The organism is Sphingomonas sp. 1185 (genome assembly GCF_040544655.1).
Classification (GTDB): domain Bacteria; phylum Pseudomonadota; class Alphaproteobacteria; order Sphingomonadales; family Sphingomonadaceae; genus Sphingomonas.
The window spans coordinates 57,672-115,342 of the sequence record NZ_JBEPKL010000002.1; the positions used below are offsets into that span (position 1 = coordinate 57,672).

48 protein-coding genes (2 of these 48 cut by a window edge) are annotated in these 57,671 nt (G+C 67.8%); 25 read left to right on the forward strand and 23 right to left on the reverse strand.

The window, feature by feature from the left end; translation table 11 throughout:
* The 7 genes from rseP to ABIC44_RS02590 form a co-directional block, all read left to right on the forward strand.
* On the forward strand, nt 1–41 hold the final stretch of the coding sequence (rseP, locus tag ABIC44_RS02560; protein ID WP_354293426.1) for an RIP metalloprotease RseP. It extends 1,096 nt beyond the left edge of the window; only the last 41 of its 1,137 coding nucleotides appear in the window; its start codon lies beyond the left edge, outside the window; its stop codon occupies nt 39–41.
* Between the two features lie 70 nt (nt 42–111).
* Complete coding sequence (gene bamA / locus ABIC44_RS02565; RefSeq protein WP_307097994.1) at nt 112–2,841, forward strand: outer membrane protein assembly factor BamA; 2,730 nt, start codon at nt 112–114, stop codon at nt 2,839–2,841.
* Nucleotides 2,841–3,512 carry an OmpH family outer membrane protein gene (locus ABIC44_RS02570; protein WP_354293428.1) on the forward strand — a complete coding sequence of 224 codons (672 nt, stop codon included), beginning with the start codon at nt 2,841–2,843 and terminating at the stop codon, nt 3,510–3,512. Before bamA ends, ABIC44_RS02570 begins: the two co-directional genes overlap by 1 nt.
* Before the next feature lie 7 nt (nt 3,513–3,519).
* Nucleotides 3,520–4,008 carry a 3-hydroxyacyl-ACP dehydratase FabZ gene (gene fabZ, locus ABIC44_RS02575; protein ID WP_307097996.1) on the forward strand — a complete coding sequence of 163 codons (489 nt, stop codon included), beginning with the start codon at nt 3,520–3,522 and terminating at the stop codon, nt 4,006–4,008.
* A 98-nt stretch (nt 4,009–4,106) separates the two neighbouring features.
* Nucleotides 4,107–4,337: a 50S ribosomal protein L31 gene (rpmE, locus tag ABIC44_RS02580; protein ID WP_007404343.1), complete on the forward strand. Its 231-nt coding sequence runs from the start codon at nt 4,107–4,109 to the stop codon at nt 4,335–4,337.
* A 161-nt stretch (nt 4,338–4,498) separates the two neighbouring features.
* The gene (locus ABIC44_RS02585; protein ID WP_354293429.1) at nt 4,499–4,789 is read left to right on the forward strand and encodes a PilZ domain-containing protein; all 291 of its coding nucleotides are present in this window, start codon (nt 4,499–4,501) and stop codon (nt 4,787–4,789) included.
* A 67-nt stretch (nt 4,790–4,856) separates the two neighbouring features.
* Entirely contained in the window at nt 4,857–6,260 is a 1,404-nt protein-coding gene (locus ABIC44_RS02590) for an L-serine ammonia-lyase (RefSeq protein WP_354293431.1), read from the forward strand.
* Between the two features lie 9 nt (nt 6,261–6,269).
* Here the strand turns inward: ABIC44_RS02590 and ABIC44_RS02595 are convergent, their stop codons facing one another.
* From ABIC44_RS02595 to paoA, 12 genes are all read right to left on the reverse strand, one after another.
* A complete protein-coding gene (locus tag ABIC44_RS02595; RefSeq protein WP_354293693.1) occupies nt 6,270–6,638 on the reverse strand; it encodes a ThuA domain-containing protein in 369 nt (122 codons plus the stop codon).
* The gene (locus ABIC44_RS02600; RefSeq protein ID WP_354293433.1) at nt 6,536–7,078 is read right to left on the reverse strand and encodes a ThuA domain-containing protein; all 543 of its coding nucleotides are present in this window, start codon (nt 7,076–7,078) and stop codon (nt 6,536–6,538) included. The genes ABIC44_RS02595 and ABIC44_RS02600 overlap by 103 nt, the downstream gene beginning before the upstream one ends.
* Nucleotides 7,079–7,249: 171 nt before the next feature.
* Entirely contained in the window at nt 7,250–8,809 is a 1,560-nt protein-coding gene (locus tag ABIC44_RS02605) for a DHA2 family efflux MFS transporter permease subunit (protein ID WP_354293434.1), read from the reverse strand.
* Nucleotides 8,809–9,972: an HlyD family secretion protein gene (locus tag ABIC44_RS02610; RefSeq protein WP_307098000.1), complete on the reverse strand. Its 1,164-nt coding sequence runs from the start codon at nt 9,970–9,972 to the stop codon at nt 8,809–8,811. The genes ABIC44_RS02605 and ABIC44_RS02610 overlap by 1 nt, the downstream gene beginning before the upstream one ends.
* Nucleotides 9,969–11,372 carry an efflux transporter outer membrane subunit gene (locus ABIC44_RS02615; protein ID WP_354293436.1) on the reverse strand — a complete coding sequence of 468 codons (1,404 nt, stop codon included), beginning with the start codon at nt 11,370–11,372 and terminating at the stop codon, nt 9,969–9,971. The genes ABIC44_RS02610 and ABIC44_RS02615 overlap by 4 nt, the downstream gene beginning before the upstream one ends.
* The gene (locus ABIC44_RS02620; RefSeq protein WP_354293438.1) at nt 11,369–11,821 is read right to left on the reverse strand and encodes a MarR family winged helix-turn-helix transcriptional regulator; all 453 of its coding nucleotides are present in this window, start codon (nt 11,819–11,821) and stop codon (nt 11,369–11,371) included. The genes ABIC44_RS02615 and ABIC44_RS02620 overlap by 4 nt, the downstream gene beginning before the upstream one ends.
* A 116-nt stretch (nt 11,822–11,937) precedes the next feature.
* Nucleotides 11,938–14,427, reverse strand: coding sequence for a glycoside hydrolase family 9 protein (locus ABIC44_RS02625; protein ID WP_354293440.1), 2,490 nt, complete (start codon nt 14,425–14,427; stop codon nt 11,938–11,940).
* Nucleotides 14,428–14,785: 358 nt separating this feature from the next.
* Entirely contained in the window at nt 14,786–15,421 is a 636-nt protein-coding gene (locus ABIC44_RS02630; RefSeq protein ID WP_354293442.1) for a tetratricopeptide repeat protein, read from the reverse strand.
* A 104-nt stretch (nt 15,422–15,525) separates the two neighbouring features.
* Nucleotides 15,526–16,887 (reverse strand): cation:proton antiporter, encoded by a 1,362-nt coding sequence (locus ABIC44_RS02635; RefSeq protein WP_354293444.1) that lies wholly within the window; start codon nt 16,885–16,887, stop codon nt 15,526–15,528.
* A gap of 130 nt (nt 16,888–17,017) precedes the next feature.
* Nucleotides 17,018–19,228, reverse strand: a complete 2,211-nt coding sequence (gene paoC, locus ABIC44_RS02640) for an aldehyde oxidoreductase molybdenum-binding subunit PaoC (protein WP_354293446.1) — start codon at nt 19,226–19,228, stop codon at nt 17,018–17,020.
* On the reverse strand, nt 19,225–20,175 hold the full coding sequence (locus ABIC44_RS02645; protein ID WP_354293447.1) for an FAD binding domain-containing protein: 951 nt from the start codon (nt 20,173–20,175) through the stop codon (nt 19,225–19,227). Before ABIC44_RS02645 ends, paoC begins: the two co-directional genes overlap by 4 nt.
* Complete coding sequence (paoA, locus tag ABIC44_RS02650) at nt 20,172–20,810, reverse strand: aldehyde dehydrogenase iron-sulfur subunit PaoA (protein WP_309703435.1); 639 nt, start codon at nt 20,808–20,810, stop codon at nt 20,172–20,174. The genes ABIC44_RS02645 and paoA overlap by 4 nt, the downstream gene beginning before the upstream one ends.
* Nucleotides 20,811–20,986: 176 nt before the next feature.
* On the opposite strand from paoA, the gene ABIC44_RS02655 reads away from it, so the two are divergent.
* The 8 genes from ABIC44_RS02655 (at nt 20,987) to ABIC44_RS02690 (ending at nt 31,241) form a co-directional block, all read left to right on the forward strand.
* Nucleotides 20,987–21,544 (forward strand): sigma-70 family RNA polymerase sigma factor, encoded by a 558-nt coding sequence (locus ABIC44_RS02655; RefSeq protein ID WP_354293449.1) that lies wholly within the window; start codon nt 20,987–20,989, stop codon nt 21,542–21,544.
* Nucleotides 21,541–22,233, forward strand: coding sequence for an anti-sigma factor (locus ABIC44_RS02660; protein ID WP_354293451.1), 693 nt, complete (start codon nt 21,541–21,543; stop codon nt 22,231–22,233). The genes ABIC44_RS02655 and ABIC44_RS02660 overlap by 4 nt, the downstream gene beginning before the upstream one ends.
* 216 nt (nt 22,234–22,449) lie before the next feature.
* Nucleotides 22,450–22,833 carry a hypothetical protein gene (locus ABIC44_RS02665; RefSeq protein ID WP_354293453.1) on the forward strand — a complete coding sequence of 128 codons (384 nt, stop codon included), beginning with the start codon at nt 22,450–22,452 and terminating at the stop codon, nt 22,831–22,833.
* 133 nt (nt 22,834–22,966) lie between these two features.
* The gene (locus ABIC44_RS02670) at nt 22,967–23,179 is read left to right on the forward strand and encodes a cold-shock protein (RefSeq protein ID WP_307098012.1); all 213 of its coding nucleotides are present in this window, start codon (nt 22,967–22,969) and stop codon (nt 23,177–23,179) included.
* Nucleotides 23,180–23,251: 72 nt separating this feature from the next.
* On the forward strand, nt 23,252–23,443 hold the full coding sequence (locus tag ABIC44_RS02675; protein WP_307098013.1) for a hypothetical protein: 192 nt from the start codon (nt 23,252–23,254) through the stop codon (nt 23,441–23,443).
* 88 nt (nt 23,444–23,531) lie between these two features.
* Nucleotides 23,532–25,148, forward strand: a complete 1,617-nt coding sequence (locus ABIC44_RS02680) for a DUF5597 domain-containing protein (protein ID WP_354293455.1) — start codon at nt 23,532–23,534, stop codon at nt 25,146–25,148.
* A 177-nt stretch (nt 25,149–25,325) separates the two neighbouring features.
* Nucleotides 25,326–28,094 (forward strand): DUF3857 domain-containing protein, encoded by a 2,769-nt coding sequence (locus ABIC44_RS02685; RefSeq protein ID WP_354293694.1) that lies wholly within the window; start codon nt 25,326–25,328, stop codon nt 28,092–28,094.
* Nucleotides 28,095–28,298: 204 nt separating this feature from the next.
* Nucleotides 28,299–31,241 (forward strand): TonB-dependent receptor domain-containing protein, encoded by a 2,943-nt coding sequence (locus ABIC44_RS02690; RefSeq protein WP_354293457.1) that lies wholly within the window; start codon nt 28,299–28,301, stop codon nt 31,239–31,241.
* Between the two features lie 117 nt (nt 31,242–31,358).
* Here the strand turns inward: ABIC44_RS02690 and ABIC44_RS02695 are convergent, their stop codons facing one another.
* The 3 genes from ABIC44_RS02695 to ABIC44_RS02705 form a co-directional block, all read right to left on the reverse strand.
* Nucleotides 31,359–34,505, reverse strand: coding sequence for a TonB-dependent receptor (locus ABIC44_RS02695; RefSeq protein ID WP_354293459.1), 3,147 nt, complete (start codon nt 34,503–34,505; stop codon nt 31,359–31,361).
* A complete protein-coding gene (locus ABIC44_RS02700; protein ID WP_309694574.1) occupies nt 34,502–34,657 on the reverse strand; it encodes a hypothetical protein in 156 nt (51 codons plus the stop codon). Before ABIC44_RS02700 ends, ABIC44_RS02695 begins: the two co-directional genes overlap by 4 nt.
* 308 nt (nt 34,658–34,965) lie before the next feature.
* Nucleotides 34,966–37,059 carry an alpha-glucuronidase family glycosyl hydrolase gene (locus ABIC44_RS02705; protein ID WP_354293461.1) on the reverse strand — a complete coding sequence of 698 codons (2,094 nt, stop codon included), beginning with the start codon at nt 37,057–37,059 and terminating at the stop codon, nt 34,966–34,968.
* Nucleotides 37,060–37,261: 202 nt separating this feature from the next.
* Between ABIC44_RS02705 and manD the strand changes: the two genes are divergently transcribed.
* From manD to ABIC44_RS02720, 3 genes are all read left to right on the forward strand, one after another.
* Nucleotides 37,262–38,473 (forward strand): D-mannonate dehydratase ManD, encoded by a 1,212-nt coding sequence (gene manD, locus ABIC44_RS02710; protein ID WP_354293462.1) that lies wholly within the window; start codon nt 37,262–37,264, stop codon nt 38,471–38,473.
* A 10-nt stretch (nt 38,474–38,483) separates the two neighbouring features.
* Nucleotides 38,484–39,800 (forward strand): MFS transporter, encoded by a 1,317-nt coding sequence (locus ABIC44_RS02715; RefSeq protein ID WP_354293695.1) that lies wholly within the window; start codon nt 38,484–38,486, stop codon nt 39,798–39,800.
* Nucleotides 39,801–39,937: 137 nt separating this feature from the next.
* Complete coding sequence (locus ABIC44_RS02720; RefSeq protein WP_354293464.1) at nt 39,938–40,993, forward strand: patatin-like phospholipase family protein; 1,056 nt, start codon at nt 39,938–39,940, stop codon at nt 40,991–40,993.
* 29 nt (nt 40,994–41,022) lie between these two features.
* On the opposite strand, the gene ABIC44_RS02725 is transcribed toward ABIC44_RS02720, so the two are convergent.
* Nucleotides 41,023–41,811: a DUF1206 domain-containing protein gene (locus tag ABIC44_RS02725; RefSeq protein WP_309694582.1), complete on the reverse strand. Its 789-nt coding sequence runs from the start codon at nt 41,809–41,811 to the stop codon at nt 41,023–41,025.
* Nucleotides 41,812–42,327: 516 nt separating this feature from the next.
* Here ABIC44_RS02725 and ABIC44_RS02730 point away from each other — a divergent pair.
* From ABIC44_RS02730 to katG, 5 genes are all read left to right on the forward strand, one after another.
* Nucleotides 42,328–43,104 carry a response regulator gene (locus ABIC44_RS02730; RefSeq protein WP_354293466.1) on the forward strand — a complete coding sequence of 259 codons (777 nt, stop codon included), beginning with the start codon at nt 42,328–42,330 and terminating at the stop codon, nt 43,102–43,104.
* A complete protein-coding gene (locus ABIC44_RS02735) occupies nt 43,088–44,437 on the forward strand; it encodes an ATP-binding protein (protein WP_354293468.1) in 1,350 nt (449 codons plus the stop codon). The genes ABIC44_RS02730 and ABIC44_RS02735 overlap by 17 nt, the downstream gene beginning before the upstream one ends.
* A gap of 89 nt (nt 44,438–44,526) precedes the next feature.
* On the forward strand, nt 44,527–44,868 hold the full coding sequence (locus tag ABIC44_RS02740; RefSeq protein ID WP_354293469.1) for a hypothetical protein: 342 nt from the start codon (nt 44,527–44,529) through the stop codon (nt 44,866–44,868).
* Complete coding sequence (locus ABIC44_RS02745; protein WP_354293471.1) at nt 44,865–45,431, forward strand: intradiol ring-cleavage dioxygenase; 567 nt, start codon at nt 44,865–44,867, stop codon at nt 45,429–45,431. The genes ABIC44_RS02740 and ABIC44_RS02745 overlap by 4 nt, the downstream gene beginning before the upstream one ends.
* Before the next feature lie 223 nt (nt 45,432–45,654).
* On the forward strand, nt 45,655–47,880 hold the full coding sequence (gene katG, locus ABIC44_RS02750; protein WP_354293473.1) for a catalase/peroxidase HPI: 2,226 nt from the start codon (nt 45,655–45,657) through the stop codon (nt 47,878–47,880).
* A gap of 118 nt (nt 47,881–47,998) precedes the next feature.
* On the opposite strand, the gene ABIC44_RS02755 is transcribed toward katG, so the two are convergent.
* The 5 genes from ABIC44_RS02755 to ABIC44_RS02775 are packed head-to-tail and all read right to left on the reverse strand — an operon-like array spanning nt 47,999 to nt 53,262.
* Nucleotides 47,999–48,655: an alpha/beta fold hydrolase gene (locus tag ABIC44_RS02755; protein ID WP_354293474.1), complete on the reverse strand. Its 657-nt coding sequence runs from the start codon at nt 48,653–48,655 to the stop codon at nt 47,999–48,001.
* A gap of 36 nt (nt 48,656–48,691) precedes the next feature.
* Nucleotides 48,692–49,339 (reverse strand): YjbE family putative metal transport protein, encoded by a 648-nt coding sequence (locus tag ABIC44_RS02760; protein WP_354293476.1) that lies wholly within the window; start codon nt 49,337–49,339, stop codon nt 48,692–48,694.
* Nucleotides 49,340–49,343: 4 nt separating this feature from the next.
* On the reverse strand, nt 49,344–50,645 hold the full coding sequence (locus ABIC44_RS02765) for a CitMHS family transporter (protein WP_354293478.1): 1,302 nt from the start codon (nt 50,643–50,645) through the stop codon (nt 49,344–49,346).
* A gap of 32 nt (nt 50,646–50,677) precedes the next feature.
* A complete protein-coding gene (locus ABIC44_RS02770; RefSeq protein WP_354293480.1) occupies nt 50,678–52,183 on the reverse strand; it encodes an OprO/OprP family phosphate-selective porin in 1,506 nt (501 codons plus the stop codon).
* The gene (locus ABIC44_RS02775) at nt 52,180–53,262 is read right to left on the reverse strand and encodes an ABC transporter substrate-binding protein (RefSeq protein ID WP_354293482.1); all 1,083 of its coding nucleotides are present in this window, start codon (nt 53,260–53,262) and stop codon (nt 52,180–52,182) included. The genes ABIC44_RS02770 and ABIC44_RS02775 overlap by 4 nt, the downstream gene beginning before the upstream one ends.
* Before the next feature lie 97 nt (nt 53,263–53,359).
* Here ABIC44_RS02775 and ABIC44_RS02780 point away from each other — a divergent pair, with 97 nt between their 5' ends.
* Together ABIC44_RS02780 and ABIC44_RS02785 are read left to right on the forward strand one after the other, a co-directional pair.
* Complete coding sequence (locus ABIC44_RS02780) at nt 53,360–54,025, forward strand: response regulator (protein WP_307098032.1); 666 nt, start codon at nt 53,360–53,362, stop codon at nt 54,023–54,025.
* Nucleotides 54,015–55,430 (forward strand): sensor histidine kinase, encoded by a 1,416-nt coding sequence (locus ABIC44_RS02785; RefSeq protein ID WP_354293484.1) that lies wholly within the window; start codon nt 54,015–54,017, stop codon nt 55,428–55,430. The genes ABIC44_RS02780 and ABIC44_RS02785 overlap by 11 nt, the downstream gene beginning before the upstream one ends.
* Here the strand turns inward: ABIC44_RS02785 and ABIC44_RS02790 are convergent.
* Nucleotides 55,418–56,272 (reverse strand): MipA/OmpV family protein, encoded by an 855-nt coding sequence (locus ABIC44_RS02790; protein WP_354293486.1) that lies wholly within the window; start codon nt 56,270–56,272, stop codon nt 55,418–55,420. The two genes, ABIC44_RS02785 and ABIC44_RS02790, sit on opposite strands and share 13 nt — an antisense overlap.
* A 16-nt stretch (nt 56,273–56,288) precedes the next feature.
* On the reverse strand, nt 56,289–57,671 hold the 3' portion of the coding sequence (locus tag ABIC44_RS02795; RefSeq protein WP_354293488.1) for an efflux transporter outer membrane subunit. It continues 42 nt past the right edge of the window; the window shows 1,383 of its 1,425 coding nt (coding positions 43–1,425); its start codon lies off the right edge, out of view — the gene reads right to left on this strand; its stop codon occupies nt 56,289–56,291.

Genomic DNA, 57,671 nt, shown 5'->3' on the forward strand with positions numbered 1-57,671 from the left:
ATTTGGGGCTTTGGAAAAATATCGCTGGCTTGATCGGCTGACGCCGATGGGGCAGGGCGCGAGGACGACAGGGGTCGGTTCGACTTTTCTGGGGTGGGTTTGGTGACAGCAATGACGGGTATCAAGACTGTGCGCGCAGGCGCCTTATTGCTGGCGGGCACGATGCTGTCGGGCGTCCCCGTCATGGCGCAGGTAGCGCCCGCGACGCCCGCCGGGACGACGACACAGGCGGCGGCACCCGCCGCGACGCCCGCGCCGCAGCGGATCATCAAGACGCTGCGGGTCGAGGGCGCGCAGCGGATCGAGCCGGAGACGGTGCTCTCCTACACCAAGCTGCGCGTGGGCATTCCCTATTCGGCCGAGACGCTCGACCAGGCGCTGAAGGATCTTCAGGCGTCCGAATTGTTCGCCGATTACTCGATTTCGGGCGTCGAGAGCGGCGACATCGTGCTGCGCGTGCGCGAGAACCCGATCATCAACCGGGTCATTCTGGAGGGCAACAAGCGCCTGAAGGAAGACAAGATCAAGAAGGAGATCAAGCTCGCGCCGCGGCAGATCTTCACCCGCACCGCCGTCCGCCAGGACGTGGCGCGGATCGTCGAGCTGTACCGCCGCCAGGGCCGGTTCGGCGCGGTGGTCGACCCCAAGATGGTCAATCTGGACCAGAACCGCGTCGATGTGGTGTTCGAGATCAGCGAGGGGCCCAAGTCCAAGGTCCGCCAGATCAACATCATCGGCAACGAGAAATTCTCCGACGACGAGCTGCGCGGTGCGATGTACACCAAGCAGTCGCGCTGGTTCCGCTTCCTGTCCTCGGCCACCAGCTATGACCAGGATCGTCTGGCGGCCGACCAGCAGAAGCTCCGCGCCTTCTATCTGTCCAATGGCTATGCCGATTTCCGCGTGACCAGCGCGGTGGCCGAGCTGACCCCGGACAAGAAGGACTTCATCATCACCTATGTGGTGGAGGAAGGCCCGCGCTACAAGTTCGGCGACGTCAAGGTCGACAGCCAGATCCGCGACTTCGACAATGAAAAGCTCGCCCAGTCGCTGCCCATGAAGAAGGGCGACTGGTACAATGCCAAGCTGATCGAGGATTCGATTGACAGCCTCAGCCAGACGGCGGGCCTGTTCGGCTATGCCTTTACCGACGTGAACCCCGAGTTCCAGCGTGACAAGGACACGCTGACCATGTCGATCACGTTCAACATCGCCGAGGCGAAGCGAACCTATATCGAGCGGATCGACATCAACGGCAACACGCAGACCCAGGACAAGGTCGTCCGCCGCGAGTTCCGCGTGGCCGAGGGCGATGCGTTCAACAGCTTCCAGGTCCGCCGCAGCCAGGACCGCATCAACTCGCTCGGCTATTTCCAGGAAAAGCTGGAGGTCAAGCAGAACCCCGGCTCGACCCCCGACCGGATCGTTCTGGAAACCAACACCGAGGAACAGTCTACCGGCTCGCTACAGCTATCGGCGGGCTATTCGTCGCTGGAACGCTTCATCATCCAGGCGAACATCACTCAGCGCAATTTCCGCGGCAAGGGCCAGGAACTGCGCGCTGGCGTGAACTATTCGGCCTATTCCAAGTCGATCGAGCTGGGCTTCACCGAGCCTTATGTGTTCGACAAGAACGTCGCGCTGGGCGTCGACGTGTTCCGTCGCGACTATAACTCGTTCAACTATCTGGGCACCACCCGCCAGACGACCTATAGCCAGGTGTCGACCGGCTTCCAGGTGCGCGCGGGCGTGCCGCTGACCGAATATTGGTCGCTGTCGGGTCGCTATGGCCTGACCTATGACGAGGTCGGTCTGGCCTCGTCCTTCTTCAACGCCGATGGCAGCTGTAACTTCCAGACGGCGGGCCGTTATCTTTGCGACGCGATCGGCAATCGCTGGACCTCGTCGGTCGGCTATTCGCTGATCTATGACAGCCTGAACAGCCGTCTGCGTCCGACCGCGGGTCAGCGTTTCTCGTTCAGCCAGGATTTTGCCGGTCTGGGCGGCGACGTGAAGTATATCCGCACTCGTGGCGAAGGCGCCAAGTTCTGGGGTCTGGGCAAGGGCTTCGTCTTCTCGGTCCTGGGCGAGGGCGGCTATATCCACTCGCTGGAGGACAGCCGCGGTCCCGGCATCGACCCGGTGCGTATCGTCGACCGCTTCTATCTGGGCGAGCCGCAGTTCCGTGGCTTCGACATTCGCGGCGTCGGTCCGCGCGTGCTGCGCGTGCCCTATGTCATCGGCACGGACGGATCGCAGTCGCGTCAGACCGACCGCGACCAGATCGTCGACGACGCGCTGGGCGGCCGCGCTTATTATCTGACGCGCGCCGAACTCGAGATTCCGCTGGGCTCGGGTGCGCGCGAAATGGGTCTGCGGCCCAGCATCTATGTCCAGGCGGGCAGCCTGTGGGGCATCACCCGCCCCCTGCCGTCGCTCGATTTCCCGCAGGCGCGCGACGCCAACGGCAATCTGCTGTTCAACAAGGACGGGTCGAAGACGCTCGCCCCCTCGCTGCTCAAGGACGGGCAGGGGCGGCAGCTGTACGTCGTGCCGACGGGGTCGGACAATGCGGGCCAGTTCACCACCTGCTCGGTCGGCTTCTCGGCGACGTCGGGCGGTACCTGCTCGGGCACCAGCACCAACACCATCGCGCAGAATACCAACTATGCCGAAGAGCAGTTCTACGGCGGCACCTGGCGTCCGCGCGTGTCGATCGGCATCGGTGTGAACTGGAATTCACCATTTGGACCGCTGCGCATCGACCTGGCCAAGGCATTGGTCACGCAGCCGGGCGACGACCCCAAGCTCATCACTTTCAACGTAGGGACGCAGTTCTGATGAAGACGATTTCCAAGCTCCTCCTCGCGGCGGCCCTGGTGGCCCCGGCCGCGACCGTCGCGACGACCGCGAGTGCGCAGGTGAACGGCGTCGCCGTGGCCGACCCGCAGGGTGCGATCGCCGGTTCGCGCGCCTGGGCGACCGCCCGCCAGCAGATCGAGACGACCTACAAGGCGCAGCTCGACCAGGCCGAAACCCGCCGCACGGCGCTCGCCGCCGAGCTGAACCCGCTGGTCCAGGCGTTCCAGACCGCGCGTTCGGCCCCCAACGCCAACGAAGCGACGCTGCGCACCCAGGCGCAGGCGATCCAGACCAAGCAGCAGGCCGCCGAGCAGGAACTGGCCCGGCTGACCCAGCCCGCCGTCCGCGCGCAGACCTATGCCGTCGAGCAGCTCCAGGCCAAGCTGGGCGAAGCGGTGCAGAACGCCGTCCGCGCCAAGAATGTCAGCCTGCTGGTCAGCCCGCAGGCGGTGCTGTTCATGCAGCCGACCGCCGACATCACCTCGGCCGTGACCGCCGAGCTGGACAAGCTGGTCCCGACCGTCAGCATCACCCCGCCGGCGGGCTGGCAGCCCGGTCAGCAGGGTGGCCAGCAGGGTGCCGCCCCCGCCGCCGCGCCGGCCGCCACCCCGGCTCCGGCGCCCGCGCGTCGCCAGAACAGCGGCCGGTAATCGCTTCGTGAGCGACGTTGTGAACGACGAGGCGAAGACCGTCCTCGGCCCGCTGGACGTCACGCGGGTCATGGCGGCGATCCCGCACCGTTACCCGATGCTGCTGGTCGATCGTGTCGAGGAACTGGTCCTCGACACGTCGATCCGCGCGGTGAAGGCGGTGACGATCAACGAGGCGTTTTTCCAGGGCCATTATCCCGGCCGTCCGATCATGCCGGGCGTGCTGATCGTCGAGGCGCTGGCGCAGGCCGCCGGTGTCCTGGGCGTGGAAAGCCTGGGCCTCGCCAATTCGGGCAAGCTCGTCTACTTCATGTCGATCGACGGCGTGAAGTTCCGCAAGCCCGTGGAACCCGGCGTCCTCCTCCATCTGGAGGTGGAGTTCGTGTCGAAGCGGACCCGCGTGTGCAAGTTCGCGGGTGTCGCCAAGATCGACGGCGTCGCCGTGGCGGAGGCCAATTTCACCGCGATGATCGCCGATCCGCCCGCCGAGGCGTAAGGGCTCACGTCGCTTTTGACTATCGGGGCGCGGTCCGCTATGGGCCGCGCCTTGAGCTTTAAGGCTGGTCGGAACCAGCCATTTTCCGGAGCAATATCATGAAGACCGATACGCACCCCGACTATCACATGATCAAGGTCCAGATGACCGACGGCACCGTGTTCGAAACCCGCTCCACCTGGGGCAAGGAAGGCGACACGATGCAGCTCGACATCGATCCGCTGGCACACCCGGCCTGGACCGGCGGCCGTGGCCAGATGCTGGACACCGGCGGTCAGGTCGCGCGCTTCAACAAGCGTTTCGGTGGCGGTCTCACGCTCCGCAAGTAATGGCCTGGCCCTGCGGGGCCGTGCCGTCGCAAAGGACCCGGCGCCTCCATGCGGAGGGGCCGGGTTTTTTGTATGCGCCGCGCGCGGCGGGCAAATCGTTTGCGATGTATTTACCACCTCGCTTTAGCATTGCCTGCATGTTCGCCGCCGAATTCGAGCCCATGAAAATCCCGGCCCGCCGTCGCTCGAAGCGGACGGAGGTGAAGGTGGAGGCCGATTGTGAGGGCGACGGCCTGGCCCGCGCGCTGTGCCGCGTCCTCGACATTTCGACCCACGGGGCCCGGCTGGAAACCTATACCGAGCTGCGCAGCGGAATGACGATCTGGCTGCGGCTGCCCAAGGTGGGGCAGGTGATCGCCCGGATCGTCTGGGCGGACGATTTCGCGGCGGGGTGCCAGTTCCAGACCCCGCTGGCGCAGGACGCCTACGAGGTGCTGGCGCCGCTCGCCTGATCGCGGGGTGGCCAGGGGCGACCGGCTGGGCTAGTCCATGAGTCTATTCGTTACAAATGGAACGATCTTGACCCTGCCAGCCCCTCCCGTGACCGCGCTGCCGCGTGGCGAAGACAGTGTCGCCGCGGTCAGCGTGACCGAGCTGTTCACGATCGGTATCGGCCCCTCCAGCTCGCACACGGTTGGGCCGATGCGCGCCGCCAAGGCCTTTGCGGTCGAGATGCTCGACACCGGGCTGATCCCGGTGCGGGTGCAGGCCGAACTCTTCGGATCGCTGTCGCTGACCGGGCGCGGGCACCATAGCGACCGTGCCGTCCTGCTGGGCCTGGCGGGGGAGACGCCCGAGACGATCGATCCCGATGCGGTCGAGGGACTGCTCGCGCGGATCGGTGAGACGCGGCGGATCACGCTCGACGGGCGGCATGCGATGGATTTCGATCCCGAGGCCGATCTGCTGTTCCGCCCCGGCTTCCTGCCCGCCCATCCCAACGGGATGGTCTTCACCGCCTTCCTTTCCGACGGCAGTTCGGTGGTGCGGCGCTTCTATTCGATCGGCGGCGGTGCGATCCGGATGGAGGGGCCCGAACTGGCGCGGACCAACCGGCGTCTCGCCTATCCCTTCGCCTCCGGGGCGGAACTGCTCGAGCGTACCGGGGATACCGGCCTGTCGATCGCGCAGATCGTCCGTGCCAACGAGGCGGCGTGGCGCGAGGATGCGGAGACGGACGCGTTTCTCGACCGGGTTCGCGATGCGATGGTGGGCGCGATCGATCGCGGCTGTACCGCGACGGGCATCCTGCCCGGCGGGCTGAAGGTCCAACGCCGTGCGCAGGCGATCAAGCAGAAGCTGCTCGACCGGGGGCCGCGCACCGATCCCAGCCTGGTGTTCGAATGGGTCAGCCTGTGGGCGCTGGCGGTCAATGAGGAGAATGCGGCGGGCGGACGGGTCGTGACCGCCCCGACCAACGGCGCGGCCGGGGTCATTCCGGCGGTGCTGCGCTATTATGAGGCCTTCGTCCATGGCGCGACCCGCGACGGGGTTCGCACCCTGTTGCTGACGGCGGCGGCGGTGGGGATGCTCTACAAGAAGCGGGCCTCCATCTCGGCGGCGGAGATGGGCTGCCAGGGCGAGGTCGGCGTCGCCTGCTCGATGGCGGCGGCGGGGCTGGCGGCGGCGCTGGGCGGCACTCCCGCGCAGGTCGAGAATGCCGCCGAGATCGGCATGGAGCATAATCTGGGGCTGACCTGCGACCCGATCGGCGGGCTGGTCCAGATTCCCTGTATCGAGCGCAACACGATGGGCGCGATCAAGGCGATCAATGCCGCCTATCTCGCGCTGCACGGCGACGGGCAGCACATCGTCAGCCTGGATCAGGTGATCGAGACGATGCGCCAGACCGGCGAGGACATGAAGTCGCAATATAAGGAAACCAGCTTGGGCGGACTGGCGGTCAACGTCGTCGAGTGCTGACCCGCCCGGTCAGCGCGCCGCCCAGCGGATCGCGTTGGTCAGGATGCGGCGATAGGCGGGATCGTCGTAGAGCTGCGGCTCATGCCCCAGCGCGGAATAGACGACCCGCCCCCTGCTACGCGGGTTGATCCACAGCACGGGATGGTCCGCGCCCATGCGCAACCGCTCGCCGGGGCGATAGCTGCCCTCGTCGACGCGGGCGAGCACGGTCATGCCGCGCGCCGCCGGATTGCCGTCGAAGCTGTACCACTCGTCGCGCGCTACCCAGGGCATCGTCACGCCGCGAAGCACGGGATGGTCCGGCCGGACCGCGACGACCCGCGCGGGCTGGATGTGATCCGCGCCGCCCGGATGGCCGATAAAGGTCGTGCCGATGATCGTATCGGCATACCAGGGCTCCTTGTGGCTGTCGTCGCCCGCCGCGTGCAACGCCACCACGCCGCCACCACGCCGCCACCGCGCGCGACGAAGCGCGCAAAGGCCGCCTGCTGCTCGGCGCTCAGGAAATCGCCGCTGGCGCTGTTGAGGACGACGACCGAGAAACGCGATAGCTGGTCGTCGTTGAAGATGGCGGCATTCTCGGTGGTGAAGCTGGCGTGGCCCAGTTCCTTGGCGATCCCGGCCAGCACGGCGTTGGAGTGCGGGATATGCTCGATATGCCGCCAGCCATTGGTTTTCGAGACGATCAGTACACCGCGCTGCAACCCTGCGGGCAGGGTGGGGGCGACGCTGTCGACGGTCCGGCCGGGCAGATGCGGGTCCGATGGCGCCTGCGCGGCCACGACAAGCGCCATCATCATCAGTGTTTTCAGCATCATCCGTCTCCCTTTTGGGAGAGGCTACCGAGATTGGTTGCGCGCGCAACCTCTTCCTCCCCTGTAAGGGGAGGGGGACCATGCGTAGCATGGTGGAGGGGTATCTCATCGGCCATGACACCCCTCCGTCAGCCCTTCGGGTTGCCGCCTCCCCTTACAGGGGAGGATTTACCATCAATCCGCTGCGATCGGGCCGTCATGCGGCTTGGGTCGCCGGGTGAACCAGGTCAGCGCCGCCAGCACGATGCACAGCCAGGCCGACACATAGAAGATGTCGGTCGAGGCCAGCAGATAGGCCTGGCCGACCATCTGCCGGGTGACGGCGGCGGCGGCCTGGGTATCGGTCAGGCCGAGATGGTTGAGCCCGGTCCGGGCCATCTGCCACACCGGGTTCTGGCCGATCGCCTCGGACAGATGCGCCTGGTGCAGCGCCTCGCGCCGGTCCCACATCGTCGTCGTCAGCGACGCGGCAAAGCTGCCCGCCGTGATGCGCGCGAAATTGGAAATGCCGGTCGCCGATGGAATGCGATGCTGGGGCACACCGTCCAGCGCGATGGTCAGCATCGCGAGGAAGAAGGTGCTCATCGCGATTCCCTGCACCATCAACGGAAGGACGAAGTCGCCGAAGCTGGCCGAGGTGTTGAGCCCCGAGCGCATCCAGTAGGACAGGCCGAAGGCGGCAAAGGCGATGGTCGCCATGATCCGCGCATCGACCTTGCCGGACAGTCGCGCGACGATGGGGGTGAGGACCACCGCCACCGCCCCGCTGGGCGCGGCGACCAGCCCCGCCCAGGTCGCGGTATAGCCGAGCTGCGTCTGGAGCCAGAGCGGCAGCAGCAGCGTGTTGGCGAAGAACACCGCATAGCCCAGGCAGAAGGCCAGCGTCCCGATGCTGAAATTGCGCCCCTTGAACAGCGACAGGTCGACCGCCGGATTGGCGTCGGTCATCTCCCAGATCAGCCAGGCGACGAAGCCGACGATCGCGATCACTGTCATCACCACGATCCGGGTCGAATGGAACCAGTCGTCATTCTTGCCCAGGTCGAGCATCATCTGGAGCGCCCCGACCCAGACGACCAGCATGATGAGCCCGACCTTGTCGATCGGCAGGTTGCGGGTCGGCGTTTCCCGGCTCGACAGGCCGCGCCAGCAGACACCGGCGCAGAACAGGCCGACCGGCACGTTGATCAGGAAGATCCAGCTCCAGTGATAATTGTCGGAGATGTAGCCGCCCAGGATCGGCCCCATGATCGGCGCGACCAGCGTCGTCATCGACCAGATGCCGAGCGCGGTCGAACGTTTCTGCGGCGGGAAGATCGAGATTAGCAGCGCTTGGCTGCCCGGGATCATCGGGCCCGACACCGCGCCCTGAAGCACGCGGAAACCGATCAGCGAGGACAGGTCCCATGCGATGCCGCACAGGAACGAGGCGATGGTGAACAGGAAGACCGAGACGCAGAAGGTCCGCACCACCCCGAACTTGCCCATCAGCCAGCCGGTCAGCGGCACCGCCACGCCGTTGGCGACGGCGAAGGCGGTGACGACCCAGGTCGAGTTGTCCGAACTGACGCCCAGATTGCCCGCGATGGTGGGCAGCGAGACGTTGGCGATGGTCGAATCGAGCACCTGCATGAAGGTGCCCAGCGCCAGCGCGAAGGCGATCAGCGCCAGCGAGGCGCCTTTCAGCGGGGCGGGGCCATCCCCCGCGCCCGCCTGGGGAGGGCCGCCCGCCATCAGCGATTGGCCGCGATGATCTGCGCGATCCGCGCCTCGATCGCGGGATCGTTGCCGTCGGTCGCGGGGGTGCGATAGGTCTGGCTTGCAGGGGCACCGATGCGCGGACCGCGCTGGTCGGCGGTATCGACCGTGACCGTCGCCGACAGGCCGACGCGCAGCGGGTTCTGGCGAAGCTCATTGGCGTCCAGCCCGATCCGCACCGGCACGCGCTGGACGATCTTGATCCAGTTGCCGCTGGCATTTTGCGGCGGCAGCAGAGCGAAGGCATTGCCGCTGCCCGCACCCAGGCCGATAACCTTGCCGTGATAGACGATCTTGCCGCCATAGATGTCGGCGACGATCGTCGCGGGCTGGCCGATCCGCAGGTCCTTCAACTGGGTCTCGCGGAAATTGGCGTCGACCCATAGCCGGTCGAGCGGCACCACCGCCATCAGCGGGGTTCCGGCGGCGACCTGCTGGCCGACCTGCACGGTGCGCTGCGCGACGACGCCGGTGATCGGGGCGACGACGTGCATATGGCTGCGCGCGATGGCGGCGCGGCGATAGGCGGCGATCGCGGCGAGGACCGACGGGTTGGTCGATACCTCGGTCCCCTGCACGGCGGTGCGCGCCTGCGCTGCCTGGGCGCGGGCCAGGTTCAGGTTGGCGGTCGCGACCTTCACCGCGTCGGCGGCGTGCGACAGCTCCTCGCCCGACACGGCCCCCTCGGCGGCGGCGCCCCGGCGGCGGGCATAATCGGCTTGCGCCTGGGTCAGCTCGGCCTGCGCCTGGACGATGGCCGCGCCGCTCTGGTTGACCTTGGTGAAGTCCGCCCGCGTCGCGCGGACCGCACGCGCCAGCTCGGCGGCGGCCGAGGCCACGCCGACATCGGCGGTGGCGGGGTCCAGGTCGATCAGTGGCGCGCCCTGCTTCACCGTCTGGGTGTTGTCGGCATGGATGGCCAGCACCGTGCCCGGATCGCGCGCGGTGATCGCCACCACATCGCCCGCGACATAGGCGTCGTCGGTCTCTTCCTCGGGCTTGGCGAGCAGGAAGTGGAACACGGCCCAGACGATCGCGGCGATCACCACGACGACCGCCAGGATGGTCAGGCCGGTCTTGCGCGCCCTGGGCTTGCCGGCGGGCGCGGGGGAGGGGGCGGCGGTGGCGGTGTCGCTCATCGGGGCGTGCTTTCGGTGGAAGGGGAGAAACCGCCGCCCAGGGCGACGGCCAGCGCGATCCGCGCCTGGACCGCGTCGGCGGCGAGATTGGCGTCGGCCTGATCGGCCTCCAGCTGGCGGATATCGGGGTCGATCAACCCCAGTTGCGATTGCAGCCCGCTCGATACGCGAATGGCGTTCAGGCGGCGCGTCTCGGCCAGTCCGCGCGTGACCTCGCTCTGGCGGGCGCGCTCGGTGGCGAGGGTCTGGCTGCGCGTCACCGCATCGGCGGCCTCGCGCACCGCGCCGACGACCCGGTCGTTATAATCGGCGGTCGCCAGGTCGAGCGCGGCGGTCGCGCCGGCCAGGCCCGCGCGAAGCCGTCCGCTGTCGAAGATCGGCAGGTGGATGGCGGGCCCGGCGCCGACGGTTCCGGCATCGGCGGTGAACAGATTGCCCAGCCCCACCGCCTGGAACCCCGCCAGCGCCATCAGATTGACATTGGGCAGGAACGCCTTGCGCGCGACCTCCTGCCCGCCCTTCGCCGCCTCGATCCGGGCGAGCGCGGCGGCGATGTCGGGACGACGGGACAGCAGGTCGGCGGGCACGATGCCCGGCATGGGGAGCGCGGTGTCGAGCGCGATCCGCGTCGGCGCGATCGTCGCGGGATAGTCCAGCCCGCGCCCGGCCAGCGCCGCCAGCGCGTTGCGTGCCAGCGCCGCCTGCGCCTCGGCCCTTGCCAGGGCGACCCGCGCCTGGGCGAGCAAAGTCTGCGCGCTGCTGGCGTCGAGCTGGCTGGCGAGGTGGTTGCGGATGCGCGCCTGCACCAGCCCCAGCGAGCGGGTGCGCGTATCGATGGTCCGGCGCGCGATCGCCGCCTGACGCTCGGCACGGGCGAGTTCGACATAGGTCTGCGCGACCGATCCCGCGAGCGCGAGCCGCGCCGCCGTCACGTCGAGCATCGCCGCGCGGGTGGAGGCGCGCGCCGCCTGGATCGCGGCGGCCTGTCGCCCGAACAGGTCGATCGTCCAGTTGAGACTGGCCTGTGCCTGCCCCAGCCACTGGGTCGTGCCCGCATAGGGTGGCGGGATGGTATAGCGGCCCGAGATGCGGCTATATTGCTCCTGCGCGTCGAGCGACACGGCGGGGCCGTCCTCCGCCCGGCGGCTGGCCAGCACCGACTCGGCCTGACGCAGCCGCGCCATCGCGATCTCCAGCGACGGATTGCCGGACAGCGCATCGCCGACGATCCGGTCGAGCTGCGGATCGCCCAGCCCATGCCACCACTCGGTCGCCACCAGCGGCGCCTGCGCGGTGCCCAGACCCAGCGTGTCGGTCGCGACCGGGGCAATGGCGGGATGCGCCTGCGGCACCGAACAGCCCGCCAGCAGAAGGGCGGTGAGGAATGCCGACCGCTTCATGCCTGTGTCTCCAGACGGTCGCGGAGCCGGAGGAGAAGCGCGACGAGCTGGTCGGCATCCTCCTGCGACCAGTCGGCCATCCAGTCGTTCCACAGGGTGACGACCTTCACCTTGCAGCGTTCCGCGACGATGCGCCCGGCCTCGGTCAGCGCGAGGCGGACGACCCGCCGATCGGATGTGCAGCGGCGGCGCGCCATCAGCCCGCGCTCCTCCAGCGTGTCGATGATCCGCGTCGTCGCGCCGGTATCGTGGCACAGGTGGCGCGACATTTCCGCCGCCGTCTCCCCGAAACCGCAGAGCAGCGTCATCAGCGCGCTCCACTGGACATGCGTGACTTCCTCATCCTGAAAGATCGGCTCCATCCCGATCCGGGCGAGCTGGAACACGCGCTTGGTCAGATAACCGACCGAGCGTTCGGGATCGAAATGGGCAGTATCTTGGTGAGCCATATGACTGCCATGGCAATAGCTGCCACGGCAGTCAATTGATGGATGCCATCATGACGTATTTGTCATGGCGGAGCGGGTGCGGTGGGGCGAGACGATCGTGTCTCGCCCCGTTCGGGTCAGCGGTTTTCGCGGGTCGCCGCGATCGCGGCATTGGCGGCGAGGATATAGGCCGAGGTGGTCGCGACCGTATATTCGTTCTCGAACCACAGGAATGGCCAGTCGGTCTTCAGCTCGGGGAAGTCCGGCTTCACGATCAGCACGCCGGGCACCAGCCCGCCGGGGATAAAGCCGTAATCGGCGCGGTTGTGGCCATAGCCGATCAGCTTGGACGCGGTGCCCACCGTCGAGACGAGCGACAGGTTGTTCGCCGGGTGCCGTCCCAGCACATAGTCGATCGCGTTCAGCGTGTATTCGGTCCCGACGATCTCCGGAAAGGCCTTGTGCATCAGGTACATGTTCGATCCGAACGCGACGACCTGATGCGATCCGGCCCAATTGGCCTCGCTGATCGGCACGCCGAAGGGGTTTTTGGCCAGATCGGCGTCGAGCTTCGCCTTGGCCTGCCGGACCAGCGGCACTAGGGCAGCCCGGTACTTGGCGTCCATGAAGGGCAGGGCGCGGATCGCCGAGGCCCCGACCCATTCGAAGCTCTTGGCCACTACCGGCATCAGCGCGCGGAGGCGATCGGCATAGACGCGGTCGCCCTTGCTGGTGATCAGCATTTCCACCGTCGCGCCGACATTGGCGCCGTCCGCCGACCAGGGCGACCCCGAATCGTCGCGTCCGTCGCCCGCCTTGACCGGGCCCTTTTGCTGGCGGGACCACAGCGTCTTGGCGGCATCCCACGCCTCGGCCGCCATGGTCGGGTCGCTGTCGGCCAACGCGCGCGAGGCGGCGGCCAGCGCGCCCGCCACCGCCAGATTGTTGGCGGGCAGATCGGTGGTGAAGGCCCAGCGATCGTCCTGCGCGCCCGACGACCCGCCGCGCCGCTCGGTTACGCCCAGCGAGGCGTCATAGGTCAGATTGTCGGTCTGGGACCCCGCATCGCCCAGATGGGCATATTGCCGCTGGACGGGATCGATGATGCCGACGATCGCATGGCCGAACACCTTGTACTGGGCGAGCAGTTGCAGCGCGCCGTGGCGGATCTGCTGGAGCGCGTCCTGCTGGCCGTCGGGCTTGCGGATCTCGACCGCGCGAGCGGCCTCGTCCACACTCGTCTCGTCCCAGTCCAGCCCGTAAAGCTCACGCCCCCAGGCCAGATCGCGGACCACGGCGGCGTTTTGCGGCGTCTGGATGTCGTAATCGCCCGCATCCTGGAAGCCGCCGACGTCCAGCCCCGGAATATGCTCGCCCGGCTTGAACGGCGAATCGAGGGTCGGACCCATTTTATAGCCGTCGAAATGGACGTGATTGGGCGGCGCCTGGCGCGCATCGTCCAGATGCGAGGGGGCGGACCAGACGCGATATTGTTCGCGAATGCCGACATGGTCCATCTGCTCGGCGATGAAGGTGTCGAGCGAGGTCTGCCAGATGCGGTCATAGGCGTCGGGCGCGATGCGGAAGGGGTTGGTGACCTGGCCGCCATAGGAAATGGCATAGACGCCCGGTTCGCGAACCTGCGAGAAGTCGAAGGCGGCGTAATTATAGCGCATCCAGCGCCCGCGCGGGGTGACGCGGCTGCGCAGCACCGATTGCCGGGTTCCGTCGGCGGCCAGGCGGACGAGTTCGGCCTCGGCGGGGGCGGAACCGTGCGGATCGGTCTCGATCAGCGCGACCTTGGATCGGCCCGGCGTATAGCCCGCCTGGTTGAACGAGACGACCGGCGCGCGGACCCAGTCCTTCACGACATTGGGGCGGACATGCCAGACGACGGCATTCTCCTTGGCCCCGGCCGCGATCAGCGAGCGGACGACGAACCAGCCATTCTGCGCCCGGTTGCGCGCGTCATAGAGTTCCAGCGCCCCGGCGTCCGAGGTGATGGTGACGCGGGTCAGCGGATCTTCGGGCGACAGGGTGATCGACTTGCCCCCGGCGGCCAGCGGCATCGGATCGCCCGACCCGTCCTTGCGCATCGGCCCCGTGGCGTGACGCGGGAACAGGCCCGGCGCGCTGTCCATCAGATAGGTCTTGCCGAAATAGCTGGTCGGCAGGAAATCGAGGTTGAACCCCGCCTTGCCCGCCAGTGCCGCGGGCAGGGGCTTGTCGAGGTCGACCGCGATGCGAAACCCGTCGCCCTCCGCCGTCACCTTCACCCGATAGCCCAGGTCGACGTCCTTATAGGTGGATCGGACCACCACCTGATTGGGCTCGGTCCCGCGCGTCCGGCTGATGAAGGCGGGGACCGGGTCCCATTGTTCGGGCGTGCGGTTCAGCCGCACCGCGCCATCGGTCGCGATCCGCTCGCCATGCAGGACGATCTGGAGCCCGGCATTCTTCTCGTCGAAGAAGATCGGGCTGAACTGGTTCTGGTCGACCATGACGGTCAGCCCCTGACGCTCGAGCGTCTCCGCCGGGGTGACGGCCAGCGACTGTGCCCGGACCGCCTGGGCCCCCGCGATCACGCTGGCCGAGGCCAACAAGGCGATCCCCATCCGTTTCAGCATATCCCCTCCTAGTAGCGCTATCATTTCTGAATGCGGAAGCGGCGCCCGGACGGAGAGCCCGTCCCGCGTTCCGCGTCCCGCATGCCGGGGCCTTTATGACCTCGCGGCGCGGGCAATCTGTGGCAGAATGCCGGATTAAACAACGGAAAAGTGGAGGGTTATCCTGCATCAGCCAAAGGGGCGGCACGGGCTATGCCCAGCCGACGCAAGCGGCCGGAGGGGAAGCGAATATAACGCTCACATAATCGGGCATGGGACGACCCACAGCCACGAAAAAAGGGCATGAACGGATCGCCGCTCATGCCCTTGTGTATCGAGGAGGGGGGCCGGACGCCGCGATGCGGCGTGCGGGAGAGGATCAGGGTTGCGACTTGTAGCGCGGCTGGGCGCGTCCGGCCTCGTCGGCGGCCTGGCGGATCAGCGCGATGTTGCGCTTGATCGAGGCGGCCAGCGCCGCGCGCACGGCTTCGTCGGCATCCGAACCGGCGGGCACGTCGCGCAACAGGGCCAGCCAGTCGCCCACCGCTTCGTCATGCTGGCCCTTCAGGTCCTTTTCCATCGCGAAATAGAAACGGGCGCGCGCGTCGCGGGGATCGAGCGCCAGCGCCTTGCGAAAGGCTTCGGCGGCGGGGGCGGGGAGGTCGGCGGAGTTGGACTTGGTCGTCTGCATCACCGCTTCGCCGAGCGCCGACCAAGCGGTCGACTGGTTGGGATCGATCGCCAGCGAGGCGCGATAGGCGGCGGCGGCCTCGTCGAAGCGGCGGGCGGCGAGCATCGCATCGCCCAGGCGCTTCTGGGCGGCGGCATCGCCGGGCGCCTTGGTCGCGGCGGCCTGTGCGGCAGCGGGGGCTATGGCGGGGGCCGGGCGGTCGACGAAGACGGGGGCGGGCTCGGCCTTGTCGACCGGGCGGCGCAGCAGCGCCATGGCGATGAACGCCAGAAGGGCCAGCACGAGCACGATGCCCGCAATGACGAAGAATTTGCCCCGTTTCATCTGATGGATCCTGTTGGAATGGGTCGGCCGCGCCCTTCTGGGTCAATCCCGTTGACAGACTGTAAACGAAACGGGGCGTGGCGATGTGGTGACAGCCTTCGCCGTCAGACGCGGGCGCTTTTCAACGTCTCCATCTCGCCCATCACCCGCGCCCGGCGGCCATAGACCAGCTCGAACAGCGGGCTGGCCATCATCGTCGTGACGATCGCCATCAGCACCAGCATAGAGAACAGCGCGGGGCCGATAATGCCCTTCTGCAACCCGATATTGATGATGATCAGCTCCATCAGCCCGCGCGAGTTCATGAGCGCGCCGATGCCCATCGCGGTCCGGTTGTCCTCGCCGCACACCCGCGCCGCGAGATAGCAGGCGCCGAACTTCGCCGCGATCGATGCGGCCAGGATGCCCAGCGCGATCAGCAGCAGCGGGATGGAATTGACCATGTCCATCCGGGTATTGAGCCCCGAATAGGTGAAGAACATCGGCAGCAGCAGGACGACGGCGAGCGGCTCGACCTTCTTCTTCAGCTCGGCGACGAACAGTCCGCGCGGCATGAAGACGCCCAGGATGAAGCCGCCGAATATGCCGTGGACCCCGATCGCATCCATGATGAAGGCCGAGATGCAGAAGGCCATCAGCGTGATCGCCAGCACGTTCATGCTCATCTCGCCCCGCGCCTCGACCGCGCGGCCGAGCGGGGCGAGGATGCGGCGGCCGAACAGGATCAGGAAACCGACATAGAGGATCGCGCCGCCGATCGCCAGGATCGCGACCCCGCTGCCCCCGCCGAACGTCGCCAGCACCACGGCCAGCACGCACCAGGACGTCGCGTCATCGAACGCTCCCGCCGCCAGCGACAAGGTGCCCAGCGGACTGTCCGCCAGCCCGCGTTCGTTGATGATCCGGGCCAGCATCGGAAAGGCGGTCAGTGCGATGCAGGCGCCCATGAACAGCGTGGCATTGGCCTGGCTGATACCCGGCGCGAACAGCCCCGGTACGGTCAGCAGCGCAGGCGTGATGACCGCCGCGATCAGGAACGGCGCGATGACGCCCGAGGCCGACACCGCCAACGCGCTGCGCGCCTTGGACTGGAAATGGTCGAGCCGCAGCGTCAGGCCGACCAGGAACATGTAGAGCGCCACCCCGAGCTGCGCCCCGGCATAGAGGATGTTGCGCGTCTCCTTGGGGAAGATCGCGCCCTGAAGCTCGGGAAAGGCCAGTCCCAGCAGCGAGGGGCCCAGCACCACGCCCGCGATCATTTCCCCCACGACCGGCGGTTGCGCCAGGAAGCGCTGCCCCAGCCATCCGACGATGCGGCAGGCGAACAGGATGACGGCGAGTTGCAGGAAGAAATGGATGCTGAAGTCGCCGGGGGCATAGCTGGCCGCCGCCGCTGCGGTGGCCGGGCCATGCGGCGACAATATGCCCTCCGCCGCCTGCCAGAAACTGTCGATCGCGTCGTTCATATCGCCTTGCCGAGCCCCCTCCTGCCATCCGATCCCCTTTGGGGAGCGGTATCATCATGACCTTAGCGGGGCAGACCATGCTCTGCATAGGTCCTGACGATATCAGGCGAAGGGGAAAGCCGACGGTCGATCACGCCATGGCGGGCAGCCGGTCGAGATGCTTTTCCAGCGTCAGCGGATAGTCGCGAATGCGCACGCCGGTCGCGTTATAGACCGCATTCGCCACCGCCGCGCCGACCCCGCACAGGCCCAGCTCGCCCACGCCCTTGGCCTTCATCGGATTGGCCTTGTCATCGGCTTCCTCCAGGAAGACGACCTCCTGATGCGGGATGTCGGCATGGACCGGCACTTCATAGCCGGCCAGGTCGTGGTTGACGAAGAAGCCGAAACGCTTGTCCACCGCCAGTTCCTCCATCAGCGCCGAGCCGACACCCATGGTCATCGCGCCGATCACCTGGCTGCGTGCCGATTTGGGATTGAGGATGCGGCCCGCCGCGCAGACCGCCAGCATCCGGCGCAGGCGGGTGACGCCGGTATAGGCGTCCACCCCGACCTCGACGAAATGCGCGCCGAAGGTCGACAGCTGATATGTCTTGTCGAGGTCGCCGAACTCGATCCGGTCCTCGGCGGACAGCGGACCGGCGGCGACGGCGTCGCGCAGCGCGACCGATCGGTTGCCGCCCGTGACCTTGCCCCCTGCAAAGCTGAGGTCGGCCGAGTTGAAGCCCAGCCGCTGCGCGATCGCCTCGCGCAGCTTCACGCACGCGGCATAGACCCCGGCCGTCGCATTGGCCGCGCCGAACTGCCCGCCCGAGCCGGCCGACACGGGATAGGCGGAATCGCCCAGCCGGACATCGACCCTGTCCATCGGCACGCCCATCATCTCGGCGGCGGTCTGGGCGATGATCGTATAGCTGCCAGTGCCGATATCGGTCATGTCGGTTTCGACGACGAGGCGGCCGTCCTTGCCCAGCGTGACCCGCGCCGCCGACTTCATGTTCATGTGATTGCGGAAGGCGGAGGCGACGCCCATGCCGACCAGCCAGCGCCCGTCGCGGACCTGGGCGGGCTTGGCGCTGCGCCGCGACCAGCCGAAACGCTGCGCCCCTTCCTCCAGGCAGCGCACCAGCTGGCGCTGCGAAAAGCGGCGCTCGGGCTTTTCGGGATCGACCTGGGTGTCGTTCTTCACGCGGAAGGCGACCGGGTCCAGCCCCAGCTTCTCGGCCATTTCGTCCATGGCGATTTCCAGCGCCATCATGCCGGGCGCCTCGCCGGGCGCGCGCATCGCATTGCCTTCCGGCAGGTTGAGCACCGCAAGCCGCATCGAGGTCAGGCGGTTGGGACCGGCATAGAGCAGCTTGGTCTGGTTGACCGCCGTTTCGGGGCCGCCGCCGGGCTGGTCCCCCGATCCGCTTTCATGCGCGATCGCCTGGATGCTGCCGTCCTTGCTCGCGCCGATCCGGATGCGCTGCGTGGTCGCGGGGCGGTGGGTGGCGTTGTTGGCCATCAGCGGCCGCTGCATCGCGACCTTGACCGGCCGCCCGACCGCCCTGGCGCCCAGCGCCGCCATCACCGCATCGGCGCGCAGGAACAGCTTCCCGCCAAACCCGCCGCCGACATAGGGAGAGATCAGCCGCACCTTCTCCTTGGGCAGACCCAGCGTCTTGGCAAGGTCGCCGTGCCCCCAGGCGATCATCTGGTTGGAGGTCCAGACGGTCAGCTGGTCGCCGTCCCAGGATGCGATCGACGCGAACGGCTCCATCATCGCATGGCTGTGATCGGGCGTCGTATAGGTCGCGTCGAGCTGGACCGGCGCAGCGGCGAAGGCGCTCTCGAAACTGCCGGTCCGGTCGGCCTTGCCGGGCTTGCCCTCTTCGCCGCCAGCCAGCGGCGCGGTCTTCAGCGCATCGTCCAGGTCATATTGGCCCTTGGCGCGTTCGTAATCGATGCGGACGAGGCCGGCGGCGGCGCGCGCCTGTTCGAAGGTCTCGGCGACGACGATGGCGATCGCCTGGTGATAATGGTCGATCTCGGGCCCGCCGAGCAGCTTGACGGTGTTGAAATTGCCCTTGTTCAGCTTGCCCGCATCGGCGGCGGTGGCGATGCCCAGCACGCCCGGCGCGGCGCGTGCATCGTCCAGGTTCATCGACCGGATGCGGCCCTTGGCGATGGCCGAACCGATGATCCAGCCATAGGCGGCATTCGGCGCCTCGGCATGATGCTCATAGGCGTAAGGGGCGGTCCCGGAGACCTTTTTCGGGCCGTCGATCCGGTCATGCGCCCGGCCGACCACGGCCATGCGGTCGATGGGGTTGGCGCCCGCAGGCTCGGTGAATTTCATGCGGTCCTCGCCTGGCTGATGACGGCCGCCAGCGTCCGTTCGACGAGCGGCACCTTATAGGCATTGTCCTGAGTGGGACGGGCGTCGGCGAGCAGGGTCGCCGTCACCACTTTGGCCCCTTGCGGCAGGGCGGCCTCCGCCGCCTCGACCCGCCAGGGCTTGTGCGCGACGCCGCCCACCGCGACCCGGCCGGTGCCATCCTTCTGGACGACGGCCGCGACCGAGACGAGCGCGAAGGCATAGGAGGCGCGGTCGCGCACCTTCTCATAGATATGCATGCCGCCGACCGGGCGGGGCAGGGCGACCGCGGTGATCAGCTCGCCCGGTTGCAGCGCCGTCTCGATATGCGGGGTGTTGCCAGGCAGGCGGTGGAAATCGGCGATGGGGATGGCGCGGGTGCGGCCGTCCGCATTCACCGTCTCGACCGTGGCGTCGAGCACCCGCATCGCGACGTTCATGTCGCTGGGGTTGGTGGCGATACAGTCGCTGCTCGCGCCGACCACCGCCAGCTGGCGCGAATAGCCGCCGATCGCACTGCACCCGGTACCGGGCTTGCGCTTGTTGCAGGCCATGTTGGTATCGTAGAAATAGGGGCAGCGGGTCCGCTGGAGCAGATTGCCCGCGGTCGTCGCCTTGTTGCGCAGCTGGCCGCTGGCCCCCGCGACGATCGCGCGCGACAGGACGCCATAGTCGCGCCGCACCCGATCGTCGGCGGCGAGCGCGGTGTTGGTCGCGAAGGCGCCGATGCGCAGTCCGCCTTCCTTCGTCTTCTCGATCCGGTCGAGCCCCAGATCCTGGACGTCGATCAAATGGGTCGGCGTCTCCACCTCGATCTTCATCAGGTCGAGCAGATTGGTGCCGCCCGCCAGGAACTTGGCGCCCGGCCGTGCCGCCGCACGCGCCGCCGCGACCGCGTCCTTCGCGCGCTCATAGGTAAAGGCCTTCATGCCCTGGCTCCCGCAACCTCGGTCATCGCCTCGGCGATGTTGGAATAGGCTCCGCAGCGGCAGATATTGCCGCTCATCCGCTCGCGCATCTCGGCGCCGGTCGCCTGCGGACGCGCGGTGATGTCGGCCTGCACATGGCTGGGCACGCCGCGCTTGATCTCGTCGAGCACCCCGACCGCCGAGCAGATCTGGCCGGGCGTGCAATAGCCGCATTGATAGCCGTCATGCTTGACGAAGGCCGCCTGCATCGGGTGCAGCCGATCGGGCGTGCCCAGCCCCTCGATGGTGGTGATCTCGTCGCCGTCATGCTGGAGCGCGAGCGAGAGGCAGCTGTTGATCCGCTGGCCGTTGACGATCACCGTACAGGCCCCGCACTGGCCATGGTCGCACCCTTTCTTGGTGCCGGTCAGGTGGAGGTGTTCGCGAAGCGTGTCGAGCAGCGTGGTGCGCGGATCGAGCGACAGCGCGCGGTCCTTGCCGTTGACCTTCAGGGTAACGGGCATGGTGGCGGGCTCTGGGGGCATGGTCGCCTTTCGGGGTTGCGCCTCGGCCGGGCTGTGCGCTGCCATCGCGGTTGCCGCGCCGCCGATCATGACGCCGCGTCGCGACACGGAAAATTCGCTTTTGTCCGCCACCGTCCTGCTCCTTGGATTCCGGTCATCCGTCATCCGCGCGAAAAGGTCTCAGGACGCAACCGGCCCGGTCGACAGGCCAGCGCGGCTGGCGGTCATTATGTCACACAACGCGCCTAAGCCATTTTGGTGGCATCCAAAAATATCATAGGATAGTTTGCCGCCAAAGGACCAGCATCATGGTGATCGAAGACGATAGCCGCTCGCGTCTCGCCGAGGCGCTGCTCCGCACCGCGCAGGAGGATCGCGCGGCCTTTCGGGAGGTGTATCGCCTGTCGTCGGCGCGGCTGTTCGGCATCTGTCTGCGCATTTGCGGCGAGCGCCAGGCGGCCGAGGATGTGTTGCAGGACGTCTATCTGACCGTCTGGAAACGCGCGGGCGGCTATGAGCCCGGACCCGCCAGCCCGTTGGCCTGGCTGGCGACGATCGCGCGCAACCGGGCGATCGACTGGCGGCGGGCGCATGGGCGGCACCGGGCCTCGCCGATCGAGGAACAGCCGGTGCTGGTCGACGACGCCCCCATCGCCAGCACGGTCGTCGAGGATGCGCAGGAATCGCATCGCCTGGGCCGCTGCCTCGACGAACTGGAAGGGCGGTCGCGGGACGCGATCCGCACCGCCTTTTTCGACGGCTGCACCTATGCCGAACTGGCCGATCGGTCGGCCGTGCCGCTCAGCACCATGAAGACGTGGATCCGCCGCGGCCTGATCCGCCTGAAGGACTGCATGGAGCGATGACACCGCCACCGACCATGACGGGCGACGAACCCGACGCGATGGCGGCCGAACTGGCGCTGGGGCTGCTGGAGGGGGAGGAGCGGGCGACGGCGCTTCGCCGGATGCTGGCCGATCCCGGTTTCGCGGCAGAGGCGGCGTGGTGGCGCGATCGTTTCGCGCTCTGGTTCGAGGACTGGCCCGAAGTCGCCGCTCCGGCGGACGGGCTCGCCCGACTGGAGGCTACGATCTTCGGCGCGCCGCCGCAGCAGCAGCGGTCGTCGGTCCGGCTGTGGCAGGGGCTGGCGGCGCTGTCGGGGCTGGTCGCGGCCTGTCTGTTGCTGTTCGTCGCCATGCGCGGGCCCGAGATGGCTTCGCCGTCCCCGCTGTTGACGACGATCGTCGCGAACAACGGGGCCGGGCCGATTGCCGCGCTCTATGACCCCGCGACCGGCCGCCTGTCGCTGGACGCCGCCAACCAGCACCGGGCGGGGCGGAGCGCGCAGCTCTGGATCATCGGGGCGGACGGCGTGCCGCATTCGCTGGGCCTGATGGCAGATCGGGGGGCGACCCGGCTGGCCCTGTCGCCCGCGCTTCGCGACCGGATGCGGGTCGGGGCGACCATCGCCATCTCGATCGAGCCCGTTGGCGGCGCGCCGGGGCCGCTGCCCACCGGGCCGGTGGTGGCGACCGGCGCATGGACGCCGGTGTGACGGCAGAAACAGCGCGACGGGTGGGGGCGGACATGCTAGTCGGTGGCATCGCCGGTTTGACGACCGCAAGCGCTGGCGGCTGAGAGACCTTGTGCTCCCGCTTGTCGCGTCGGAGCAACCTGGTGATCCTATTCCTCGACGGACCGGGCGGCGCATGATCGCGCGCTTCGTGACCCGCTGGCTTCGGCGGCGCTATTGGCGGCGGATGGGTTGCCGATGAGCCGGCGCCCTTCAAGCATCGAAGACCATGACCGCGCCTATCGCGCGCTGATGGACGGCATCCGCGTGGTGGAGGAACGGATCGCGCCGCTATGGAGCGCCGACCGCCGGGGGCTGTCGGATCGCCACTATATCGTCCGCCACCGCGTCACCGCCAACGGCTTTCGCGAACTCGACGTGTTGCTGGCGCACTGGATCGGGCTGGTCGCCCGCCGGCCGGTTCGCATGACCGAGATCGACGGCTGGCGCGAAGCCCCGCAGGACGCGCGGGGCGCCACGGAGATGGCCTATACGCCCGCCGAAATCCTGCGGATCGCGGGGGACTATCGGCTCGCCGCGCCGCCGCCGCGGATGGCGCATGGTTGCGGAATGGCGGCCTGATCCCCATATCGTCGGGGCTTTAGTCGCATATCGACGGTTCTCGGCGCTTTGCGGCCCCCTTTTCCTTCTTTCCCTGCTGCCCGGGCATCCGGGTCCGCCGATCCTCGGCAGACCGTGATCCGAAGGAAATATCATGAGCCAGAACGGCACCGTCAAATTCTTCAACATGGACAAGGGCTATGGTTTCATCGCGCCCGATAATGGCGGCACCGATGCCTTTGTCCATATCTCGGCGGTCGAGCGTGCGGGGATGATCACGCTCCAGCAGAACCAGCGTGTCGGTTACGAACTGGAGCAGGATCGTCGCGGCAAGATGGCGGCGGTCAACCTGCAACCGGTCGACTGACGCGTATCGATGGCGGGGCCCGATAGTCCGGTCCCGCCTGTTCCTGATGTTGGTGTCGGAAAGGATCCTGCCATGCGTGATTCCGAACTCTATCAGCAGCGTGCGGCCGATTGCCGCGACCAGGCGGCGGCCTCCGACCTGGCCAATGTGCGCGAACGCTGTCTGCGCGCGGAGGCGGCCTGGTCCGCGATGGCGCAACGCTCGCTCCGCACCGAGGCCGCGCGCGACGCGCGGGTCCAGACGGTGACCGCCATCTGCCCGTAACGGGTGCGTCCGCTGGTTGATCCCCACCATCAAGCCGTGCACAAGCGCGCAAACGCGATCGATCGCGGATGATGGGAAGGGAAAAGTCATGCGCCGTGAACTGGTTACAGCTCTGTTGGCGCTGGCGGCGGCGGCTCCGGCGGGTGCCCAGTCGACCGAAATTCCCCGCATCGCGACCCGCGACGGCCGCCACGCGCTGATCGTCGATGGACGGCCGTTCCTGATGCTGGGCGGGCAGGTCAACAATTCGAGCAACTATGCCGCCGCCCTGCCGCAGGTCTGGCCGGTGCTCGACCGCATCCATGCCAATACCGTCGAGATCCCCGTGGCCTGGCAACAGGTCGAGCCGGAGGAGGGGCGTTTCGACTTCTCCTTCGTCCAGACCCTGCTCGACCAGGCGCGCGCGCATGGCAAGCGCGTCGTGCTGCTGTGGTTCGGGACGTGGAAGAACACCTCGCCCGGCTATACCCCCGACTGGGTGAAGCTGGACAATCGCCGCTTTCCCCGGATGAAGATGCGCGACGGCAAGGATCATTACGTCCTGTCGCCGATGTTCCGTTCGACGCTGGAGGCGGACAAGCGCGCCTTCGTCCGGCTGATGACCTATCTGAAGGATCATGATCCGCAGAACACGGTCATCATGGTCCAGCCGGAAAACGAGGTCGGCAGCTATCGCAATCCACGCGACTATGGACCGGAGGCGCAGCGTCTGTTCGCTGGGCCGGTCCCCGCCATGCTGGTCCGCCAGTTGCGCAAGCGGCCGGGGACGTGGAGCGCCGTGTTCGGGACGCAGGCCGACCGCGCCTTCAATACCTGGTACACCGCGCGTTTCATCGATGAGATCGCGGCGGCGGGCAAGGCGGTGAAGCCGCTGCCCATGTACGTCAACGCCGCGTTGGCGGGCCCCTCCAACGTGCCCGACCCCGACGGGGTGGCGAGTGGCGGGCCGCAGCAGGACGTGCTCGACATCTGGAAGGTCGCGGCCCCCGCCATCGATGCCGAGGCCCCCGATATCTATGACCGCGCCAGCGGCAATGTCGCGCTGTATCTCAAGGCCTTTGCCCGGCCCGACAATCCGCTGCTGGTGCCCGAGATCGGCAATGCGCGCGAGTTCGGCCGCTATTTCTACGATGCGCTGGGGCGCGGGGCGATCGGCTTTGCGCCGTTCGGCATGGATGACACCGGCTTCTTCAACTATCCGCTGGGCGCGACGAAGCTCGACGCGGCGACGCTCGATGCCTTTGCCGGGCCTTATGGCGCGGTGGCGGGGGTGATGCGCGACTGGGCGCGGCTGGCGTTCGAGCATCCGACCTGGGGGGCGTCCAAGCCCGACGACGGCGCCGACGTGAAGACGGTGATGGGCGACTGGTCGATCCAGGGCAGCTTCGGCCAGTGGCAGTTCGGCGAGAAGAGCTGGAGCTGGCTCAAGTCGGAGCCCGCCCCCTGGGGGAAGGAGCCGGTCGGCGGCCTGGCGGTGATCCAGCTGTCGCGCGACGAATTCCTGATGACCGCCGACCATGTCCGCGTCCGCTTCGAACCCGCGACCCCCGATCCCAAAGCGATGGTGCTGCGGGTCGAGGAGGGGCATTTCGCCGAGGGCCGATGGGTCATGGACCGGCTGTGGAACGGCGACCAGACCGATTACGGCATCAACATCGTCGACCGTCCCGTCGTCCTGAAGGTCGTCATGGGGCGCTATCGCTGACCCTGGCCGCGCGCGCGGACGGTTCAGGCGGCGCGGCTTATAAATATGTACCGGCATGACAATTTCGTCAGGCAAGAAAAATTTGCCTGTGCCGATTGAGGCGTCATGGAAAGTCGCTACGCTCGGCCCCTTCTTGGGGTGGGGACGATAATGTTCGGACGTGCGTTACTGGTGACTATGCTGTTGTCGTCGGCAAGTGTTGTGCAGGCGAGCGACAAACCTCTTTACCAGCCGGTGCCGGACTGGGTGAAGCTGGCTCCCGCCCCCGATGCCAAGAATCTGACGGCGAACAGTCCCGCGACGCTGATCGCCGACGCGCAGGTGCGGCTGGGCGACGGGATGAGCTGGTCCTATTTCGAACAGGCCACGCGCGCCAATTCGGTCCAGGCGCTGTCGCAGGCGGGGACGATCAGCCTGTCCTGGCAACCCGCGCATGGCGATCTGATCATCCACGGCGTCGACATCATCCGCGACGGGGAGCGGATCGACGCGCTGAAAGGCAAGCAGTTCACCGTCCTGCGCCGCGAACAGGGGCTGGAGCGGATGTCGATGGACGGGATGCTCACCGCGACGCTGGCGGTCGAGGGGTTGCGGGAGGGCGACATACTCGACGTGCGCGCATCGCGTACCGTCAAGGACCCCAGCCTGATGGGCAACAGCATGGGCAATGCGCCGCTGCTGGCGCAACCGGTCAAGATCGGCTTTTCGCGCGCGCGCCTGCTCTGGCCGCAGAAATCGGCGGTCCAGTGGCGCGCCTATCTGACCGGGGCCGATCCCGTGGTCGGCGATGCCAATGGCTGGCATGAACTGGTCTTCGCCCAGCCTTTCCCGCGCCAGCCCGACATCGCCCCGCAGGCGCCGGGGCGTTATGCACGGCCCGGCTTTGTCGAGGCGTCGACCTTCGCCGACTGGCCGAGCGTCTCGAAGGTCGCGGTGACGCTCTACAAGACCGACGGACTGATCCCGGCGGGCAGCCCGCTCGCCGCCGAGGTTGCCCGGATCGCCGCCGCCGAAAAGGACCCCCGCCACCGTGTCGCCGCCGCCCTGGCGCTGGTGCAGGGCAAGGTCCGTTATCTGTTCAACGGCATGAACAACGGCAATTATGTCCCGCAGAAACCGACCGAAACCTGGTCGCTTCGCTATGGCGACTGCAAGGCCAAGACGCTGCTGCTGCTCGCCATGCTGCACGAGCTGGGGATCGAGGCGGAACCCGCGCTCGCCAATATGGAGGGGGGCGACATGGTGTCGCGGCGGCTGCCGTCGTTCGCGGCGTTCAACCATATCTTCGTCGTCGCGACGGTCGGCGGCGAGAATCTGTGGCTCGACGGGACCGGCGCGGGCACGCAATATGAGGATCTGGGCGACAGCCTGCCGTTCCGCTGGGTCCTGCCGTTGCGGGCCGAGGGCGCGCAGCTGGTCGAAATGCCCAGTCGCGCCCCCGCCCGGCCCGAAATGGAGGCGACGCTCAATATCGACCAGCGCGGCGGCCTGAACATCGCCGCCCCCGCCGACATCCGCATGACCTTTCGCGGCGGTGTCGCCGGGCAGATCAAGGCGCTGGCCAGCGGGCTCGACAAGCAGAAGCTGCGCGAATTGTTCGGCCATGTCGCCCCGCGCGTGGGGGAGGACCGCATCGTCCTGACCGACAGCAACGTCACGTTCGACGATGCGGCGGGCACGGCGACGGTGGCGCTGAGCGGGATCGCGAACTCGTCCTGGAATTACGCGCAGCGCCGCTATAGCGACCAGACCGAGAATTTTTCCAATCTCCGCCTGCCCGACCGCTCGCGCGAGGCGTGGAAGGATGTTCCCGTCGCGACGGGCAATCCCGGCCATGCGCTGCTCACCTATTCGGTCCGCCTGCCCGGCGATGGACAGGGCTTCGAGATCGAAGGGCCCGCGACGCTCGACGCGGCCCTGCCCGGCGGCCGGGTCAAGACGACCACGACCCTGGCGGGCCCGTTGCTGACGGTGCGGACCGAACGCCTGACCAGCGGCGCCGAGATCGCGCCCGCCGACTTCCCGGCCGAGCGGACGCGGCTGGCGGAATTGCGCAACAAGCGGATGATGGTGCGGACCCAGCCCGGCTATCCCGGCCCGTGGCGCGGGATCGAGGCGGCGCGTCGCGCGCACCTGTATGACACGGTGCTCCAGCGTTATGCCGCGCTGATCGCCGAGCGGCCCGACGATCCCGAACGCTATGCCGCCCGTGCACAGTTCCAGAGCCATATCCTCGACCGCCAGCAGGCGCTGGCCGACTGGAACAAGGCGATCGCGATCCAGGCGAGCGCGCCCTATCTCTTCGACCGCGCCAATGTGCATCTGGCGCTGGGCGATCGGGCGGCGGCCATCGCCGACCTGAAGGCGGCGCGCGATCTGGACCCCGGCAATATCGGTTATCTCCAGCGTCTGGGCCTGGTGATGGCGCGGGCGGGGCAGGGCGATGCCGCGCTCGCGATGATCGAGCCGCAGGTCGAGGAAGGCGGCGAGAACCTGACCGGCGTCCTGATGGCCAAGGCCGAGGTGCTGGCGGCGACGGGCAAGGGCGACGCCGCGCTGGCCGCGATCGACCAGGCGATGGAGCGCGAGCCCGACAATGGCCGCCTGCTCAACGAACGCTGCTGGACGGCGGGGACGCTGAACTTCGGGCTGGAAACCGCGCTCGCCAACTGCAACCGCGCGATCGAGATGGGCGGACAGATCAGCGCGATGGCCCTCGACAGCCGGGCGATGGTGTATTTCCGCCAGAACGACCAGGCGCGCGCGCTGACCGACCTGAACGCTGCGCTCGATCAGCGTCCCGAGAGCGCGGAGAGCCTGTTCATGCGCGGCGTCGTCCTGACCCGGCTGGGCAAGGCGAGCGAGGCGGCTGCCGATCTGCGCGACGCCCGGCTGCTCGATCCGCAGGTCGATGCTACCTATGCACGCTGGGGGATCAAGCCCTAGAACCTGAAGCGGCGGGTCGGGCCTGCGCTATCGACCCGCCCCGGAACGCCGACAGCGTTTCTTCCAAGCCGGACGGTCCGCCGTCCGGCTTTTTTCGTGCATTCACCAATAAATAAAGAAATTTTCGATTGACTGAATATCGTATAATGTAGTTGGCAGAAACGGGAGAATAGACGCAAAATTGCTCGGAAGGGGGCATCTAACATGGTATATGGCAGGAACTGGCGGCGATCGGCCGCTTTGGTTGCGCTGGCGACCGGATTGGTGACGGCGAACGGCGCGGCGGCGCAGCAGACGCGGTTGAGCAATCTCGATGACGCGGCGGCGGGCGAGGACGTCGTCGTCACCGGCACGCGGATCAAGCGTCCGGACCTGACGAGCAACAGCCCGCTGACCAGCGTCAGCTCGCAGGAACTGACCCTTCAGGGCACCAACAATATCGAGAACGCGCTCAACCGCCTGCCGCAGTTCACGGCGGACGCGAACGAGAATGTCTCGAACGGGTCGAACGGCACCGCGCAGATCAACCTGCGCAATCTCGGCCCCAGCCGCGTCCTGACGCTGGTCAACGGCCAGCGCCTGTTGCCGACCCAGGCGTTAGACCTGAACTTCATCCCCTCGGCGATAGTCGAGCGGGTTGATATCGTTACCGGCGGCGCCTCGGCCGTCTATGGTTCGGATGCGGTGTCGGGCGTCGTCAACTTCATCCTGCGCGACAAGCTCGACGGCTTCCGCCTGGATGCGCAGACCAGCATCGCCGACCACACCAATGACAACCAGTTCCTGCGCGGGATCGTGTCGGCGCGCGGCTATCAGACCGCACCCGAACATGTGTTCGACGGTGCGAAGCAGGACATCAACGCCGCGTTCGGCAAGACGATGCTCGACGGGCGGCTCAACATCACCGTCTTCGGCGGCTATCGCCATACCGAGCCGGTGCTCCAGTCGACCCGCGATGTGTCGGCCTGCGCGCTCAACAGCGAACTGACGACCTTCAGCTGCGGCGGGTCGAGCAACACCCCCTATGGTACCTTCACGCCGCTCGCCGGTCCGCTGGCGGGGCAGAAGCTGACCAACAGCAAGGACGGCACCAAGACCTGGGTGCCCTATGACAACAGCTACACCTATAATTACGCGCCGCTGAACTATATCCAGCGCAGCGGCGAGCGGTACAATGCCGGTGCGTTCCTCCACCTCGACATTTCGAAGGCGGCGGAAATCTATGGCAGCTTCATGTACATGGACGACCGCAGCTTCTCGCAGGTCGCTCCCTCCGCGCTCTGGTTCGGTCAGACCTATGCCGTGACCTGCAACAACCCGCTGATGAGCGCCAGCCAGCAACAGGCGCTGTGCGGCGCCGCCGCCGGCACCGCGACGACGCAGAATACGCTGGTCGGCTATCGCCTCGGCGGCAGCGGCACCCTGCCGCGTCGCGACGATCTCCAGCATCATTATTACCGCTCGATGGTCGGCGTGCGCGGCGATATCGGCCACGGCTTCAGCTATGACGTCAGCGTGCTGCGCTCGGTCGCGCATTATGACGAGCAGTATATGAACGACGTCAATGTCGTGAAGGCGCAGCGCGCGCTGCTCGCCGTGCCGGACGGCAAGGGTGGGGCGGTCTGCCAGTCGGTGCTCAACGGCACCGATACCGCCTGTACCCCGATCAACGTCTTCCAGGCGGGCGGGCTGACCGGCCAGCAGGCGCAATATCTCTATGCGCCGACGACGACCTGGGGGCGCTATGGCCTGAACGTCGTCTCGGGCTCGATCTCGGGCGATCTGGGCACGTTCGGCATCACCAGCCCCTGGGCGCGCGACGGCGTCAACATCGTGCTGGGCGGCGAGCATCGTCGCGAGACGCTGTACTTCACCGGCGACGAGGTGGCCAAGCAGGCGGGTACGCAGGACTCGGACGGCATCATCGCGGTCAATGAGGGTTTCGGCGAGATCGAGGTTCCGATCGCGCAGGACTCCGCGATCGGCAAGTCGCTGACGCTCAACGGCGGTTTCCGCTATTCGGCCTATAAGAACAACCAGCGTTCGACCGGCTATTCGTCGCGGTACAACGCCTTCACCTATAAGGGAGAGCTGAGCTGGCAGGTGATCGACCCGATCCGCCTGCGCGCCAGCTTCAACCGCGCCATCCGAGCGCCCAATATCAGCGAACTGTTCGACAACCTGTCGCTGGGCAACGTCAACGCGGTCGACCCCTGTGCCGGTGCGAAGCCCACCGCGTCGCTCAGCGCCTGTCAGCTGACCGGCGTCACCGCCGCCCAGTATAATAGCCGCCTGGTCATCGAATGCCCGTCCGGTCAGTGCACGGGGCAAACGGGTGGCAATCGCAACCTGAAGCCGGAAACGGCCGATACCTATACCGCCGGTATCATCCTGACACCGCAGGGTGGCCGCAACCTGTCCTTCTCGGTCGATTACTTCAACATCAAGGTGAAGGACTATATCGCCAGCATCGATACGAACACGATCATCGGCCAGTGCTTCTCGACGGGCAGCCCCTATTATTGCGGGCTGTTCCATCGCGATCCGGTGACCGGCTCGATCTTCGGTACCGGCTATGTCACCTCGACCAAGCTCAACACCGGCTATCTGAAGACCTCGGGCCTGGACATCGCCGGCAACGTGATGATCCCGCTGGGTAGCCTGGGCCGTCTCTATGGCGACTTCCTCGGCACCTATCTGTTCCAGCAGGCGAATCAGCCGCTGCCGGGCGGCGACAGCTATGACTGCAAGGGCCTGTTCGGTTATGCCTGCGGTCAGCCGACCCCGGTATGGCGTCACAATGTGCGCATGACCTGGAAGCCGGACGGGAAGACCAGCCTGTCGCTCAACTGGCGTTATATCGGCCCGACCAACAATTCGGCGACATCGAGCAACAGCTTTCTGAACAGTAAGTCTTCAGATCCGATCGACGCACACCTGCCAGCATACAGCTATTTCGACCTGACGGCGGGGGTCGAGGTCAATCGCAACCTGGCGCTGCGGATCGGTGCGAACAACCTGCTGGACAAGAGCCCGCCCGCCCTCGCTTCGGGCGTGCTGAACCTGTTCGGCAACGGCAACACCTATCCGGGCGTCTATGACGTGCTGGGCCGCCGCATCTTCGTGGGGGCGACCGTCAAGTTCTGACGATCGTCTTTGCCGGAATAAGAACGGGGTCCTTCCACCGATGTGGAAGGACCCCGAAGTTTGTCGGGAGAGGATGGCGGAGCCGATCGGCTCCGCCGGGCCTGCCGAAGCAGAGGGTCAGAACGTTCCGCGCAGACCGATCAGGAACTGGCGGCCGGGCTTGTACTGGGTGAAGGTGGCGTGCTCGAACTGGAAGTAGGACCGCAGCGTCGCGTTGGTGAAGTTGGCGACGTTAATGGTCAGCTGCGGCGCGCCGGGCATGCCGAACAGCTTGTCCAGGTCGAAGGACGACGAGAAGTCATAGGTGGTGAAGTCGGTGCCGAACAGCGCGGCATTGGGAATGCCGTTCTGCGCCGCGCCGCTGTTCTGCGCGCCCTGACGCGAGGTGGTGGCGACGCGCAGCATCACGCCGTTCTTCTCGTAATAGCCGGTGATGTTGTAGGTGAAGGGCGCGACGCCGAACGCCACGGCGGGGCCGTCGCTGCGCTGGTCGACGATGGTGGCGTTGGCGTTGAAGCCGAAGCCGGTGATGCCGATCGCGCGGGTCAGGAAGTCGAGCGGCTGGACCCACTGGAATTCCAGGCCGTTGATGGTCAGCTTGTTGGGCACGTTGACCTGCGAAGTGACCTGCACCTGCGCCTGGTTGGGCCCGCCGCGCGCGTTGATCGCGATCTGCTGCGTCGAGTTCAGCGTGTCATAGGTGATGCCGTACTGCGCCAGGTTCGAGAAGGGCACCGTCGAGATCGCGGTCGTCGTGAAGCCCTCGATCGACTTGCGGAAGGCGTTGAAGCTGATCACACCTTCCCGCCCGGTATAATATTCGAAGCCCAGGTCCAGATTGGTCGACAGATAGGGCGCCAGCGCCGGATTGCCGATCGAGGCCTGGTCGGCCGAGGGGGCGCCGAAGTTGACGCCCGGCAGCTGCGCCGACGGATCGGGCCGGGTCATCGTCCGCGAGCCCGCGACACGCACCACCGCATGCTCGCCAATGTCATAGGCCAGCGTCGCGGCGGGCAGCCATTCCGAATAGACGTTGCGCGTGTTGGCGATGTTCACGATGCTGGGATAGCGGCTGCCATCGGGCAGCGAGGCGCCCGAGGCGGTCGTGTTGCGCGGATCGGGCAGCGAGACGCGACCCGAAATCGTCTGGATCGTGTTGACGTAGCGCACGCCGACATTGAAGCGCAGCGTGTTGCCGCCCAGTTCCTGCGCGCCGTTGACGGTCGCGAAGGCCGACTTGACGATCTCGCGGATATAGCCCGCGCTCGCGCCGGTGTTCGCGCCGCCATTTTCGGGGGCGTTGTCGTGATAGAATTGATAGTTGCTCGCCTTGGCGAAGGCGGGCCAGTTGACCGTCACGAACCCGGCCGGCCCCGGCATCAGATAGCTCGACGCCGCGCTGTTGGGGATCAGCGACCCGCCATAGCTGACCGGCCCGCTCATCCCCGCCGTATAGCCGGTGCCATAGCCCGGATAGGTGGGATAGCCGGCGGGCGCCGCGCCGGGCGCGTTCAGGCCCTCGCAGGGCGGCTGCGAATTGGGGGAGGGGACCGCGACGTTGGGATTGTTGCCGCACACCGCGTTCTGCCAATATTGGCTGTTGTCGAAACCCCGGATGCGCCGCGCGGTATTGTCGAACGCGCCGCCGATCTTCACGTTGAGCGCGGTGTCGCCCCAGGTCAGGTCGCCGCGCATCCCCTTGTTGATGTACAGCCGCCGCTCGTCCTGGAGGTTGACGCGGCTGCCCGCATTCCAGCCGAAATTCTTCGGGTCGTTCAGGTCGAGCGCGCTGGTGATCGTCGGGATGCCGCCATCGTTCGAATAGGTGACGGTATTGCCGACGCCCAGCGGCGTGGTCATGCCGACGGTCGGGCTTTCGCGGTGGAAGGTCGAGCGCGCGTAATTGCCCTGGATGTTCAGCTTGAGCTTGTCGTTGATCTCCCACTCGCCGCCGGGATTGACGCTGAACAGGTGCGTCGTCTCGGTATAGGGGCGGAATTCGTTGAAGAACTGGACATTGGCGAAGGTGCCGCCGGTCACGGTGCAGCCCGCGCTGCAATCCGCCTTGTCGAAGGTCAGGTTGGTCGGGATGATCGCACCGTTGCGGACGATCCAGGCCATGTTCTCGCGGGTCAGCTCGTTCTTCTTGAAGCCGTACAGGCCGTCAATGTAGAAATGCAGCTGGTCGGTCGGGCGATATTCGGCGCTGACGATCGCGTTGATGCGGTCGCGGGGGCCACGGATGCTGGTGACGCGGCCCAGGCGCGGCAGCAGGCCGTTGTCGATCTGCTGGATGGTCGCGCCCGGATTGTTGGCGAGCAGGAAGTTGCGGTCGATCGTCGTCCCCGCCACCAGGCCGCCGCCCGCGCCTGCCGGTACGACCGACGGGATCGTCCAGTTGCCGCCGCCAGTGCTGTTGCATCCGCTGGTCGCGCCGCATTGCGCGGCGGTCAGCGCGGGGTTGGTATAGCCGATCGTCTCGAAACCGCGCGTGTCGGTAAACAGCCGCTGCGCCGAGACGCCCGCCAGGATGCCGACGGTGTCGTTGCGCCAGCTGCCGATCAGCGATCCGCGCGCCCCGATCCGGTCCTCGGGCGTCTGGTTGGACGCCTGGACGTTATAGGCGACGAACGAGGTCTGGCGATCGAAGGGCCGCGCCGAGCGCAGGTCGATGTTGCCCGCCGCGCCGCCTTCGAGCAGGTCGGCGGTATAGCTCTTGTTCACGGTCAGCTTGGTGAACAGGTCGGTCGGGAAGAAGCTGAGGTCGACCGAGCGGTCGGTGCCTTGCGCGTCGGTTGCGCCCGAGGAGGCGACGGCGATCGGCGCACCGTTCAGCGTGACGTTGGTGAAGTTCGACCCCAGGCCGCGAATGGCGACGTTGGTGCCTTCGCCGGTCACGTCGCGGGTGATGGTCACGCCCGGAATGCGGTTGAAGGACTCGGCGATGTTGGTGTCGGGGAACTTGCCGATATCCTCGGCGAAGATCGAATCGGTAAAGCCGGTCGAGGCACGCTTGGCGTTGGTCGACTTGGCCAGGCTCGACCGATAGCCGGTGACGACGATGTCCTCGCTCGTCGTGCCCTGGGTCTGGTCGGTCTGCGGCGCGGGGGGCGTCGACGGGCCATTGTCCTGGCCGTCGGCGGGAACCTGTTCCTGCGGCGGCGGCACCGCCTGGGCGAGCGCGGTCGACGCGCTCATGGCACCGGCGGCGGTCGCGCACAGCAGGGCCAGGCGGCGCAGGCGGATGGGGGGCACAGTCCTCATGTCAGGTCCTCTCGGTCGGTCCGCTGCCCTTCGCCGGGACATGCGGCTATTCGAATGTTGATGGCGGTCGGGGCGATCAGGCGTCGGGCGAGCGGTGCGGCAAGGCGGCGGCCGATGATGCGGGCCGCGTGACGCCCGATCGGGTCGGGCATGATGATGCCATGGATGCCATTCCGCTTCCCCTCACAACCGTCTGATGCGGCTTCGTTGATAGCGGTATCGTCAGGCCTATTGGTCTGTAAGTCAAATGAAATTGGCTAGACCAAAGCGTCCCGGCGAAGAATTTTGCCGGTTTGCAAGCTGTTATCGATTGCGGGCCGTCGTTCGCGGGTGCCTCGGTCGCGGTACGGTCGTCGCAGGGGCGTGCAAGGCAGGCCGATCATGCCGTCCGCTCGCGCCGACTCCCCACAGGTGGCCGGACCAAAGGCGTTGCGATGGTCCGGCCTTGTCACGCTTCCGGTCAGTGCGCCTGGCCCGGCGCGTAGGGAAAGCTCCGCGCCTTGTACCAGGCCAGGTCATGCTCGGGCGTACGGACCCCGGCGGGAAGGGGGCGATGGTTGACCGACATCCAATAGGCCAGGCTCGCGTCGCGCCACCACCGGGCTTCCTTTTCCTGGATGGCGAGATAGGTTGCGGTCTTCTGCCACCGTTCGGCATCGATTTTGGGACGCAGCGTGTCCCATTGCCGCTGCATATGGGCGACATAGGCGACGCCGCGATCATAATGCGCGACCATTTCGTCCCACAAAGTGCGCCCGCTCGCCATGCGGCGATCCCAGGGCAGGTGGTGGAACCAGAGCAGCATCGACTCGGGCGTCGTTGCCGGGTCGGCGAAGGCCCTGGCGACCGGGGCGGCATATTGGCCGACCGCGTTGCTGCCCTTCGCCGTCCGGTCGAAGCCGATGCCGCCCGCATCGGCGCGGTGATAATAGGCCGGGTTCCATTCGGGGCGCGCCAGATCGGCCACCCATGGCCCCGGTCCATAATGATGGCCGGTCGCCATCAGATGCGCGAGGCCGAGCGGTCCGGTATAGTCGACCACCGCCTCGCGCGATCCCATCATCATCGCGGTGACCGTGTCGACCACCTGACGGTCGGTGCCGAAGGTCTGCTCGGTCCAGTCGCGCGCAATGGCCTGTGCCGACAGGTCGGGGTCCCAGGCGAGGCGGCCGAAGGCGTACCAATTGGCCTGGTTGAAGGTCGATCCGCTCCAGTCGCGGTCGCGCCCGATATTGGCGACGCCCGCCATGCCCGAAAGCGCATGATGCTCCGCCGCGCCGTCGACCACATCGGCGACCGTCTCGCCCGGCTTCCACCCGGTCTTCGCGTCGAGAACCTCGGTGAACAGCGGGCCGAGATAGGCGAGATGGGTCGCGAAGCCGAGATATTCCTTGGTGATCTGGAACTCGATCATCAGGGGCGTGCGCGGCATCGCGCCGAACAGCGGGTGGAAGGGCTCGCGCGGCTGGAAGTCGATCGCGCCGTTCTTGACCTGCACCAGCACATTGTCGGCGAACTTGCCGTCCAGCGGCTTGAACTCGGTATAGGCCTGTTTGGCGCGATCTTCGGGATCGGTCTCGGCATAGACGAAGGCGCGCCACATCACGATGCCGCCATGGGGTTTGACGGCGGCGGCCAGCATGTTGGCGCCGTCCGCATGGCTGGCCCCGTAATCGCGCGGGCCCGGCTGCCCCTCGCTATTGGCCTTGACCAGGAAGCCGCCGAAATCGGGGATGGCGCGATAGATCTCGTCCGCCTTGGCCTTCCACCAGGCCGCCACCGCCGGATCGCGCGGGTCGGCGGTCTTCAGTCCGCCCAGCTCGATCGGCGCGGAGAATTTGACCGACAGATAGACGCGGATGCCCCAGGGGCGGAAGATATCGGCCAGCGCCGCCGCCTTGGCGATATAGGGCGCGGTCAGGCTGTCGGCCTTGGCGTTGACGTTGTTCAGGACGGTGCCGTTGATCCCGATCGAGGCGTTGGCGCGGGCATAGTCGGTATAGCGCGGATCGCGGAAGTCGGGCAGCGTCCACCAGTCCCACAGCGACTGGCCCGCATAGCCGCGCTCGATCGAGCCATCGAGATTGTCCCAATGGTTCAGCACGCGCAGCTTTACCTTGGGCGCGGACCGCAGCTCGACCCGATCGGCCGTTCCGCCGGTGGCGAGATGGCGGAGCAGCGCAAAGGCACCGTAGAGCGCGCCGCGATCGCTATTGCCCGCGACCAGAAGCATGGTCCGGCCCTGCAACGTCACCGGGCGTACCAGATAGCCTTCCTCGCCCAGCCCGCCGACATTCAGCCCTATCGTGCGAAGGGCAGGGTCCGAAGCGGTCGCCACCATGACGGGCAGCAGGCCCGAGGGCAGGGCGCGCCTCAGTTCGGAGCCCGCCAGTTCCAGCGTCGGGGACGTGCCCGACACCCTGACATCGGCCTGCCCGACCGTCGGTGCGGCGGTGCGCAGCCACAGCGCATAGCCATCGTCCGCCAGCGCCGGAAAGGGCAACGCCACCAAGGATAGGGACAGCGCGGTGGCCCATGCGCGAATCCGTTTCATGCCATGCTCTCCCGATGTGTCGGCGATTGACAAGCCGACGCTTGGCCCGCACGTTACCGCTATCAGACCAATTGGCAAGTCCGGTCAGACCGGCTGCCTGACAGGAGAGGGCCGTCATGAGCCGCAGGCATCGAACGATTCGCCATGCCGTTTTGCGCGGCCATCCTTCTGTCGCGCTTCTGGTCGCCTGAAGGACGCCGCCATGCCCAAGATCGTTTCCGCCCGCCTGATCGTGACCTCTCCGGGACGCAACTTCGTCACGTTGAAGATCGAGTGCGACGACGGCACCACCGGCCTGGGCGACGCCACGCTCAACGGCCGCGAACTCAGCGTCGCGAGCTATCTGCAGGATCACGTCCTCCCTTGCCTGATCGGGCGCGACGCGCACCGGATCGAGGATATCTGGCAATATCTCTACAAGGGCGCCTATTGGCGGCGCGGCCCGGTGACGATGACCGCGATCGCGGCGGTCGACATGGCGCTGTGGGACATCAAGGGCAAGATCGCCGGGCTGCCCGTCTATCAGCTGCTGGGCGGCGCGGCGCGTGACGCGTGCCTAGTCTATTGCCACGCCAACGGCACCAGCATCGAAGATACGATCGCCACCGCGATCCGCCACCGCGACGAAGGCTATCGCGCGATCCGCTTGCAATGCGGGGTGCCGGGGCTGGCCTCTACCTACGGCGTCGCCAAGGCGGGGCAGCGTTACGAGCCCGCCGATGCCGACCTGCCCAGCGAGAGCGTCTGGTCGACCGAGAAATATCTGCGCATCGTCCCCGAACTGTTCGCCGCCGCGCGCGAGGCTTTGGGCTGGGACGTGCATCTGCTCCACGACGTCCACCACCGGCTGACCCCGATCGAGGCGGCGCGGCTGGGCAAGGATCTGGAGCCCTATCGCCCCTTCTGGATCGAGGATGCGACCCCGGCCGAGAACCAGGATGCGTTCCGCCTGATCCGCGAGCATACGACGACGCCGATCGCGGTGGGCGAGATCTTCAACTCGATCTGGGATGCCAAGCATCTGATCGAGAACCAGCTGATCGACTATGTCCGCGCCACCGTCGTCCATGCCGGGGGGCTGACCCATTTGCGACGGATCGCCGCGCTCGCCGATCTGTATCAGGTCCGCACCGGCTGCCACGGCGCGACCGACCTGTCGCCCGTCACCATGGCGGCGGCGCTGCACTTCGGGCTATCTGTGCCCAATTTCGGCATCCAGGAGCATATGCCGCACACGGACGAGACCGACGCGGTCTTCCCGCATCATTACCGGTTCGAGGACGGGATGATGCATCCGGGCGATGCGCCGGGGCTGGGCGTCGAGATCGACGAGGCACTGGCGGAAACCTATCCCTATAAACGCGCCTATCTGCCGGTGAACCGGCTGGAGGACGGCACCCTGTGGAGCTGGTGAGATGAGCGACATGGCCAACGCCGCCGCGACCGCCCCCGAAACCGCCGCGCACGCCGTGCCGCCGCCGCGCGGGCGGGTCCGCTGGGTGATTTGCGGCCTGCTCTTCGCTGCCGTGGTGCTCAGCTATATCGACCGGCTGGTGCTGGGCGTGCTCAAGCCGCAGCTGACCGCGCTCTATGGCTGGACCAATAGCGGTTACGGCGACATCACCGGCTATTTCCAGGTCGCCTATGGCATCGGCTTCCTGTTGTTCGGCTGGCTGATCGACCGGATCGGGCCGCGCGCCGGGTATCTGCTGGCGATGGGCAGCTGGACCATCGGGCATTTCGCGCAGACGCTCGTCACCTCGACAACCGGCTTCGTGATCGCCCGCATCCCGCTCGCCTTCGGGGAGGCGGGGACCTATCCCTCGGCGCTCGCCGCCGCATCGCAATGGTTTCCCAAGAAAGAACGCGCGCTGGCCATCGGCATCTTCAACGCCGGGGCCAATGTCGGGGCGGTGGTGACGCCGCTGCTGATCGGCTTCATCGTCGCCGATCTGGTGCTCGACTGGCGCTGGGCTTTCATCATCACCGGGCTGTTCAACCTCGTCTGGCTGGCGGCGTGGTGGCGGCTCTATCACCCGCCCCATGCCCATCCGCGCATCACACCCGAGGAGCGCGCCTGGATCGAGACCGAGCCCGCCGAGACGAGCGGCCGCGCCGGGTTCCTCACCGTCCTGCGCCATCGCGAAGCCTGGTCCTACATGACCGGGCGCTTTCTGATCGATCCGGTCTGGTGGACCTTCCTGTTCTGGCTGCCCGATTTCTTCCACAGCCGTTATGGCTATGATCTCAAGAGCTTCGGGCCGCCTCTTGTCGCCATCTATATCATGGCGGATGTCGGTGCGATCGTCGGCGGCTGGTATTCGTCACGGCTGCTGAAGGCCGGGGTGGCGACCGGGCGGGCGCGCAAGCGGGCGATGTTCTTCTGCGCGCTGTTCGCGCTGCCGGTGATGTTCGCGGCGCAGGCGAGCAGCATCTGGATCGCGGTGGCGATGATCGGCCTGGCCTGCGCGGCGCATCAGGGCTTCTCGACCAATCTCTTCGCGCTGCCCGGCGACCAGTTCCCCCGTTATGCGCAAGGCACGCTGATCGGGCTGGGCGGCTTTGCCGGAGCGGCCGGCGGCTTCATCGCGTCGAAGGCGCTGGGCATGTTGCTCGACCGGGTAGGCAGCTACCAACCCTTCTTCATTGCCTGCGGCCTGGCCTATCTGGTCGCGCTGCTGGTCTTCCACCTGCTCAACCCGCGCTATCGGGACGTCCGGATCGGGAGGACACGGGACTGACGCGGGACGGGGCGTGACCGACCCGGCCATGGGTCGGTTTCATGCTGCACTGCATCCAAATCCGGCGGCGCTCGTTGCATCCCCAAGCGGACCATGGGTCGTCGCAGATCCGTGAGGACGCCTTTCGGGAGCCCGCCATGATCGACACCGCATCGCCTTCGCCCTCTTCCGCTCGTCCTCGGCTGGCGCTGGCCCTGCAGGGTGGCGGGGCGCACGGCGCCTATGGTTGGGGCGTGATCGAGCGTCTGCTGGAGGAGGAGATCGACATCGTCGCGGTCAGCGGGGCGAGTGCCGGGGCGTTGAACGGCACCGCGCTGGTCGCGGGACTGGCCGTCGGCGGCCGGGACGGCGCGCTGGCGGGGCTGGAGCGGCTGTGGAAGGCGGTGTCGCACGGATCGCCGCTAAGCGCCTTCGATCATCCATGGGGTGGGCCGCTGTTCGAGCCGTGGTTTCGGCGCTCGCTCGAAATGTCGAAGATGATGAGCCGCTATCTGGCGCATCTGTCTCCACAACTGCGCGAGATGCGGGCGCTGCGCCAAGTGGTGTCGTCGAGCATCGATCTGAGCGCCCTGACGCGCGACGGGGCGCTGCCGCTCTATATCGCCGCCACCGCAGTTTCGAACGGCGCGGCGCGTCTGTTCCGCAACGACGAGATCACGGTCGATGCGATCATGGCGTCCGCCTGCCTGCCTGATCTGTTCGCGGCGGTGACGATCGACGGCGAAGAATATTGGGACGGCGGCTTTTCCGCCAACCCCGCGCTGGAGCCGCTGATCTTCGACCATCATGGCGCGACCGACCTGTTGATCGTGCAGATCACCCCCTTCGGGGTGGACGAGGCGCCGACCTCGCTGGGCGGGATTATCGGGCGGATGAGCGATATCGGCTTCAATGCCTGCCTGTTGCGTGACCTGAAGGCGCTGACCGAAGTGCAGGCCATCGCCCGCAGCGCAGGCTCGTCCGATCCGGCGATGCAGGCGCTGGCCGCGACCAATCTGCACATGATGGCCGCCCCCACCGCGCTGGCCGAACGCGGTTCGGCGAGCAAGCTCGACACCCGCTGGTCCAAGATCCAGGAACTGCGCGAGTTGGGGCGGGCGACGGCGGCGGCGTGGCTGGATGAGAATGCCGGTCAGTTCCGTCGGTCCTCGACCCTGACCGATGACGACCTGCCCGAGGCGGTGGCGGCCTGATCCCCATCGCTGCGTGCAGCGCGGACCGATCAATGCCAGCTGGTCGCCCGCCGGATCGCCGCATCCACGGGCACGTCGTGCAGCCGCCGATAGCGCGCCTCGACAAGGCTGAAGAGTCCGAACGCCAGCAACCCTGCGCCGACGATCAGGTCGAACGGGTTGGTCAGCCATGACAGGACCCGCGCCATGCCGCCGGCCTCGCCCGCCTGTTCCTCGATCCCCGCCCGTGCGAGCAGATAGCCGCTGATCAGGAACACCAGCCCGCGCGCGGCATATCCCGCGCGACCGCTCCACTGCACCCAGCGTTGCCGCGCGACCGAGGCGTCCAGATAGCGCAGGAAGGACCCCTTGGTCGCCTTGACCAGCTGGACCGCGCCCAGCGCCGCCAGCACCACCGCCCCGACCAGCACGAGCGCCCAGCCGCCGGGCAGCTGAAGCGCCGTTCGCGCGCCTTCGCGCGTGCCGTCCCCGGACAGGGCCGCGCCCCGCATCACCGCGACGGCCTGCCACGCCAGGAAAAGGTGCACCGCACCGCTGACCCCCGCGCCGACCCGCTCCATCACGCCCTTGCGATCGGTGCCGTGACGCTCGATGTCGAGCGCCGCGTCGGCCAGGCGCCAGATGCCATAGGCCACCAGACCGACGGCGATGATCCCCAGCAGGATCTGGCCGCCGCCCCGCCCGAGATACTCGATGGCGCCGCTGGGATCCTCGGCCCTGCCGGTGCGAAGGATGAGAAAGGCGATGACGAGATAGAGCAGGCCGCGCGTTGCAAAGCCGATCCGGGTGAGGGCGGTCAGGCGCGAATTGGCGTTCATGCGGTCTCCTTTGCCCACGAAAACAAGGGCAAGGCGATCTCGTTCCCGGATTGGAACGACGTATTCAGGTCAGGGCGGCGCCAGCACTTCCCCCATCCGGACGACAGGGTGATCGAACGCTCCGTTCCGCGCCCCGCGACGAAGGTCTATGGTCGATCGACATTCAGCGATGCCTTTCCTTCCCTCGCCCCTCGCAGAGGGGAGAGGGTTGCGCAGACTTGGCCTTTGCGAGAGCAAAGGCTTAGTCGGAGCTGGGTGAGGGGCGGGCTCGCGAAGCGAGCGCGCGAGCCTTTGGGCTCGCTCAACCCCTCACCCAAGCTACGCTAGCCAGCAGGCTGGCAAGCTCCGCTAACCCTCTCCCCTGTCCCGGGGAGAGGGAAGAATATGCAATTGTGAATGTCGATCCGCCCTAGGTCGGCCCGATCCGGTGTGGCGCCCCGGCCACAGTCCGGTCCCGTTCTGCCGATGTTGCAGCCCTGCAATCCGCGCGATACACCGGGACGGCATCCGGGCGTCATGCAGACCGTCGCCCGTCCTGAACCGATCGAGACCATGGACCTCGAAACCCGCCTTCTCATCGTCGACGACGATCCCGGCATTCGCGAGCTGACGGCGGCGTTCCTCGCCGACCATGGCTATGTCGTCGATGTCGCCGAGGATGCGGCGGCGATGCGGGCGGCGCTGGTGCGCCATGCCTATGCGCTGGTCGTTCTCGACGTGATGATGCCGGGGGAGGACGGGCTGTCGGTGCTTCGCAGCCTCGACCGCACGACCGCGCCGCCGGTCATCATCCTGTCGGTGATCGGCGAAGAGGTCGACCGGATCGTCGGGCTGGAAATGGGCGCCGACGATTATATCGCCAAGCCCGCCAATCCGCGCGAACTGCTCGCCCGCATCCGCTCGGTCCTGCGTCGCAACCAGGGGCGGCCGGCCGCGATCGCCTCGGTCCAGACGGCATCGCCGGAGCGCGCATATCTGCGCTTCGCGGGCTGGCGGCTCGACCCGCTGGGACGGCAGCTGTTCGATCCGGACGAGGTCCTCATCAACCTGTCCGATGGCGAGTTCCGCCTGTTGATCGTGCTGGTCGAGCATCCGCGCCGCGTCCTGACCCGCGACTTCCTGCTCGACCAGTCGCGCGGGGCCAATGCCGAGCATTTCGACCGCGCGATCGACGTCCAGATCAGCCGGTTGCGCCGCAAGCTGCAACGGTCCGACGGGCGCGGCGGCGACGATCTGGTCCGCACGGTGCGCAACGAAGGCTATCTGTTCACGGCCGATGTCGAGCGTCGCTGACCGGCGACGCGACCGGCGCGGCTCCTCGATCGCGGCGCCGATCTTCCTGCTGGTGATCGTCTCCGTCCTGGTGGCGACGGCGATCTCGTTCGTGGTCACCTTTTCCGGGCCGCCCCCTTTCGACTTTCCCAGCAGCCTGCGCTCGATCGCGATGACGCTGGAAGGCAAGGGGCCGCCGCCCTTCGACCGGGGCGGCCCGCCGCTCGGCGTGGCGCAAGCGGCCGATGGCCAGGATCCCGGACCGGGGCCGCCACGGCGTCGAAGGGAACGGGCCGCGCCCATGGCCCGTAGCGGGGAAGTCGCCGATCCCACCGCCCGTCGTCGCCTCGCCGCCGAGTTGGGCGTCTCGCCCACCGCTGTCCTGGCCTTTACCGAAACGGCGGGCAAGACGGAGCGCGATGCCTTTGTCGGCAGCTTCACCTTCGCCTGGCATGAGGGAGCGGGCTGGTGGGTCGTGCGCAGCCATGTGCCGCCCTATCTGACGCGCTGGCACGTCCGCACCCTGCTGGCGATGTTGGTCGCGATCCTGCTGCTGTCCCTGCCGGCCTGGTGCATCGCCCGCGCGCTGACCCGGCCCCTGCGCCGCCTCGCCAGCGCCGCCGATCAGGCGGGCACCGGCGCCGCGCTGCCCGCGCTGCCGGGGGGCAGTCGCGAGGTGCGCGATCTGGCGCGTGCGGTGACGACGATGCACGCCCGTCTGGCGCACCATGCCGAGGCGCGCACCGCGATGCTGGCGGGGATCGCGCATGACCTCGGCACGCCGCTGTCGCGGCTCGCCTTTCGCGTCGAACAACTGCCCGAGGACGCCCGCGCCCGCGCCGCCGCCGATATCGGTGAGATGCGCGCGATGATCGCCGCCACGCTGGCCTTCACCCGGGACGAGGCGGTCCAGACCGACGCGCGCCGCCTCGACCTGGCCAGCCTGCTCGACAGTCTGGTCCAAGACATGGCCGATGCCGGTCAGCCCGTGACGCTGATGCCCGGCCCGCGTGCGGTCGTGCGCGGCGATACGGCGGCGTTGCGGCGGCTGTTTGCCAATCTGATCGAGAATGCCGTGCGCTATGGCGAGCGGGCGACGATCGGGTGGGAGATTGCGCGCGGGAATGTCGGCATATGGGTGGCCGACGACGGACCCGGCATCGATCCGGCGCAGGCGGAACGGCTGTTCCAGCCCTTTGTGCGCGGCGACCCCTCACGCAACCGCGCCACCGGCGGCACCGGGCTGGGTCTCGCCATCGTCCGGTCGATCGCGACGCGGCACGGCGGCGCGGCGACGCTGGAAAATGGCGATCGCGGCGCGATGGCGCGTGTGGTGCTGCCGCTGGCGAGCTGACACACGCTGCAACAACATGGCTGCATCCCGACATAGGCGGGCAATCCGGCAGGCCGACATGCTCCTTCTGTCCGAAGGAGTATGAGTGCATGTCCGACCGCCACCCCGACCACGCTCACCGCCTGGCCGACGATCTGAAGGTCATGGAGACGCTGATGGCGCGCCGTCGCGCGCTGAAGTGGTTTGCCGGTGCGGGCACCGCCGCGCTGGTCGCGGGTTGCGGCGGCAACGACACGGCGTCGGGCAGCGTCGCGGTGGTGAGCGGCTCCACCCCCAGCGCCACGCCGACACCAACACCGACCGCAACCCCCACGCCGACCGCCAGCGGCACGAGCACGGCCTGCATCGCCGACCCGGCCGAAACCGCCGGTACCTATCCCGGCGACGGCACCAACACCGCCTCCGGGGGACGTCCAACATCCTCACCGTGAGCGGCGTCGTGCGCAGCGACATCCGCCCCAGCTTCCTCTCGACCACCACGGTCGCGACCGGCGTTCTGCTGAAGATCACGCTGACCCTGGTCGACGTCAACGCCACCTGCGCACCACTGGCCGGTTATGCGGTCTATCTGTGGCATTGCGACCGGCAGGGGCTCTATTCGCTCTATACCGCCCCGACGGAAAGCTATCTGCGCGGCGTCCAGGTGACCGATGCCAATGGCCAGGTTAGCTTCACCACCATCTTCCCCGGCTGCTATGACGGGCGCTGGCCGCATATGCATTTCGAGGTCTTCTCCAGCCTCTCCAACGCGCTGGGCGGCCGTTATGCAGTCCTGACCTCGCAGCTGGCGATGCCGAGCGCCGTCTGCTCGGCCATCTATGCCGATGCCACCACCTATCCATCGAGCGCCGCGAAGTTCGCGCGTATTTCGCTGTCGAGCGACGGCATCTTCGGCGACAACAGCGCGGCGCAGATCGCCCAGCAGACGCCGGTGTTCAGCGGCAACGTCAAGGGGGGTTACGACGCGACCGCGCTGATCGGTATCGCCCGCTGAATTCCCTCACGCCAAAGCATTTGGCCGATGCTTTTGCACGCCATGCCGCAGCATCTTCTGCGGGTCGAAGCCGGTGGCCGCGACAGGCATTGAGCCAAGGGGCGCGATGCCGGTAGTGATCGAGTATCATGATCTATCCATCCCGAATAATCGATTGGACAGATTGCCTGCGGGCGCGGCACTATCCGTGGTGAAGTGACATCGGTAGGAAGAGGAAACCGAGATGGCCGATTACGAAAAGCCCAAGAGCGGCGGTTGCCCGATGGGTGGCAAGGGCGGCGGCGAGGTCAAGGCCCGGTCGCTGCTGGGACGGACCAACAAGGACTGGTGGCCCGACGCGCTGCCGATCGACATGCTGCACCAGCACGGCATCTCGCCCGACCCGATGGGCGAGGGCTTCGACTATGCCAAGGCGTTCAACGCGCTCGACTATGCGGCGGTCAAGGCCGACCTGCTTGCGCTGATGACCGACAGCAAGCCGTGGTGGCCCGCCGATTACGGTCATTACGGCCCCTTCATGATCCGTATGGCTTGGCACGCCGCCGGCACCTATCGCGTGACCGATGGGCGCGGTGGTTCGTCCTCGGGGCAGCAGCGCTTCGAGCCGCTGAACTCGTGGCCGGACAATGGCAATCTCGACAAGGCGCGGCGCCTGTTGTGGCCGATCAAGCAGAAATACGGCAAGCATATCAGCTGGGCCGATCTGTTCATCCTGGCGGGCAATGTCGCGATCGAGAGCATGGGCGGGCCGACCTTCGGCTTCGCGGGCGGCCGCAAGGACGTCTATGCGTCGGAGGGCGATACCTTCTGGGGCGCCGAGGAGCTGTGGGTCGATGAAGGCGCGCAGACCCGCATCACCGAGGAGACGCCCGAGCTCGAAGGACCGCTCGCCGCGATCCAGATGGGCCTCATCTACGTCAATCCCGAAGGGCCCGGCGGCAATCCCGACCCGCTGACCTCCGCGCGCGACATGAAGGCGACGTTCCGGCGGATGGCGATGAACTCCGAGGAGACGGTGGCGCTGACGGCGGGTGGCCATGCGTTCGGCAAGGCGCATGGCGCCAAGCCCGCCCCGCACTTCAAGAACCCGGCGGCCGAAGCGGTGCACCAGCAGGGGCTGGGCTGGCTGACCGACAGCGAGGAGATCGGCCAGGGGCATATCACCACCTCCGGCATCGAGGGCGCATGGTCGAACAATCCGACCAAGTGGACCGGCGACTATCTGCGCCTGCTGTTCAAATATGACTATGAACTGACGCAGAGCCCGGCGGGCGCCAAGCAGTGGACTCCGGTCAATCCCGACCCCGAGGACATGGCCCCCGACGCGCGCGATCCCAACAAGCGCGTGCCGACCATGATGACCACCGCCGACATGGCGCTGAAGATGGACCCCGAGTTCCGCGAGATCGCGCTGCGTTTCCGCGAGGATCAGGCGGCGCTGGACGATGCCTTCGCCCGCGCCTGGTTCAAGCTGACCCATCGCGACATGGGCCCCAAGATCCGCTATCTCGGCCCCGAAGTGCCCGAAGAGACGTTGATCTGGCAGGACCCCGTGCCCGAAGGCACCGTGCCGTCGGATGCGGCCGTGGCGGCGTTCAAGGAGGCGGTGCTCTCCAGCGGCTTGACCGTCGGACAGCTGGTCAAGACCGCTTGGGCCTCGGCCTCGACCTATCGCCGGTCGGACCATCGCGGCGGCGCGAACGGCGCGCGCATCGCGCTGGCTCCGCAGAAGGACTGGGCGGTCAACGAACCCGAACAGCTCCAGCAGGTCCTGGCCAAGCTGGACGAGCTGCGCGGCGACATGTCGCTGGCCGATGCGATCGTGCTGGCGGGTTCGGCGGCGGTCGAGAAGGCGGCGCGCGATGCCGGGTTCGACGTGGCGGTCCCGTTCCTGGGCGGTCGCGGCGACGCGACGCAGGAATGGACCGATGTCGAGAGCTTCATTTGGATGGAGCCGCAGGCCGATGGTTTCCGCAACTATCTGAAGACCCGCAACCCGGTGAAGACCGAGGAGCTGCTGCTCGACCGGGCCTCGCTGCTCGGGCTGTCCGCGCCCGAAATGACGGTGCTGGTCGGCGGCCTGCGCGTGCTGGGCGCGAACTTCGGCGATGCGCCGGAGGGCGTGCTGACCGACCGTCCGGGGCAGCTGACCAACGACTTCTTCGTCAACCTGCTCGACAATGGTACCTTCTGGGATCTGGTCGACGCGTCGAGCGACGAGAAGTTCATCGGTTACGACCGTGGCGGCCGCCAGGAAAAGTGGCGCGCGACCCGGACCGACCTGATCTTCGGCTCCAACTCGCAACTGCGCGCGACCGCCGAGGTCTATGCCGAGAACGGGCACGAGGAGAAGTTCGTGCGCGACTTCGTGCGGGCCTGGGTGAAGGTGATGAACGCGGATCGCTTCGACGTGACCGCCAAGCCGGTGTCGGCCAACCAGGCCAGCTAACCGCCCTCAGGGTGAGAAGGGGGGCGCGGTGTCCGGACTCAGGTCCGGGTCGCCGCGCCCCTTTTTTCATGTCGCCCGGATCGTGCGGGCGTGCCGCACCGGCGGCGCTCCGGGCCGTTCAGCCTTGCAGCCAGTCCCGCAACAACTGGGTGACCTCGCCGGGGCGCTCCAGCGGGGCCAGATGCCCGCAATGGCGGATCTCGTGGAGGCGCGCGCCGGGAATCCGGTCGGCCAGCTCGCGCGCTTCGGCGGGCAGGCATATGCGGTCATATTCGCCCACCGCCACCAGCGTCGGCACCCGCACCGCCGCGATGGCCGCGCTGATGTCCGGCCGGGCGAGCATGGCCCGCTGCTGGCGCTCGAAGACGGCCGCGCCGACGCGCTCGGCCATCGCCTGGACGGGGCCGCTGACGATCGGGGTCAGCGTCGGGTCGGCATGGGGTGCGGTGGCGAGCAGGCCCTGCTCGGCGACGGTGCGCGGGCGCATCCGCATCGACGCGCGGGTGCCGAACAGCGCCACCCGCTGCACCCGCTCGGGGGCCTGGCGGATGACCTCCAGCGCGACATAGCCGCCCAGGCTGACCCCGGCGACCGCGAAGCGGGGCGGGGCGTGGGCCAGCACCCGCGCGGCCATCGCCTCCAGCGTGTCGTCGACGGTCAGGTCGCCGAGCATCGGATGGGTGACGTCGCTCAGGTCGATCACCTGCCTGGCCCAGAGTTGGCCATCGCAACCCATGGCCGGCAGCAGGATGAGGGGCGGCGCGTGGCGGATCATGGCAATGTCTCCCGATGGGGCGTGAGGGTGGATGCGTCAGGCGAACAGGGTCAGGAGCCCGCGCGCCGGGTCGGTCAGCCCTTCCCAGATCATCTTGCCCGCGACCCACAGGATGACGAGCAGCCCGACATAGGCGAGCCAGCGATAGCGCTCGATCACGCGGGCGAGGATATTGGCGGCCAGCCCCATCAATGCGACCGACAGGATCAGGCCGATGGCGAGGATGCCGGGATGGTCGCGCGCCGCGCCCGCCACCGCCAGAACATTGTCGAGGCTCATCGATATGTCGGCCACCGCGACCGCCCAGGCGGCGGCCCAGAAGCGGCGCGGGGCCTGGTGCGCCAGCGCATCGTCGTCACCGTCGCCGCCACGCAGTTCGCGCCACATCTTCCACGCGACCCAGACCAGCAGCAGCCCGCCCGCCAGCACCAGCCCGACGATCTGGAGCAGCTGCGTCACGACCAGCGCGAAACCGATGCGCAGGACCAGCGCGGCGACCACGCCGACCAGGATCACCTTGCGCCGCATCGCCGGGGGCAGCCCCGCCGCCAGCGCGCCGACGACGATGGCGTTGTCGGCGGCCAGCAGGACGTCGATCAGGACGACCTGGGCAAAGGCCGCCAGCGCTGCGGGCGTGCCGATCGCGGCGAAGTCGGCGACGATATGCGGCCAGAGCGTCTCCATCGGATCAGCCCATCAGCGGGAAGGCGAGCACCGCCATCCCGACCAGCGTCATGACCGCGCAGACCATCGCGGCGGGGACCAGGGTGAAACGCTGGTGATCGGCCAGGTCGACGCCCGCCAGGCTGACCAGCAGATAGGTCGACGGCACCAGCGGGCTGAGCAGATGGACCGGCTGGCCCATCAGCGAGGCGCGGGCGATCGCCATCGGCGACACGCCATAATGCGTCCCCGCCTCGGCCAGGATCGGCAGCATCCCGAAATAGAAGGCGTCGTTGGAGATGAAAAAGGTGAAGGGCAGGCTGAGCGCGGCGGTGATCGGCGCCATATACGGCCCCAGCACCGGCGGAATCCAGCCGACGACCTCCTTGCTCATCGCCTCGACCATGCCGGTGCCCGACAGGATGCCGGTGAAGATGCCCGCCGCGAAGATCAGCGAGACGACCGACAGGACATTGCCCGCATGGGCGGCGATCCGCTCCTTCTGCTCGGCGACCTGCGGATAGTTGACGATCATGGCGACCGCGAAGGCCAGCATCATCAGCACCGACAGCGGCAGGATGCCCGAGACCAGCCCCGCGATCAGCGCGATGGTCAGCGCGGCGTTGAACCCGCGCAGGTGCGGGCGGCGCGCCTCGGGAAATTGCGACACGGCCATGCCGGTGAAGGCGGTCGGCTCATTGGCCTTCACATGGCCGATGCGGCGACGCTCCTTGCGGCCGAACCAGATCGCCAGCCCGATCAGGAAGGCGAGCCCGGCGATCATGCCGGGGATCAGCGGCAGGAACAGCGTGGCGGGGTCGAGCTTCAGCGCGCTGGCGGCGCGGGCGGTCGGGCCGCCCCAGGGGGTCAGGTTCATGATCCCGCTGGTGCTCATCAGCAGGCAGCACAGATATAGCCGGTTCATGTCGTACCGCTTGTAGAGCGGCAGCAGCGCGGCGATGGTGATGATGTAGGTGGTCGACCCGTCGCCATCCAGGCTGACGATCGCGCACAGCACCACCGTGCCGATCAATATGGCCAGCGGATCGCCGTGCACCACGCGCAGCAGCCGGTTGACCAGCGGATCGAACAGCCCGGTATCGGTCATGATCGAGAAGAACAGGATCGCGAAGAGCAGCATGACGCCGGTCGGCGCGAGATTCTTGATGCCGTCGATCATCATGTCGCCCAGGCCGGAGGCGAAACCGGCGATCAGCGCGAAGGCGGTCGGCACGACGATCAGCGCGACCAGCGGGGTCATCCGCTTCGTCATGATGAGCGTCATGAAGGTGGCGACCATCAGGAAGCCAAGCAGGGCAAGATCCATCGAAGGATGCTCCGTGAGGGGAGGAGGGTGTCTTAGAAGGTGACGGCGATGCGCGTGCCGATCGTCTCGCCGCTGTCGGCGCCGGTGAAGGCGCCTGCGCGATTGTCGGTGTCCCAATGGACCCAGTTGAACTGGAGCCGGGTGAAGCTGTTCAGATACCAGTTGGCGCCGACCGTCGCGGCCCAGCCGCGCCCGCCGGTCAGCAGGCTGGTATAGTCCAGATTTTCATAGCGCGCGGTCAGCTCGATCGCGCCGGGCCCGCCCTCGAAGATCGGTTTCAGCACGCGCGGCTGGCCGAAGCTGCCCAGGCGCGGGTTATAGGGGGGCAGGTCGCCGGTGACGAACCAGCCGCCCGACAGGCTCCACGCCTTGCTGAGAAAGTCGGGGCGGTCGCCGGTCAGGCGCGCGCGCCGCTCGCCCGCCTCGGCCATGACCCAGACCGGGCCGACATAGCCGCCCAGCTCCGCGCCATAGCCGGTGGTGCTGCGCCCGCCCAGCAAGGTGCCGGTCGACACCCGCAACGCGCCGTTGAAGCGGCCGCCGATCACCGTGTTGCGGGTCAGCGTGGTCGCCGCCGAGGACAGCGCCTCGTCAAAGCCCCACAGCCCGACATGGAGGACCGAACGCTCGCCCTTGATCGGGTTCCAGTGCGCACGGGCCAGCACGGTGCGGCTGTCATTGGCGGCCTGGCTGCCGTCGATCCGGTCGCCGGTCAGCGTCAGCGAGGCGTGGCCGGTCTTCCAGAACAGGCGCGGCATGATGCCGACGCCGTAGAAGCCGCGCTGCGGGATGATCGCGGTGGCGACGACGGTCCGCTCCATGAAGGGCGTCGAGTCCGATCCGGTCGAGCCCTCGAACCCGCGATCGTTGAATAGGTGTCCGGCGCGCAGGTCGTAATCCAGGCCCGGCCGGATACGGTTGCGCCAGCCGATGAAGGCGGTGACGATGTCGACGTCATTTTCGGAAAAGTCGGTTTCGAACTGGTAGAAGAAATGGGTACCGACCCCGCCTTCCAGGCCTAGGCGCAGCGCGCGCATGCCGGTCGTCGTGATGTTGCGCCCGTCATAGCGCGATCCGAAGCTGGAGCTGACATCGGCCAGGATGCGGCCGCGCGGTTTGAAGGTGTAGATGCCGTCCGCCGAGTGGAAGACGGGCAGCCCCGCCCCCCATTCGGTCGTCACGCCCGCCGCATTGGCCTGCCGAGCCTGCGCCACGTCGCGCTCGGCGGGGCCGGGGGGGACGAGCTGCGGCGCGAAGGGGCGGGTGACGGTGTCGCGGCCGGTCGTGTCGTTCTGCGCCAGTTGCGGTGCGGGCGTCGCCGCCGCTGCCGCCGGGGTGGTGGGGGCGGGCATGGTGCCGGCGACCGGGGTGGGGGCCTGCGTCCCCTCCAGCCGGTCGAGCCGGGCGCGCAGCGTCGCGATCTCGGCGGCCTGCTGGCGGACCAGCGCGGCGAGGTCGTCGTTGCTCGGCGTCTGGGCCAGCGCGGGGGTGGCGGCCAGCAGCGCGACCAGCGCGGTCGCGGTTCGGTACGGGATCATCGGGTTCGGGCCCCTTCGGCTAGAGTGGCGCGCCAGTCGGCCAGGAAGCGGCGGCGCTTGATCGTATCGAGATTGACGAGAAGCTGTGGCCCGACGCGGATCGGGCGTTGCTGTTCGGACGACAGGCGGGGCGCGCGGACATCGCCGCGCACCGGCAACAGCCATTGCCGCGCGAGGAGCGTCTGCCCGGTGCGCGACAGCAGGAAGTCGAGGAACAGCCGCGCCGCCGCCGGATGCCGCGCATCGCGGGTGATGAAGGCGACGCGTGAGGCTATGATCGTATAGTCGCGCGGAAACACCACCCGGATGCGCGGGTCGCGCAGCGCGCGGGTCAGCGCATAGGGGCCGACGACATTATAGGCGATGGCGATCCGCCCCGCCGCCACCGCGTCCAGCATCGGCTCGGTGGTGCGCGACAGCATCGGCCGGGTCACCGCGATCGCCTGGACCAGCGAACGGGTGTCGCGGGTGATCGCATGATCCTCGGTCAGATAGAGATAGCCGACATTGGACCGGGCGGGGTCATAGGTGGCGACCTTGCCCGTCAGCGCGGCGCGATGGCCGCGCAGCAATTGCTCGAACGCCTCATGGGTGCGCGGCACCTGTGCCGCCGGGATGAGGCGACGGTTGACGACGAAGGCGACCGGCTCGGCGGTGACGCCGTAGCCCATGTTCTTCCAGACGGCCGTGGCGGGCAAGGCGGGCTTTTCGGGGCTGAGATAGCCTTGCGCATAGCCATCGTTGATCAGCTTGGCCTGGAGATCCATCGCCGAGGACCAGACCAGATCGGCACCCGCTGCACCTTGCCGCGCCTCAGCGACGACGCGGTCGTAGATGGTGCTCGATTCCAGATCGTCATAGCGGGCCGCGACGCCGGGATAGGTGCGGCGAAAGGCGGCGATCAGCGGCTGCATCGCAGCGGTGTCGGCATTGCCATAGACGCGCAGGCCGCCCTCGGCGCGCGCATCGGCGACGAGCGCGTCATAGGAGCGGGGATAGCCGACCGGGCGATGCGGCGCGCTGCCTTGCGCGAACGCCGGGGCGCCCAGCAGCAGCATCGATAGAATCAGGATTCGCATCGTTCAGGTCCTCTCGCTTCCCGCCTCTGAGTTCGGGTAAGCTCATGGACATGAACTATGCCGGCAAGCTGTCATCCACCTTTCACCGGGCGGCGCGATGCGGATTCTGATCGTCGAGGACGATGCGGCGCTGGCGCGCGGGATCGTCGCGCTGCTGCGGGCCTCGGGCCATGCGGTCGATCACGTCGCCAGCGGCGAGGATGCGCTGATGGTGATCGCGGACGAGGCCTATGCGCTGGTCGTGCTCGATGTCGGGTTGCCGGGGATGGACGGTTTCTCGGTGCTGGAGACGTTGCGGCGGCGGGGCGCGCGCGTGCCGGTGCTGATGCTGACCGCGCGCGACGCGCTGGACGACCGGGTGCGCGGGCTGGACCTGGGGGCGGACGATTATCTGCGCAAGCCCTTCGCCCCGGCCGAGCTGGAGGCGCGGATCCGCGCGCTGGGGCGGCGGCGCGGCGGCGATCCGACCCCGGCGCTGGTCGTCGGCGCGCTGGTGCTGGACCGTTCGCGCGGCGAGGCGCGGGTCGGCGAGCGGGCGCTGGACCTGCGCCGCCGCGAATGGGCGGTGCTCGACTCGCTCGCCACCCGCGCCGGACAGATCGTGCCGCGCGAGACGTTGCAGTCCGAGGTGTTCGGCTATGACGAGCCGGTTGGCCCCAATGCGATCGAGGTGAACATCACCCGCCTGCGCGGCAAGCTGGCCCCCGACGGCCCGGCGATCCGCACGGTGCGCGGGGTCGGCTATATGCTCGATGCCGATTGAGCGCGCGCGCGGCGGCGCGCTGGCGCTGCGCACCCGGCTGCTCGCGGCGATGCTGGCGCCGATGCTGGCGATCGCGGTGCTGCTGGGGCTGGCGGGGGCGACGCTGATCGCCGATGTCGTCCGCCGCACCAACGACCGCGTGCTGGGCGGGGCGCTGGGTGCGGTGGCGGAGACGGTGCAGGTGGAGCGGGGCGAGGTGACGCTCGACCTGCCCGCCGCGGCATTCGGGATGCTGGAGAATAGCGATCGCGACAATGTCTATTACCGGATCGCGGTGGGTGGGCGCCTGCTGACCGGCTATGGCGACCTGCCCGCGCCGCATGTCGCGGAACTGGCGCTCGACACGCCGCGCTTCCGCTTCGCCCGCTATCGCGGCCAGGATATCCGCGTCGCCGAAGTGCGTCGCGCGCTGCCCCGCATCGACGCGCCGGTGGTGGTGCAGGTGGCCGAGACCCTTGACGGTCGCCGGGCGCTGCAACGGCGGTTGGTGATCGCGCTGGTGCTGGGCGAGATCCTGCTGGTGGGCGTCGCCATGCTGCTGATCCGCCCGGCGCTGGCTTGGAGCCTGCGCCCGCTGGCGGGCCTGCGGGGGGCGGTGTCGGCCCGCGACCGGCGCGCGACGCCGGACCTTTCGCCGCTGGATACCGGCCCCTTGCCCGTCGAGCTTCGCTCGCTGGCCGATGCGTTCAACCATCTGCTCGCCCGGCTGGACAGCGCGACGGCGGGAATGCGGCGCTTTACCGCCGATGCCTCGCACCAGATGCGCACCCCGCTGGCGGTGCTGAAGGTGCAGGTCGCGCTGGCCCGGCGCGGTAGCCCGACCGCCATGGGCGAGATCGCCGATGCGGCCGACCGACTGGAGCATCTGGTGACGCAGCTGCTGGCGCTGGCCCGTGCCGAGGAGGCGGGCGTCGCACCCCCGCGCGAGCGGGTCGACCTGCGCGAAGTCGCGGTCGCGGTCATCAACCGCCGGATCGCGCAGGCGATCGAGGCGGGGGTCGAAATCCATCTCGATGCCCCGGCCGATCTGGTGATCGCCAGCCATCGCACGCTGGTTTTCGAAATCCTGTCCAACCTGCTCGACAATGCGATCCGCTATAATCGTCGCGGCGGCCAGGTGATGATGACCATCTCGGGCGAGCAAGGGACGGGGGCCAGGATCGTGGTGGCGGATGACGGCCCCGGCCTGCCCGATGCCGACCTGGCCCGTTTGGGCGAACGCTTCACCCGCCTTTCGACCGCGCGCGACAGCCAGGGCAGCGGCCTCGGCCTCGCCATCGTCCGCTCTGCGGCATCGCGACTCGATGCGTCGCTGGAGATCGTCAGCACCCGACCCGGCCTGCGCGTCACGCTGGGCTTCGGGGCGACCGGAATGATCGGCAGCGACGGGGATCAGAAGCTGTAGGCCAGCCCCAGCGCCCCCAGCCACTGTCGGCGCGACCCCGCCTGCGCGACGATCGGGCTGTCGCCGATGCTGCCCGTCATGCCGCCAAAGGTGCCGAGCGCGACGAGGTGCACGCCGTGCAACAGATCGCCGTGCAACGTGCGAACCCCGACAAGGCCGATCGTCCAGTTCTTGATCCCGCCCTTGGCATCGTAGACGGGCATTCCGCTGCGCAGGCTTTGGGCGGGCGAGACGCTGTAATAGGTTCGCGCATAGCGATCCTCGGCCATGTCGACCGACGCCGTGAACGCCACCGCCATATGAAGCGATAGCGGCGTGAAATAGGTCAGGCCGGGCTGCCACAATCCCGCATCATGGATCCCAGCCACATCGTGTCGATAGGACAGGGTGAGGGACAGCGTGTCATAGGGGCTGGTCACGACGCCCGTTTTCTGGACCCCGACATAGCCGCCCAGTTCGATGGCGGTGCCCAGCGCGCCGAGCGCGCGGACGCGGGGATCGTGGATACCGCTTAGCGTGCTGCGGCTGAAATTGACCTGGGCGACGGGCCCGCCCTGAAACCGCCAGCCCGGCCCCGGCCGGTCGCGGAGCAGGTCGATGCTCAACTGGTTGCCCGCAAGGACGAAGGAATGTCCCTCGACCGAGCCGATCGCGGCCGGGGCGACGACCGGGCTGTAATGATCCGAGCCCTCATAGTCGGGAATGACGGCCAGACCGGCCCCCACCGCGACCCGGTTCCGGTCGAAGGGGGAGGGCTCGGGATGGGACTGGGCGGAGACCGGCGCGGGTAGTGGCGCTGCGATCAGCCCGGCCGCCGCGACCATGGAACGGAATGTCGACATGCGATCGTCCTTTCGATCAGCCGCCCAGGGCGACCTGCAACTGGATGCGCGCCAGCGCGCCGGCGGTGGTGTGATGGAGAAGGGCGCGCTCGGCGGCGATCTGCGCGGCCTGCGCGTCGATGAGCGGCCCGGCGGCGATGTCGCCGCGCCGATACCGCGCTTCGACCGCCATGACGGTCTGCCTCCGGGCATCGCTGTCCGCCGCCGCCAGGCCCCGTCGCCGGTCGAGCGCGCGGACCAGGGCCAGCGCATCGTCCACCTCGCGCCAGGCATTGCGCACCGTCCGCTGATAGGCGAGCGCGGCGCTGCGTTCCTCGGATCGACGCAGCGACAATTGGCGTTCCAGCCGCCCGCCCGCGAAGATCGGGATCGACAGGACCGGCCCCGCCCCGGTGGTGCGCGCATCCCATCCAAAATCGGCCAGGTTCAGGACATCGATCCCGAACAGCCCGGACAGGTTCAGGCTGGGGTAGAAGTCGGCCTGTGCGGCGCCGATCGCGGCGGTCGCGGCGTGGAGCGCGGCTTCCGCGTCCAGAATGTCCGGGCGACGACGGGCGAGATCGCTGGACAGCCCCGGCGCGGGTTCAGCCAATACAGGCGCGGCCGGTCGGCCTGCGACGTCCGGCGGCGGCGTGTCGGGATTGTCGCCGACCAGGATCGCCAGGGCGCGGGCGGCGCGGGCGATGTCGGTGTCGAGCGCGATCAGGGCGTCCTGTCGTGCCCGCTGCTCGCTTTCCACCGCGCGGGCGTCGATCCCGCTGGCCAGCCCCCGTTCCCGAAGCGCGGCGGCGATGGCGAGCCTGCGCTCGCCCAGCGCGCGGTCGCGCTCGGCCAGGCCGCGTTCCGCGATCAGCCCGCGCCATTGCCAATAGGTCTGCGCCACCGCCGCCTCGACCGACAGGCGGGCGGCGCGGGCGGCGGCGTCGGCCTGCACGATCCCTGCGGTCGCGACCTCCACCTCGCGGCGATGCTTGCCCCACAGGTCGATGGCCCATGTGGCGCTGATATCGGCCTGGTAGAGATCGAAGGCATAGCCCCTCGGAATGGCGCCTTCCGTCTCGCTGAGCGGCTGACCCAGCAGCGGCGCCAGCAGCCCGGCCAGGCCCGCCGTGCCGATGCGATTGCGACTATAGCCGAGCTGCCCGCCGATCTGCGGCAGGCTTTCGCCCCGTTTGGCGTCGCGCGCGATCCGCGCCGCCACCAGCCGTTCCTCCGCCATGCGCAGGTCGAGATTGGCGGTCAGCGCGTGCGCCTCCAACCCGTCCAGCGCGGGATCGCCGAAGCGATGCCACCAGGGCTCGGACGGCGCGGTCTGCGATGCGGTGGCCCCCTGCCACCGGGCGGGCAGATCGGCGAGGGGCGGATGGAAATCCGGGCCGACCGTACAGCCGCCCAGCAG

Bases quoted from the DNA above. Each gene is read 5' to 3' on its own strand.
- bamA (WP_307097994.1), top strand. From the start codon at position 112: ATGACGGGTATCAAGACTGTGCGCGCAGGCGCCTTATTGCTGGCGGGC.
- ABIC44_RS02570 (WP_354293428.1), top strand. From the start codon at position 2,841: ATGAAGACGATTTCCAAGCTCCTCCTCGCGGCGGCCCTGGTGGCCCCG.
- rpmE (WP_007404343.1), top strand. From the start codon at position 4,107: ATGAAGACCGATACGCACCCCGACTATCACATGATCAAGGTCCAGATG.
- ABIC44_RS02585 (WP_354293429.1), top strand. From the start codon at position 4,499: ATGAAAATCCCGGCCCGCCGTCGCTCGAAGCGGACGGAGGTGAAGGTG.
- ABIC44_RS02600 (WP_354293433.1), bottom strand. From the start codon at position 7,078: ATGATGCTGAAAACACTGATGATGATGGCGCTTGTCGTGGCCGCGCAG.
- ABIC44_RS02605 (WP_354293434.1), bottom strand. From the start codon at position 8,809: ATGGCGGGCGGCCCTCCCCAGGCGGGCGCGGGGGATGGCCCCGCCCCG.
- ABIC44_RS02610 (WP_307098000.1), bottom strand. From the start codon at position 9,972: ATGAGCGACACCGCCACCGCCGCCCCCTCCCCCGCGCCCGCCGGCAAG.
- ABIC44_RS02615 (WP_354293436.1), bottom strand. From the start codon at position 11,372: ATGAAGCGGTCGGCATTCCTCACCGCCCTTCTGCTGGCGGGCTGTTCG.
- ABIC44_RS02620 (WP_354293438.1), bottom strand. From the start codon at position 11,821: ATGGCTCACCAAGATACTGCCCATTTCGATCCCGAACGCTCGGTCGGT.
- ABIC44_RS02625 (WP_354293440.1), bottom strand. From the start codon at position 14,427: ATGCTGAAACGGATGGGGATCGCCTTGTTGGCCTCGGCCAGCGTGATC.
- ABIC44_RS02630 (WP_354293442.1), bottom strand. From the start codon at position 15,421: ATGAAACGGGGCAAATTCTTCGTCATTGCGGGCATCGTGCTCGTGCTG.
- ABIC44_RS02635 (WP_354293444.1), bottom strand. From the start codon at position 16,887: ATGAACGACGCGATCGACAGTTTCTGGCAGGCGGCGGAGGGCATATTG.
- paoC (WP_354293446.1), bottom strand. From the start codon at position 19,228: ATGAAATTCACCGAGCCTGCGGGCGCCAACCCCATCGACCGCATGGCC.
- ABIC44_RS02645 (WP_354293447.1), bottom strand. From the start codon at position 20,175: ATGAAGGCCTTTACCTATGAGCGCGCGAAGGACGCGGTCGCGGCGGCG.
- ABIC44_RS02655 (WP_354293449.1), top strand. From the start codon at position 20,987: ATGGTGATCGAAGACGATAGCCGCTCGCGTCTCGCCGAGGCGCTGCTC.
- ABIC44_RS02660 (WP_354293451.1), top strand. From the start codon at position 21,541: ATGACACCGCCACCGACCATGACGGGCGACGAACCCGACGCGATGGCG.
- ABIC44_RS02665 (WP_354293453.1), top strand. From the start codon at position 22,450: ATGAGCCGGCGCCCTTCAAGCATCGAAGACCATGACCGCGCCTATCGC.
- ABIC44_RS02670 (WP_307098012.1), top strand. From the start codon at position 22,967: ATGAGCCAGAACGGCACCGTCAAATTCTTCAACATGGACAAGGGCTAT.
- ABIC44_RS02675 (WP_307098013.1), top strand. From the start codon at position 23,252: ATGCGTGATTCCGAACTCTATCAGCAGCGTGCGGCCGATTGCCGCGAC.
- ABIC44_RS02680 (WP_354293455.1), top strand. From the start codon at position 23,532: ATGCGCCGTGAACTGGTTACAGCTCTGTTGGCGCTGGCGGCGGCGGCT.
- ABIC44_RS02685 (WP_354293694.1), top strand. From the start codon at position 25,326: ATGCTGTTGTCGTCGGCAAGTGTTGTGCAGGCGAGCGACAAACCTCTT.
- ABIC44_RS02690 (WP_354293457.1), top strand. From the start codon at position 28,299: ATGGTATATGGCAGGAACTGGCGGCGATCGGCCGCTTTGGTTGCGCTG.
- ABIC44_RS02695 (WP_354293459.1), bottom strand. From the start codon at position 34,505: ATGAGGACTGTGCCCCCCATCCGCCTGCGCCGCCTGGCCCTGCTGTGC.
- ABIC44_RS02700 (WP_309694574.1), bottom strand. From the start codon at position 34,657: ATGCCCGACCCGATCGGGCGTCACGCGGCCCGCATCATCGGCCGCCGC.
- ABIC44_RS02705 (WP_354293461.1), bottom strand. From the start codon at position 37,059: ATGAAACGGATTCGCGCATGGGCCACCGCGCTGTCCCTATCCTTGGTG.
- manD (WP_354293462.1), top strand. From the start codon at position 37,262: ATGCCCAAGATCGTTTCCGCCCGCCTGATCGTGACCTCTCCGGGACGC.
- ABIC44_RS02715 (WP_354293695.1), top strand. From the start codon at position 38,484: ATGGCCAACGCCGCCGCGACCGCCCCCGAAACCGCCGCGCACGCCGTG.
- ABIC44_RS02720 (WP_354293464.1), top strand. From the start codon at position 39,938: ATGATCGACACCGCATCGCCTTCGCCCTCTTCCGCTCGTCCTCGGCTG.
- ABIC44_RS02725 (WP_309694582.1), bottom strand. From the start codon at position 41,811: ATGAACGCCAATTCGCGCCTGACCGCCCTCACCCGGATCGGCTTTGCA.
- ABIC44_RS02730 (WP_354293466.1), top strand. From the start codon at position 42,328: ATGCAGACCGTCGCCCGTCCTGAACCGATCGAGACCATGGACCTCGAA.
- ABIC44_RS02735 (WP_354293468.1), top strand. From the start codon at position 43,088: ATGTCGAGCGTCGCTGACCGGCGACGCGACCGGCGCGGCTCCTCGATC.
- ABIC44_RS02740 (WP_354293469.1), top strand. From the start codon at position 44,527: ATGTCCGACCGCCACCCCGACCACGCTCACCGCCTGGCCGACGATCTG.
- katG (WP_354293473.1), top strand. From the start codon at position 45,655: ATGGCCGATTACGAAAAGCCCAAGAGCGGCGGTTGCCCGATGGGTGGC.
- ABIC44_RS02755 (WP_354293474.1), bottom strand. From the start codon at position 48,655: ATGATCCGCCACGCGCCGCCCCTCATCCTGCTGCCGGCCATGGGTTGC.
- ABIC44_RS02760 (WP_354293476.1), bottom strand. From the start codon at position 49,339: ATGGAGACGCTCTGGCCGCATATCGTCGCCGACTTCGCCGCGATCGGC.
- ABIC44_RS02765 (WP_354293478.1), bottom strand. From the start codon at position 50,645: ATGGATCTTGCCCTGCTTGGCTTCCTGATGGTCGCCACCTTCATGACG.
- ABIC44_RS02770 (WP_354293480.1), bottom strand. From the start codon at position 52,183: ATGATCCCGTACCGAACCGCGACCGCGCTGGTCGCGCTGCTGGCCGCC.
- ABIC44_RS02775 (WP_354293482.1), bottom strand. From the start codon at position 53,262: ATGCGAATCCTGATTCTATCGATGCTGCTGCTGGGCGCCCCGGCGTTC.
- ABIC44_RS02780 (WP_307098032.1), top strand. From the start codon at position 53,360: ATGCGGATTCTGATCGTCGAGGACGATGCGGCGCTGGCGCGCGGGATC.
- ABIC44_RS02785 (WP_354293484.1), top strand. From the start codon at position 54,015: ATGCCGATTGAGCGCGCGCGCGGCGGCGCGCTGGCGCTGCGCACCCGG.
- ABIC44_RS02790 (WP_354293486.1), bottom strand. From the start codon at position 56,272: ATGTCGACATTCCGTTCCATGGTCGCGGCGGCCGGGCTGATCGCAGCG.